Raw genomic sequence first — 57,671 nt, forward strand, 5'->3', positions numbered from 1 at the left:
TTTTTTTTTTTTTGCCCCTCAAAAACTTTGTCCACACAAAACCAAAAAAACAGTGGGGGGGCCAGCATAGTATGCTGGCCCCGCCTCTTTTATATAACTCCAGAATGAAATTACTTCTTTTGCATCCACTCCTCACAGGCATCCGCGCATTCTTTACAGGCGTCCGCGCACTTCTGGCAGTGGTCATGCTCATGTTTCCGACATTCTGCTTCGCACTGGCGGCAAATCTCTACACACTCCCGCATCACGTGCTTGGCATGTTCGGAATTACGAGCCACAAAGCGGGCAGTTAAAAGACAGATGTCAGCACAGTCGCGGTCTATCATGATGCAGCGGGCCATCATTTTTACATTGTCTTCCTGCAGGCACAAAGTGGCGCAGGTTTCACAAGCTGTCATGCATTTTACCAGTACGTGCTCCAGGTTGTTCGTTATTTCTGATTTCATAGCTATAGTTTTATTTTTATGTGAATTGTTGCTCTAAGATACGGGTGCAGGAATGCATAGTTGTTTTGGCGCTTCCTGCTGAGCCGCTGAACCTGCAGATGCAGAAAATTATGGTTATCTTTGTAATATAGAGGGAAGCTGAAGGAAGGCTTTAGGAGATAAACACATGGTAACGATACGAGAGGCGAGGGAAGCCCTGAAACTATATTTTGGCTACGAGCAGTTCCGGCCGATGCAGGAGCAGATTATCAACGGCTTACTGCAGAAAAAGGACGTAGTCGTGCTGATGCCTACCGGTGGAGGTAAGTCTGTCTGTTACCAGGTGCCTGCCGTGGTGCAGCCGGGCTTGTGTGTGGTTATATCGCCGCTGATAGCCCTGATGAAAGACCAGGTGGAGGCGCTGCTGGCAAACGGCATTCCTGCGGCATATATCAACAGTTCCCAAAACGCAGAGCAGCAGTATCAGATTGAGAACGACTGCCTCGAAGGAAAGCTGAAGCTGTTGTATGTGTCCCCGGAAAAACTCCTTTCTTCCGGCTTCCTGTCATTCCTTAGCAGGGTAAAAGTATCGCTGTTTGCCGTAGACGAGGCGCACTGTATCTCCTCCTGGGGCCATGACTTCAGACCGGAGTATACCCAACTCAAAGCCCTGAAGCAGCAGTTTCCTAATATTCCCGTTGTGGCTCTGACAGCCACAGCCGACAGGCTCACCCAGAAAGACATTCAGGAGCAGCTGTACCTGCAAAACCCGGAAGTGTTTGTCGCCTCTTTCGACAGGCCGAACATTAACCTGATGGTGAAACCGGGACGGGATCGCTTTAATAAGATAACAGAATTCATCAGTAACAGACCCAAGCAACCGGGCATCATCTATTGTCTCAGCCGCAAGGGAACGGAGTCGATGGCAAAAAAGCTGAAGCAGAATGGCTTTAACGCCACGTTTTACCATGCCGGTTTGTCGGCACCACTGCGGGCGAAGGCACAGGAGGCTTTCCTGAAAGATGACGTGCAGATTGTATGTGCCACCGTAGCGTTTGGTATGGGCATCGACAAATCGAATGTGCGGTGGGTGATTCACTATAACCTGCCCAAGAACATAGAAGGGTATTACCAGGAGATTGGCCGTGCAGGGCGTGATGGTGCCAAAGCGGATGCGCTGCTGTTTTACTCTTTCGCGGATGTGATGAACATGCGCAACATGCTACAGGAAAACGAGACCGATAAGAAGCAGACAGAGCTGCAGTTGGTGAAGCTGGAGCGTATGCAGCAGTTTGCCGAAGCTGCCGCTTGCCGCCGCCGTATCCTGTTGCAGTATTTCGGGGAGACGATGCAGAAAGACTGCGGCAACTGCGATATCTGCCGTAACCCGCCTACCACGTTTGATGGGACGCAGCTGGTGCAGAAAGCGCTCTCGGCCATTGCCCGCACACAGGAGCGCGCCAACATGGGCCTGCTGGTAGATGTGCTCCGGGGTGCCCGTAACAGCCAGGTAATACAATCCGGCTTCGACAAAATTAAGACATATGGCGCCGGCCGCGATGTAAACACCCTGGACTGGCACCGTTACCTGCACCAGATGCTGAATAGTGGTTTAGTGGAAATGGCCTATGACCAGGGCTATACCCTGAAGCTGACAGAGCAAAGCCGTGAAGTGCTCTTCGACGGAAAGCAGGTAAAGCTGGTGAAATTCGAGGAGGTGAAGCAGGCAGAGGAAGCTGCTGCCAAACCGCGTCCGAAGCGGGAGCTGATAAAAGATGCCCTTTTCGAACGCCTGCGTGCGCTCCGGAAGCGCCTGGCAGATGAAATGGGTGTTCCGCCTTATGTTGTCTTTACCGATAATACGCTGCAGGAGATGGCAGCGGAAAGACCAACCAACAGAATTTCGATGCTAGCCATTTCTGGGGTAGGGGCGCAAAAGTACGACCGGTTCGGAGACAATTTTATCACGGAGATAATCGACTTCATAAACGAGGAGCAGGCAAAGGGCACGAAAATGAAAGGCGCCACCCACCTCGCCACGTTTGAACTGTTGCAGCAGGGGAAAACAATAGAGCAAATTTCGAAGGAACGCAACCTCAACCCGGTGACCATCTATTCTCATCTGGCCACGCTTTATGAGCAGGGGTATCATGTGGATGTGTCTAAGTATGTGACGAAGCCGGAATACAGTGCCATTGCCATCGCCATCGCCAAGCACGGCACAGAGGCGAAGCTAAAGGATTTGTATGAGGCGCTCGGAGAAAAGTATGAGTATTATAAAATCCGGCTGTCTGTATCAATTTACAAGAAACAGAACAGTTGGGCATAAAAGCTATTTTTTTATACACCCGCAAAAACAGGAAAGGCTGCTCAATACTGGCAGCCTTTCCTGTTTAGAATGAAACATATCTTACTTCACCGAGGCAATAGGATCTGGTGTATTGTCTTTATCGCCAGTGATGGTGCCTTGTGAGAAAACAGTGCCCCTCAGCAGGAGCACACCCGCCACATGAGGAGCAGCCATAGAAGTACCGAAGGCCCCACCGCCAATACCCCCGCCTTTTGTAGTGACCGTCACGTTCACGCCAGGGGCCGCGAAGTCAACAGCGGCACCGTAGTTGGAACGTTCCCACAGACGTAGGTAGTTATCCATGGCAGAAACTGTATAGACTCCTGGCGCATCTACACGGGCAGGAGAACTCTCATAACAATCCACGGCACTGTTGCCGGCTGCTATGGCAAACAGAATGCCTTTGGCTGCCGCTGTTTTCACTGCATTGTCAAGGGTTGTAGACATGCCGCTTCCCAAGCTTAAGTTTACCACATCACCCGGCTTCCCATTGTTGCCCACATGGTTTACGGCGTTGATAGCCCTGGACAGTGTGCCTGCGCCCGCATCATCAAACACGCGAAGGGCCACAATAGTAGCATTGGCTGCTACCCCAATTATCCCGGAACCATTGTTCTTAGCTGCGATGATACCGGCAACAGAGGTGCCGTGGCCATAACCATCCTCCACCGAGGGGTTCTGATAGATAAGAGATAGGCTTCTGTTCAGGTCTACGTTCAGGTCCGGGTGGTCGGTATCGATGCCTGAGTCTATTACCCAGACAGTTTTACCGGTGCCATCGCCGTAGCCAACAAGCTCAATGTTCCAGGGAACCTGCTCACCCGCTACAGGCGTGATAGTAGTATAGGCTGGCGCTGCCGGAGCAGATTCTTTTGGAGTTGTAGGCTCAGCAGGAGTTGGTTCTGATGGTGCAGGCTCGGTAGGCTCTGGTTCTGCCGGAGCAGGCTCAGTTGGCGTAGGAGTTGGCTCCTCAGGTGCAGCAGGTTTGTTCTTGCCATTGCCATTATCCTTCGTATTGCCAAACTTTGTGAAAATAGCTTTAGAAGCTTTGCTAAGATATACATAGCGGTCCTGTTCCACATAGGCTATTTCCGGGCGTTTGCGGATTGCTGCCAGCTGCTCTTCTGTGAGGCGGGCTGCAAAACCTTTTATAACCCCCTCATACACTTGGCTTACATCGGCCGGCTCAATCCCGGAGGCATCGTATAACTTTTGGCGTATCTTAAGCGCTGAGGTACGCACAGCAGAAAGCTCTCCTGCCTTGCCTTCAGAAACAACAGTATCATTGTTTTTAAACACGATAATATATTGCCCTTCGATAGGCTGGCCATGGGTAAGGCCTTCAATAGCGACAGGTGATGCAAACTGATTTTCCAGGAGCTCCTCTTTCTGGCAGCCAGTACTGAGGCCCAGCACAGCTGCCAGAGCAAAACAGGACAGAGATTTTCTAAGGGCGCATGTTAATAACATAGCATTCAATAGTATAAGGGGTGTGTATTCAGGCTGTGTGCTAAAATCCAGATAGCTATCCTTAACAAGGCAGGGCATCGTGCTCTAAATTGCTTTTCTCCTGCTTTTGCGATGAATTCAATTGTCTTTTTTCAAAAACTTATGGACATACCACTCCTGCTATAGAAGTGATGCTTCTTTGAATAGAAGAAAAACACCGCTAACGATAGGATTTAAATGTGGTATATTAGGAAAAGTTTATTTTATAGACTTATTGCATATCTCAAATAGTAGCGTTCTTTAATATTGTAAATGTAGTTGATTTAAAAGCTTTAAACCTAATATATAGCTGGTGAGGTTACAATATAAAATTGCACTTTTAAAACTATTTTCGTGAGGTCTGGAGATTGATTGGTTTAGGAGTTAGCAAGGGGAAGTGCAAATTGAATATTTTTAGCAAAAACTGCTAAAATGATTAGTATTATTGCTATGCGTTTAGTATTTTTACGGATGTGTGGTGAAGTAGCCACAAAGTTTATGAACTAAAGCTTAGGCTATTATGCAACTGGTAACTTCAAACATCAGGCATTTGCGCAAAGGCGCTGGATATACCCAGGCGCAGTTGGCAGAGAAATTAGATATAAAGCGCTCTTTGGTGGGTGCTTACGAGGAGGGTAGAGCGGAACCGAAACTGAGCACACTGGTAAATGTTGCGAAGCTTTTCGATGTTTCACTTGACGAATTGATAAGGGCAGACTTAACGAAAGAAGGAACCAGAGCAGGGGCTGCTGACGGCCAGGGCAAAACTTCTGGCGGCAGTATGCGTGTGTTGGCCATCACCGTAAACAACGAGGAAAAAGAAAACATAGAGTTGGTGCCTTATAAGGCTAGTGCCGGTTACCTGAATGGGTATGCTGATGCTGAGTTTATAGAAGAACTGCCTCGCTTCCGTTTACCGATGCTCGGCAATACAGGCACCTTCCGCGCTTTTGAAATAAGCGGCGATTCTATGCTGCCGATTGCCTCAGGCACCGTCATTGTTGGGCGCTACGTAGAAGATTGGAATCAGATAAAGGATGGTACACCATGTATTATTGTAAGTCAGAAAGAAGGAGTTGTTTTCAAGCGGGTGTTCAATAAAATCAAAGACACGGCTGTGCTTCACCTGCACTCCGACAACCCCGTATACTCGCCCTACGAGGTGCATGTGGAGGATGTGGTGGAGATTTGGGAAGCGAAATCCTACATCAGCTCTACTTTCCCTATAGCTGACCTCTCGTTGGACAAGCTTTCATCTATCGTGCTCGACCTTCAGAAAGAAGTGCAAAAGCTTAAGAAGGTAGATTAAAGCCTCTAAAGTTAATTAGACAAGCTCTTTCGCCTGATACTGCATTTATGTGCAGTATCAGGCTTTTTTTATGCCTGTTGCTGCTCTGTTAGCCTATTTGCTAACAAGAAATAACAATATGCGTAAAGCCATAGCAGAGCCTAAAGCGAATAGCGCTTATTTTAAATACAACGTATTACTCAGATACAAAACTATGATCACACTGATAACCGCCGACAAGCGCCACAATGCCGAAGTAGGAGACTGGTTAAAGTCACACTACCATCTCTCATTTGCCGATTATTACGACCCAAGCAATGTTGAATTCGGGCCTTTGCGCGTGTTTAACGAAGATATCATACAGCCCCATTCAGGATTCCCTTCACATCCGCATGCGGAAATGGAAATTGTTCATATTGTGCTGGACGGCGAACTGACGCATAAAGATGACCTGGGGCATGAGGTAACCGTGAAAGCGGGAAATGTGCAACGCATAACGGCCGGTAAAGGTATCAACTTGACGGAGACAAATGAAACAGACAACCCGCTTCATGTCTTCCAACTGTGGTTCCTGCCAAACAAGCGCGGTTTAGCTCCTTCTTATGAAAGCATGACCCTCGATTTTCTTGATACCAAAAACACGCTGAAGCCTTTGGTAACAGGCCAGAAAGTATTAGAGAATGTTACTTACATGAACTCTAATTCAACTGTATACTACGGTAATCTGGGGCAGGGTGAGAACTATGACTTTAAGACCTTTAAAATAAGGAAAACGCTTGTTTATGTCATAGAAGGAAGTTTGCTTATCAACAACATGGAGGTAGGCAAGTATGATCAGGCGCGGCTGGAGTTTTTAGATGTGGTAAGCTTGCACGGTACAGGCGATGCCACCTTTTTACTTATTGATGTGCCCGCTGCCGAGGCGAATTACTAGTAGAAACATTATCTGTAAAAACGGCACCGGTATAGCTGATATCCTTTTCAGTTATGTACCTATATTTGTCAAAACAACTTTATTCCATAGCAGCCTGTGCAAACATGCTGCTATTTTTTTATGATGTACAAAGACTTGCCATCTATCAAAGACCTGCTTGACGATCGGGTTGAGAAATATAACCAGCCTGATTTTATTCCAAATGACCCTGTTTCCATTCCGCACCGCTTCACTAAGAAACAGGATATTGAAATCAGCGGTTTCTTTGCAGCCATACTCGCGTGGGGGCAGCGCAAAACCATCATCAACAATTGCCTGAAACTGATGGATTTTATGGACAACGCACCACATGATTTTATCCTGCACCACCAGGACCAGGACCTGCAGCGCTTGCTGGATTTCAAGCACCGTACCTTTAACGATACGGACCTGCTGTACCTGGTCTATTTCTTTCAGCAGTACTACCAGCAGCACGATACCCTGGAGACTGCCTTTACGGGTGAACAGAATGTGTATGTAACCCAGAAGGAGAGGCTGGAGCATTTTCATAACCTGGTGTTCAGTTTAGAGGATGCGCCACAGCGAACAAAAAAGCATATTGCTACCCCAGCCCGTAAGTCTGCCTGTAAGCGCCTGAACATGTACCTGCGCTGGATGGTGCGGAGAGATAATGCAGGCGTGGACTTTGGCTTGTGGGACACCATGCAAATGAGTGACCTGATCTGCCCTTGTGATGTGCATGTGGAGCGGGTGGCCCGCCGCCTCGGTCTCATCACGCGAAAAGGCATGGACTGGGAAACTGCCGCTGAGTTAACCGAACATCTGAAGGCCTTCGATCCGACTGATCCTGTAAAGTATGATTTTGCGCTCTTTGGGCTGGGGATAGAGGAGAAGTTTTAGCCTGCCACAAAACTTCCTATTGGTACTATTTGCTTCGTCGGCCAGGGTCTATGATCAGCACATCAACTACCTCTTTTACTGATTCACCTACAATAGGAGAGGTAGATGGCTATCCGCTTGAAGGAGGCGTCAAATACACTGGTATCCATAATAGCAAAATTTTAAAAAAACTGCCTACTAAAAGCCTATAGCCAAATGTAGCAAGTCCAGTTTAAGTCTGCTGGCCGGTATAAGGAACAATTTTATCATCCTTGATCAGGTATGCCTTATCAGCTTTGTCCAGTATAGGTTCCTTGCTATCGGAGTACGCTTCAACAACCCTATAGGGCTTTCCTTTAAAGTGAGCATCCAGCCGTTTTATTTTTTCATCATCTTTGCATGCTTCGCCTATAACTTTATAGGTGCTGTTTTCATAGTGTACTCTTGTTCCGGCAAAGCCGTCGATAGCATATTTCTCAAACAAGGGTTTCACATATAGTTCGAGGCCTCCTGTAGCACAGTATATATGCACGCCCTCTTTTTTTAACTGGTCGAAACGGCTTTTCAGTTCTTTATTGAAATTCACAGGATACTCTTCTTCCCAGAATTCCTTTGCATATGCCTCTACCTGCTCCGGCGAAAGGTTATCCAGGTAATTGAAGAAATTCTCTTTGAATTCTGTCTTTCTGATCTGATGAAGTTCTTTTAACGCTTTATAATAAAGCATTTGAAAGTAGTAGTGAAGCCTCTGTGGGCTTTTGGTGAGAATGAATTTATAAAATTCATCTTTAGAACTTTTATTATAAAAAGTGCCATTCAGATCAAAAACTGCAACTTTTATTTCTCCTTCGCTACGCTCCATTTCGTTATTTATCCTGATTATGCCCGAGGCTATATCTATCACGCTTTTTTCACTGTTTTGTTCGTACTTTGTGTAATTATTTAGCGGATTTGAGGACTATATGCATATATACTAAGATTGCTTTCTTCTTTATCTGAACCGGTGCAAATGAAACTATTTACGTGCTGAAGCACTTAAGTATAGCTGACTATAAAGATTTAGTATGTTGGAATATTCTATGTTTGAAAGGCTTCCGTTCAGGAGCCAGGCAGAATCTTTAGCGAAAGATGGTACCATTCTAGCCCAGCGCACATACAAGGAGTGGCAGGTGACCCTCTATTCGTTGAACGGTTTATTTGTTGAGCTTTGGGCAGGGAAGGAAGCACAGGTTATCAGTACTTTTAAAAAAACGGCTAACGCTGTTGCTGTTTTAGATCCTTATATAGATGATATCGATGTGCAGGATTTTATGGACACTGACATGTAGTCGGATTTTATGTGCGCTGTAGCCCGCACTGGCAAGGAGAAGCAAGTACTGCCGCTCCGCTGTCAGTTGCAGTAAATAGAAATTGTGTTCTCCTGTTAACAGTGTCTTAGTGGGGCGCATGTATAGTAAACTCGGGCTTTGCGCCTGAAGTTGGACGTGCTTTCACAAACATCCTTACAAATACATAATGCGTAACCCGCATACAGGAGATGGTAACCTTCTCCTGTATGCGGGTTATCTTGTTTTCTGAATAGCGCAAAAAGCAAAAGGGTAGTGATTGGCAACCATGCTGGCGGCGAGTGTGACGGCGTTGATATCCAGGTGTTCTGTCCAGGTGGCGGCACGCTGATTTTCAGGTTTACTCCAGAAGCCTTCTATGGATTCTGCCAGTGGTATAAATTTTTCCAGCTCTTCCAGGTTTAACCCTAAGGCAGCTAACTGCTCTTTCAGTCCGGACAGGGCGCGCAGGCCAAGAGACAAGCCGCACTCCCTGAAAGCCAACCGTTGGCTTGCAGGACCTTCTGCTTTGTGCATCCGCGCATATACTTTTAACCCGTTGAAGCTGTCTGCCCAAAGCTTTTCCGGTCTGATTGCCTCAGGCATTGTGTTTTTTGTTGTACTCAGTTCTGAGGCCCGAAGCGTATTGAGCAGCAGTCCGCCAATGCCGAGGGCATCGGCGGTAGACCAGTCCTGACCGGAGCAGATCTCCTCAAAATCGCTTATCAGGGGCTTCAGTTCCGGCGCTTTATGTGGAGCGGTTTCAAGGGCACTTTCAGCGCAAATCAACCCCTCCAGCGGGTCGTGTGCTCCCATGCTAGGAACAAGGGGTCTGGAGAGGTCTATGCTCATTTTCCAGTACATCCTGAGCCGGCTACCGCTCTTGTCTATAAACCTGCCGCCTGCCTGCGTCAGTTCAGCAGCCCAGTCGGCATAACGTTGTTCGCCGGTTTCCTGCTGCACCTGCAGGAGCGCATTTACCCAGCGCGTGATGTAATGGAAATACTGCCCGTCACGCTCCCACTCCAGTTGTTCATCGAAGGGCTCATCTGCTTTCCGCTCCGGCAGCCTTTTGCCGATGCGCAAACCGCCTGCTGTGGGGTGTTTCCAACCTTCGGCTTCAGGCAAACCGCTTATCCAGCCTTTCCGCACATCATCCGGGCGGTACCTTCCCAGGTTTTCGTGCACCACGTCGACCAGCTTCACAGCGTATTTGCTATACGCATCATCTTCAAGGGCATGTGCCAGCCCAAAAAGGGTTTGCACAGCAAAAGCATCAGTCCAGAGATAGCGTTGCGCTAAATCCCCTTTGTTACCTTCCAGGCCCGTTCTGCGGACAAAATCATCCATTAATCCCCGGGCTTTCCCGAGGCTTTCGCTTTTTCCGATTGCCATCATATCAGCTACAGGTTAGCATCTAGAATCTCTCTTGAGCCTCTCCGGTCATCGGTACAAATTGCACAGGTATGAGGTGCTTTTCATCAAATAAGTCGTCACTTGTTCTTTCCAGCAGCACCAGCTTTTGAATGCCTTTCCCGACAGGTGCTAATAGTTTTCCACCAATTTTAAGCTGCAGTTTCAGAGGTTCAGGTATTGCAGGAGGGGCGGCCGTAAGGATAATGGCATCAAAAGGGGCTTTTTCGGGCCAACCTCTGAAACCGTCTCCATGGCGGGAAGTTACATTTTCGATACCTGCTTCTTCCAGGTTTTCTTTAGCCAGATCGGCCAGCCATTCTATTACTTCCACGCTGTAAACATGTGCAGCGATACGGGACAAAACAGCTGCATTGTAGCCGCACCCTGTTCCTACCTCCAGTACAACATCATCGGGTTTCAGGCCCAGCATCTGTGCCATATAGGCTACAATATAAGGCTGACTGATGGTTTGCTCTTTGCCAATGGGCAAAGCCCGGTCTTCATAGGTAAGTTCTTTTATATCATCCGGCACAAATATGGAACGGTCCACTTCCCTCATTGCTCTGATTACGTCGGGGTCCATAATATCCCTTCCTTCAAGCTGTCTGTCAATCATTTCTTCTTTCGTCGTTCTCATAACTTCATGGTTTGTTTCTCTTTTTTACCGGGCGGAAACAGTTTGGTTTCAGATCTATAGCCATATCCTGCGTTTGCTTTCCACTATACCATAAAATTGAGCGGTAAATACGTATTTATCCGTAATCTGGTGTTTTTCAGGTGGATGTGCGTAATCCAGTAAAAGCAAAAAGTCTGCAGCCGGTATGGTTGCAGACTTTTGTTTAGCAGGATGATGTATGGGAGAAGCAGCCGCAGCCAATTTAGACTCAGGGCTTTTTGTAGGTGCCTATCAGTTCTCCATAGCCAATCGTTTTTTCATCCAGCAATACGTACAGTGCCTCTTTCGTGCTGTTAGGGTCAAGATTCGCTTTGGAATCCAGGGCGTATACCTTAAAAAAATACCTGTGGTCTTCTCCGGAAGGGGGGCAGGGGCCCATGTAATTATGCTCCCCAAAGTCGTTCCGACCTGTCACGCCATCCGGTGTGCTATTCTCTTCTATGTTCGCTCTTGGAGGCATGTCCCATACCATCCAGTGCGTAAAATTGCCGTTAGGCGCATCCGGGTCTTCTAAGAGAATCGCAAAGCATTTTGTACTTTCCGGTATATCATCAATCCTCAGTGGTGGGTTGATGTTTTTGTCGTCACAGGTATAGAGTGCCGGAATAGGAGCATTGTTGTCAAATGCGAAACTGGTTACTTTCATTGTTGCTGTTTGTGCCATAGCTGTTAGGTTTTTATTTTTTAAAAACGGAGTAAACTGCAAAATGTTGATAAAGAATAGTTTGTGCCGAACGCACAATAGTGTTGGGCAGCTATGGCTCTTTCTGAATCGTTACCGTATGCCTACCTTTCGCAAATGATGAAAAATCATGTAGTTGGGGCAGTGTAAGCGCAACATCCAGAGGGTAGCGTGATGTTATTTTCTCCTGTATTTCCTTCTGGTACTTGGCGTAAGTGCCAAAATCGTAAGGGTACAGATCAGGATCCGATCCCAGAAAGTCTCCTTTCTTCTTTGCATGCGCCAGCACAGTTTCTAAATCCTCTTTAGTAGCCAGGCCAACGCCTTTCACCCCATGCGAAAAGGGAAGTATGTAGATGTTGTCATAGGAATCGGCGTGCTGCAGGTACTGGTTTAAGAAATCAGTAGAGGGCTTCGCGTTAAAAGCGAGCCAAAAAGGCACAGAGCCTGTTCGTATTGTCCAGTAAGGCTCCATCAAAAAGAACATGTCGGCGATCAGGGTGTTCGGTTTTATATTACGCTGCCGATACCACCAGCGGTATAAATCAGCCACGAACGGACTCAGGTCTTCCGGTTCCTGGTAGACAATACGCTGCACCTGAAAGCCATTCTCGCGGGCAAACCTGTATACATCATCCCGGAGTGCCGCTTCAAAGCCCCATTCAGCTTCAGGAATATCTCCGTCAGGGTCTGGCGCATCCCACTTTTCTACAGGCGACTTATTCTGTTTCAGGAAGTTCTTAACTTCTTCACTTCCATGCAAATATCCCTCGGGCGTAATGCCCCCCAATCCTCCGAACTGAAAGAAATGCCGTTCGTCTACCTTTTTGCCCGGCCAGCTCTTCTGACATTCCACCAGAAGAAGTGTCCCGTTCTCTTCCAAATTCTCCGAGATAAACTGTTTATATGCTTCTCCTAATTGCAGGCGCTTAACCCTGAAATAGGAGATGGCATCCAGCATGGGCCTGTCCTGGTTTGGGTCCATCATGTGGTGGAGTTGCAGATCAGGATTGCTGGCCAGCAGTTGATGTGCTGGCTCCCGGGCCCATTCCATGCGTTGTACAGGGGTATCTACAGAGAAGTGCTCGGGTGTTTTTACGGGAATTAAAAAGGTTTGAGGTAGCCAGGGGGCTCCCATGGCTGCACCCAAATGCACGGCAGCGCCGCTGGAAGAACCTATGAGAATAGTGGAGTATTTGCGGCTGGGATAAAGATTTGTAGCCCACTTTGAAAACTCCTCGCTCTGTACTTCTTTTAGTTTGCCGGGATCAACGGCTTCGTGCGAGCTCCCCTTAATGTAAGTAGTCTTTTGCAACTTCCATGGCAGGGCATTAACCACCTGTGCCAGTAAGTCGCTGTTAGGGACTTCACCCACTCCCATAAAGCCCTGCCCGTGCAGACAATTTCCCAAAGCCTTTGCCATAGCAGAACACGAATCAAAGTTAGCGACAAACCAGGGGGTACGGTGACGGAAGTTGTGAAATAGAGATGATATCATTTATAACCGTTTAAATTATCTATCAGGGGTTTTATAGTCTTATCAGTTTGCTAATAGCATATACTGGTAATATAGTCTACGGTTCGCTTGCCAAACTCAGGAACGAAAGCATCTTGCTGAAGAACGTGTTTTACAGGAACATCCGGCAGGTGAGGGCGTACATTAGGTAGCATTCATCCTGCCGTCATAGATCAGGTAGATACGAAACTCGATATAATATTTTACACGTCTTCTCTTCTTACTGCTTATGAAAAACAAACCAGAACACGAAAATACTGAGACAGCCTCTCTCTCATCTCCTCCTAAAGAAACCGTTACGCTTCACATTAATGGAGAGGCAAAGCAACTGGAAGTTGAACCATGGACCTCGCTGCTCGACCTGCTGCGCGACCACCTGAACCTGACCGGAACAAAGAAAGGCTGCGACCACGGCCAGTGCGGTGCCTGCACGGTGCTGGTAGACGGGAAACGCATTAATTCCTGCCTGACCTTAGCGGTGATGAAAGATGGCACCAAGATTACGACCATTGAAGGCCTGGCCAAAGACGGAGAATTACACCCGGTGCAACAGGCTTTTATTGATCACGATGCCTTCCAGTGCGGATACTGCACACCAGGGCAAATTTGCTCTACTATCGGTTTGATAAACGAAGGCAAAGCCAAGACTTTGGACGACATCCGGGACCTAATGAGTGGCAATGTCTGCCGTTGCGGAGCTTATACCAATATTGTGAAAGTAGTGCAGGAAGCATTAGAAAGGAGCCAGCAAAGATGAGAAGCTTTACCTATACCAGAGCAAACGATGTAGCCAACGCAGTAGACGAAGTTTCGGCAGAAAAAGAGTCGAAGTTCATTGCCGGAGGCACGAACCTGCTCGACCTGATGAAGATACAGGTAGAGCGCCCAAGCCATTTAGTGGATATCACGCGCCTTGCCTTGGACACTATCGAAGAGACAGCGGAGGGAGGCCTGCGCCTCGGCGCATTGGTTACCAATGCAGACACGGCCTATCACGAGCAGGTAGAAAAACGCTATCCGCTGTTGTCGCATGCTATACTGGCCGGCGCTACCGCCCAGTTACGCAACATGGCAACGGATGGCGGCAACCTGATGCAACGTACCCGCTGCTACTATTTCTACGACACCGACACGCCCTGCAACAAGCGGGAGCCCGGATCGGGCTGTTCGGCTATCAATGGGTATAACCGCGATCTGGCCATTTTAGGCACCAGTGAACACTGCATCGCTACACATCCTTCGGATATGGCGGTGGCACTGGCCGCTCTCGAAGCAAACGTGCGTGTGACCGGTAAAGCTGGTGAACGTGTAATCCCGTTTTCTGAATTCCATCGGCTGCCCGGCGACACGCCGCACATAGATACAAACCTGAAGCCGGACGAGATTATCACTGCCATAGACTTGCCTGCCAAGGGCTTTGCAGACCACTATACCTACCTGAAACTGCGTGACCGCGCTTCCTATGCCTTTGCTCTTGTATCGGTTGCCGCTGCCCTTGATTTAGATGGCGACACTGTGAAAGAAGCGCGTGTTGCACTCGGAGGCGTAGCGCACAAACCCTGGCGCATACCTGAAGCCGAAGCCTTGTTGAAGGGCAAACCTGCTACAAGAGAGAACTTTCAGAAAGTAGCTGAAGCCTATGTACAGGGTGCGAAGGGATACGGGCATAATGATTTTAAAATAGAGTTGGCGAAGCGCGCTATTGTGCGTGCGCTACTGCAGGCTAAAGAAATGGAGGCGAAACTATGAAGACAAACGAAATAGGAAAACCAACGAACCGTGTAGACGGCCGCCACAAAGTAACAGGCGAGGCAAAATACGCAGGTGAGTTTAATGTGCCGAACCTGGCCTATGGCTTTGCTGTGAACAGCGCTATTGCCAAAGGAAAAATAAAAAAAATCGATACCAGCAAAGCGCTTCAGGTGGAGGGCGTGCTGGAGGTTTTTACCCACGAAAACCGCCCGGGCTATGTCTGGTTTGATAAAAACTACAAGGATATGGATGCGCCTCCCGGCTCACCCTTCCGCCCGCTTTACGACAACGAGGTGAAGTTTAGCATGCAGCCTATCGCGCTTGCTGTAGCCGAAACATTTGAGCTGGCAAGATATGCGGCATCGCTTGTAGAGGTAGAATATGAAACTTCGCCCCACGATACAGACTTCGAGGCAAACATAGAAAGAGCATACGTGCCGGAGGAATATAACTCTGGTGAGCCGCCTAAGCCATGGGGGCAGCCTGACGAAGCCTTGGCCAATGCACCAGTACAGATAGAAGAAGAGTATACCCATTCCAGTCAGCACCACAACCCCATGGAGATGCATGCTTCTACAGTGGTTTATGAAGCCGATGGTAAGCTGACGGTCTATGATAAGATCCAGGGGGTCATGAATACGCATCAGTACATCACCCACGCCTTCGGCATGCAGCCGGAAGAGGTACAGGTGATCTCTCCTTTTGTAGGTGGGGCATTCGGTTCCGGCCTGCGGCCGCAGTATCAGCTGTTCCTGGCAGTGCTGGCGGCACGGGAGCTAAAGCGTTCTGTTAGAGTCACCCTCACGCGCCAGCAGATGTTTTCCTTTGGCCATCGCCCTAAAACAATGCAGCGGTTTGCCTTAGGCGCATCAAAAGAAGGCAAGCTGGAAGCCCTGCAGCAGGATGTTTTTGCAGAGACTTCTAGGTTTGAAGATTATAGCGAGGACGTGGTCATCTGGGCAGGTGTGCTTTATAAATGTGAAAATGTAAAGCTAAGCCATAAACTGGTGGATCTTGATGTGTACACCCCCCTCGATATGCGCGCACCAGGCGGTACTACAGGTACTTTTGCTCTTGAATGTTCCATGGATGAACTCGCCCATAAACTTGGGATGGACCCCATAGAATTCCGGCTTAAGAATTATTCTGAGAAAGACCAGAACGAGGACAAGCCTTTCTCGAGTAAAGAGCTGCGGGAGTGTTACAGACAAGGTGCTGAAAAATTCGGCTGGAAGAAACGAAATCCAGCGCCACGTTCCATGCGCGAAGGGCATAACCTGATAGGGTGGGGAATGGCCCACGGTGCCTGGGAGGCGAACCAGGCCCAGGCAAGTGCCAAAGCCGTTTTGACTTCAGACGGTAAGCTAACCGTCAGCAGTGCCACCGCTGATATCGGAACAGGTACCTATACCGTCATGACGCAGATTGCCGCTGAAACACTTGGACTTCAGTTAGATGATGTGACGTTCAAACTCGGCGATTCCTCTCTGCCGGACGCACCCCTGGAAGGCGGTTCGAAGACAGTATCTACAGTCGGTACTGCCGTGAAATCTGCTTGTGATAAGGTACGGGAACGGCTCTTTGAGTTAGCGCAACAGGTAGAAGGTTCTCCCCTGGCGGAGGCAAGCTTAGAAGATGTGGTTTTTGAAGGTGGGCAGATAAGCCTGAGAAAGGAGCCTTCTAAAGGTGTTTCGATCACGGCGGCTATGAGTCACAACCAGGGTAAGGCTATTGAGGAAGAGGTGTCGAGCAAGCCTGCCGACGGCCAAAGCGACTATGCCCGTTATGCCCACTCCGCGACCTTTGTGGAAGTGAAAGTGGATGAAGATTTGGGTACCATCAGAGTAACCCGTGTGGTGAGCGCGATTGCAGGTGGCCGCATCATCAACCCGAAAACAGCCAAAAGCCAAATATTAGGAGGTGTGGTATGGGGTATCGGTGTAGCGATGGAAGAAGATACGGTGATGGACAACAACCTGGGGCGCTTCATGAACCACGACCTCGACAAGTACCATATTCCGGTTAATGCCGATGTGCATGAGGTGGAGGTGATTTTCGTGGAAGAAAAAGATGAAATAGTAAACCCGCTCGGGGCAAAAGGGCTGGGTGAGATAGGCATCGTGAGTGTAGCACCGGCTATTGCCAATGCTGTCTTTCACGCCACAGGAAAACGTGTACGGGAATTGCCGATAACGCTGGATAAGCTGCTGTAAATGAAAACTTAGATAAATTGCCGCTGTTATGTCTTCTTACCTGCAAGTTATTTGAGGAAAGACATAACAGCGGCATAAACAGGTAGAATAGCCTTATTTACGATGTACTGCTACATCGCTAAATGACCAATCTTAGCTGTTACTATTGCTCTTTGGCTACTCCCTTCTGTGCAGGCTGTGCGTCGGAAGCTGTGGTCGGTAAAGCCAGCAGTGGTATGGTCGCTTTAGCTGTCATTTACCCGGTAATGCTTTTGTTCAGCAGCCTGCTCAGAAATGTATGCTGCGATGGAAGCAGGGCTAATAAATCAGCCTGCAGCGCCTCTACATAATCATGAATTCCCTTTGGTATATCTTCTGTTTGCTTGAAATGAATGTCATGGTTTATCTCCTGCATGCAAGCGTCCAGTGCATCCAGGGAACCGGTAGCTTTATTCCGCTCGGCTTGTTCTGTGTCTTTCTTGTACAGATGGAGCACATGCAGGTGACTATTGAAGGTGGAGGCTATGGTTTTAAGCGGATCAAGTGTATGCAGGTCAGGTAATTGAGTCAGATCCATGGCCGCCACAACTGTGTTCAGTCCATTGAATTCTCTCTTAGCCGGCACAGCCATTACCGGCACCTTGCTTTGCGCTATGATGGCCATGGTGGTGCTTCCTAGCAATGCCTGGCTTATGGCCCCTGTGCCCCGCATGCCCATCACTAAAACATCTGCGCATACTGCCTGCTGGCTTTAATGATTTCCTCGGAAGTGAGTCCGAATACACAGACACAGGTAATACAAACGGAGCTTTTTTCAGCTCCATCTTCTGTTAGGCTGAATGTACAGGAACCACTCGATAGAGCGGTAGAAGTGCTGGCACCACTGCTATAATCCATAGAGAAGTCTTTACAAACGCTACGAACAGTTTTGCTGGTATGGTCCTGCAGTTTCTTTAACCTTTCCTCTTCCATCTCTACTTTCTTAACCTCTTCATCATAGGGAGACGGTGAAAAAACAGGATGGTGAAAAGCATGAAACAGCACAATGTCAGCTTTTGTGGTTCAAGCCATCTCTATGGCATAAAGCAAGGCATTATCTGCCTCTTTCGACAAATCAGTAGGAACTAATATTTTATGTATTCTCGCTGCTTCGCTGGTATGGTTCATGCCGTGTAGGGTTAAGTTATTTACAATGCAATTTAAGCTATCAGCCAAGCCATCAGAATGTTATTTGTCAGTTGGCCAGGTGATACTCCTCAGCTTTCTTACTATAGTATCTCCTTTAAGGTTAAGCAGTAGCAGGGGCAACTCAACCAGCCGTGCCTTTCTGTAAGTCGGAGAGAATTTTATAGGAATGAAGCCTTGCTGCGTGATCGTAGATGTGCGCAGCGACCATGATTTCATCTACTTGTGTTTCATCCAGAAACGCCTGCATCTCTTCTTTCACCGTTTTAGGGGAGCCGGTAAAAGAATAACGGAGCATCTGCAGCACATTGTATTTCTCTGACGCGTCCCATAGTCCGTCCATGCTGTCAACAGGTGGCTGCATTTGTTTGGCAGTTCCCCTGATAACGTTTAGAAAGGAGGCGTACAGTGTGGTGGCGAGGTGGTTTGCTTCCTCATCTGTGTCTGCGACCACTACATTTACACACGCCATGGCATAAAGCTCCTGCAGTACATCAGACGGCTGGAAGCTCTCCCGGTATACTTTTAAAGCAGCGTGCAGGCTTGCCGGGGCAAAATGGCTGGCAAAAGCATAAGGTAAACCAAGCATCCCGGCTAGTTGGGCGCCATAGGTACTGGAGCCCAGCAGCCAGACCGGCACCTCAAGACCCTCGCCCGGAACCGCCCGAACTCTTGCGGTAGGGTCAATAGCAAAGTAGTTTCTTATCTCCTGCACGTTGTTCGGGAAATCTTCCACAGAGCCGTGCAAGTCCCGCCGCAAAGCCATCGACGTCAGCTGATCAGTTCCGGGTGCCCGGCCTATGCCTAAATCGATGCGGCCAGGATACAGCGATTCTAAGGTGCCAAATTGCTCTGCAACCACGAGTGGTGCGTGGTTTGGCAGCATCACACCACCGGAGCCAACCCTGATCGTGGTAGTGTTGCCTGCTACATGGCCAATCAGAATAGACGTGGCGGAGCTGGCAATGCCAGCCATGTTGTGGTGTTCTGCCATCCAATACCGTTTAAATCCCCAGCGCTCTGCATGTTGCGCCAGGTCAACGGTGGTTTTAAAGGAGTCGGCAGCTGTTTTCCCGGATAGGATAGGCACCAAATCCAGTATGGAGAGCGGGATATCTGTCAGTTTTTTCTTGTTTGCTTTATTTTCCATTCTTTTTCTTCTGTTTCTTACGTCTAACGAATCAGGAGGGGAAGGTGGATACAAAAAATCAAATAAGCCCGCGTGCCTTCAGCTCTAGGTATTTGTTGATGGTGTTGATGGTCAGTTGCTCCGGTGGTGTGAGGATGGCGTGGATGCCGTGTTGCTGCAGTTCTTTTACAATCTGGCGCTTGTCGTAGTCGAACTTCTGGGCGATGGCTTTGGTGTATATTTCCTCGGTGCTCTTAGCGCGCTGGTGCAGCAAAGCATGCAGCTCAGTATTTTCGAAGAAGATGACGACCAGCAGGTGGTGCCTGGCAAGGGCCCGGAGGTAGGGTAGTTGGCGCTGCGCCCCGTTCAGTGTTTCAAAGTTTGTAAACAGCAGGAGCAGGCTGCGCTGTTTTATACTATGGCGTACCGTAGTATAAAGGCGCTCATAATCTGTTTCCTGATACATGGTCTTCTGGTTGTACAGCAGCTCCATGATGCGGCGTATCTGGTCTGATTTGCGCTGTGCCGGCAGCATATTACTGATCTTGTCGGAGAACGTGATCAGGCCCGCCTTATCCTGCTTTTTAAGGGCAATGTTGGAGATAACCAGCGAAGCGTTGATGGCATAGTCTAGCAAACTAAGACCTTCAAAAGGCATCTGCATCACCCGGCCTTTGTCGATGAGGCAGTATACCTGCTGTGACTTTTCATCCTGGTAACTGTTCACCATCAGTTCTGCTTTCCGGGCCGAGGCTTTCCAGTTGACGGTGCGTTGGTCATCGCCCGCTACATAAGGCCGTATCTGCTCAAACTCGGAGCTGTGCCCGATACGGCGCACCCGTTTTACACCTATCTCCTGCAACCTGTTCGAAACAGCCATCAGTTCATACTGCTGCATCTGGATAAAGGACGGGTAAACCGGCACTTCCTGGTCCTGGGCAAAGCGGTAGCGGCGCTTGATAAGCTGCAGCGTTCCCATCGCAAATACATTGATGGCTCCGAAGCTATAGCTGCCGCGCTTGGTTGGCCGCAAAGTATATTGAATGATGTGGGTGCGTCCTTTGGGAATGTGCGCCCGGAACAGGCTGTCGCGCTTCTGGAACTGGAACGGCAACTCATCAATAACTTCGGTGTGCACCGCAAAGGAATACTTGTTCTCGATGTACAGGTATATATCATTGTCGCTGCCGTTGGAGAGCTTTTGTTGCATGCTGCGGCTGGCAAACATACCCTGCCCATTACGGTAGAGCAGGAGCAGATCGAGCAGGGTGAGCAGCAGCAGCACCCCAAAGGCTATTTTGGCGACAACCAGCAGTACCGGCAGGAAAAAAGCGAGTACAAAGAGGCACACCAGTCCTGTTAGGCACAGGTACAAACGGTTCGTAAAGTATAAGCTGCGGATAAACTGCACTAGCGGGGTACCTCTATTTTCTGAATTATCTGCTTTATCACTTCATCAGGCGTAAGGCCTTCCATCTCGCGCTCCGGCGTCAGGAGAATGCGGTGGCGCAACACCACCGGCGCCAGTTCCTGTACATCCTCGGGTGTTACGAAACCGCGGCCACGCAAGGCAGCCAATGCCTTGGAACTGTTCATTAAGGCGATGGAGGCACGCGGCGAAGCACCCAGGTACAAGGCTTTGCTCACTCTGGTTTCGCCTACCACCTGGGCAATATATTCAATCAGCTTTTTATCAAGGTGCACGGCCTGCACCGCCTGGCGCAGTTCCAGCAATTGGTCTGCTGATACGACCGGTTGCACCCGCTCCAGGTCACGTTTCAAATGAGCGCCTTTGTGCTGAAGCTCCAGTATGGCTATTTCCTCTGCCAGGGTAGGGTAGTCAACGAGCACTTTAAACATGAAGCGGTCGAGCTGCGCCTCCGGCAGGCGGTAGGTGCCTTCCTGCTCTATGGGGTTCTGGGTGGCCAGCACGATGAAGGGCGCAGCCAATCGATATACCTGTCCGTCGTGGGTGATATGCTGTTCCTCCATCACCTCAAAAAGCGAAGACTGCGTTTTGGCAGGTGCCCGGTTTATCTCGTCTATCAGTACAATGTTGGCGAAAATAGGGCCTTTTTTATAGTCGAAGGTGGCGGTGCCGGGATGGAACACAGAGGTGCCGAGCACATCAGAGGGCATCAGGTCTGGCGTGAACTGGATGCGGCTGAAATCAGCCTGCACGGTGCGGGCAAGCAATTTGGCGGTGAGTGTTTTGGCAATGCCCGGCACTCCCTCAATCAGCACATGGCCCTCAGCAAGCATGGCTACCAATAGCAGCTCCACCAGTTGTTCCTGGCCTACAACTATCTGCCGGAGTTCCTGCTTTATCCGTTGTGCTGTTTCCCGTAAGGCGCTGTAGTCTGTTTTGTTTTCCTGTGTGGTGGTTAGTACTTCTTCTTGCATAACTATACGTTGGCCAAAGGCCTTGTTGAGGTTTGTCTGTAAAAATCTTCGAGGTTATTGTTCAGCAGCATCAGCGTCTGTTCTCCGATACCGTCGCTTTGCCGGATACTATGGATCAGGTTAAAAATATTTGTCACGACCTCCGCATCTGCCCCGGACCTGGCGATGACGCGCTCGCGCAGTTCTTCATCTGGTATGCTGGTGGACATATGATAGTGCAGGCGCAGATACTCCAGAAAGTAAGTAATATTTTTTTCGGCGATATTTTTGGGGTTGCCCTGGTTGAAGTATAAACTGCCAATCACTTTCACAAAGTCGAGGGTGGTGTTGCGCGGCGGGTCCAGTACCGGAATAATGCGCTGGGTGCGCTTGCTCTTGAACAGCAGGAAAAGCACCATGGTGAACAGGGCAATATAATACGCCCACGCCAGCGGCTCGTGGCGCATCAGCACCCGGAAAATGGACTGCTCATCCAGCCGCCCCTGCTTCTGATACTCGTCCCAGTACACGGGCTGCACGGGGAGGTGGGAGAGGGCTGTGGCGGCATAGGCGCTTTGGTTCAGGGTGAGCAGCTGGTAATTGGTGAAAGCGAGTGGTACTGTGCTGATATAGAAGTGGCCCTCGCCAAAGGGCACTTTCATAAACACAAGCTTACCCGCCTTGTTTCGGCCCAAGGCCTCGTGCCCTTCCTGCTGTGTTACTTCCAGGTAAAACTGGTTGTTGTTAGCCGGGTAAGTATAAACTTTCTGCTGCGGCTGGGTGGTGAACAGCAAACCGGTGGAATCCGGGTCTGTATTATCCAGCATGTCCGTCTCAAAATGGAGCGTGTCCGACAGGTCAAAAGAGAAGTTTTCCGACGCAATAAAGACATCATTGCCTCGCTGCACAAAATCAAGCAGGAGGTTTGTGTCGAGGCTGTCCACTGCAAAGAACTTGTTCACAAAAATGTAATTCCCCCCAAGCGTGCTATCCTGCAGATGGTTATAAATAGGCTCCCGCACCGACTGCACCGGCTCGCCCTCAAACATTTCAGGCAGCAACTCATACAATGCATAGGTGCCGTACGGTATCTTGTCTTTTCGGGAGAAGGTCTGCGACCAGTCCACGGGCTTTGGTCTAAAATAATCCAGCATCACCAGCGCCCCGAAAAGCACCACAATCAACGCGATATAGCGACGGTAGCCTTTCATGCCTGCTGCTTTAGAAGGGTGTCAAACTGAGTAAACTCTGCCCTCGCGGAGTTGAAAAGCTCGTCGCCGAGGGCGGCACCGCCGTACCATACGTACTCAAACATACCTGTGAGCTGCTCAAACTCATGGCGTATGTCAGGCTGTTGTATCTCTGCAATGTAGCTGCGGTTTGTCTTGCTTGGGCTCCAGTGAATCAGGCCGCGGTCGGTGAGTGTTTTCAGGCTCTGGAGGTAGTGCAAGCGGATGGCTTTCCGGAAGTCGCGCTGTGTTACAGCTTCATCCGTCAGGGCCTTCAGGTCGAGCTCATGTATGTTTTCTTCAAACACATTATAAGGGGTTTCATTGTTCGCGCTCTTTTTGCCGAACAGACTACCCACATCCACATGCTGCATCTTTACCACTATGTACACAATGGCAGTTGCTATAACAACATAAATGAGGAACTCCCAGAAACCCCTTGCCTGGCCCTGGTATAATACCTCGCGTAGCCACGTTTTTGTCCTGCGACTAAGGCGCTCCCAGAAGGTATTGGCCGGGCGCACCTCTTCGTAATACTGGAAATCTTCACTGGCACGCATGTTCTCCAACTTCTCCTGGTCGGGCAGGCGCACTTGTACAGGTGCAGTGGCAGCAGGCACGCTGTCGGGTGCCTGGGCGTACGCTATTGTGCCAAAGCCGCATAGCAGGCAAAAAGAGAACAGGAATATAAAAAGGTGCTTAAAACTCACCCTCATTTGCGGTTAGGTTTGTTTCGGAGCGGCCAATTAGGTCGACCTGCTCCATCAGTCCAATGCCGTCTTTTTGCTCCACCAGATTGTAGTACTGGAAACCTATTGCGACGGCGTAGATACAGTAAAGGAAAATGCTCAGCACCGAAGCAGACGCATTTACCACGACAAGCAGAATGTCACTGTCCATGCCCGGAACTTCAAACGCGCGCAACATGGTAACAGCACCTAGGGGCAAAGCTGCCAGAACACCGATTAAGCCCTGAATAATGCCCACTATTAGCAAAAAGCCAAAGGTTGCCCACCAGTTGCCTTTTATAAGATAGAAGCAGCGTTCCACTGTTTCTATAAAACCAAGTTCCTCGCGCACCATCACAATAATGAAGAGCGACAGCACAATACCAAGGTAAATCCCAAGGCCAAAGAAGAAAATGCTTAAGAAGGTGACAACGGAGATGGCGATGCCACTGTAAATGACCGGCACAAGGTTAGCTTTAATGTGCTCCCACACAGCTGCCGGTTGCACCTCGCCCTCCTCATCCTGGTACACCACCATGAAACTGTACACTGTAAGGGAGAGGATAAAAATGCTCAGTAAGGTGAATATCATGCTCAGGATATAATTGAGCGATGTGACCTGGTTCATAAAAACGTTATCGCCAAAGGTGCTATAAGTGGCTTCACCTGTCATGCGCTGGAACGTGCGCGCCTGAAACAGCCCGGAGAAAATGCCTGCTGCCAGCGCTACAGGTGTCACGTAAAGCAGCAAAGCCCTTAGCAGCGGCCTGAAGTTTGTTTTGATAAAATAAAAAGTGGCGTTCAGCTTATCTCCGAAGTCCCTTTCTTCTCTTAAGTTAATTTTCTGTTTTGTCTGTAACATCTGGTTTGTGCAGTGAACGTGGATAGATAATAAAGTAGTAAAGAATGAAGGCTGCAGACGAAAGAATGATGAACAGGCTCAGGGCCATCGGCATTTCGGTGTGCCGCGTGACGAAGCCCTCGAGAAAACCCGCCGTTATAAAAACCGGCACCAGCCCCACCACAATCTTCAGGCCCTGCCGGGCACCCTTTTTAAAAGAGTAGGAGCGGGAGTAGGTTTTCGGAAAGAGCAGGCTGTTGCCCATCACAAAGCCAGCGCAACCAGCAATCACGATGGCCGAGATTTCAAGGGTGCCGTGTATCCAGATGGTCAGCACGGAGGTGAGCAGCAGCCCCTGCTTGTAGAAAAAGTATTGAAAGGCGCCCAGCATGACCCCGTTCTGGAAAAGCACCCAGAAAGTGCCAACCGAGAAGAACACCCCCATCACAAAAGCCAGAAAGGCCACTTTGATGTTGTTGAAGGTGATAAACAGGAACATCTCTGCCTCGCCATGCCCTTTGTATACCGCCATCGGGTCTCCCTTGCGGATATTCTCCAGCGTCATGTTTACATAAGAATCGCCGAGGATGAGGCGCACAAAGGTATCGTCGAGGGCGGCGGAGAGGGCGCCGATGCCGCAGGCTACTGCAAATATGAGAAAGGCATAAAGTAGCTGCCGGTGGTGCTGGCGGAACAAATACGGCAACTCATACTTCCAGAAAGCGAAGAACCGGTTCTGCTTTTCTTTTTTGTTTTTGTAGATGGCCTGATGAGAGCGCCCGGCCAGGGTATTGAGGTAAGCCGTGGTGTCTGACTCCGGGTAAAAGGTGCGGGCATACGCCAGGTCGTCTGTCAGCTCAATAAACCGGTCAGCCAGATCGTCCGGGCTGGAGGCTTTCTGAGTTTCGAAGGACTTCCACTTAAGTTTGTTTTTTCGGATGAAGGCAGCCTCACGCACGGTAAATCAATTTTGATCTCTACCAAATATATGTATCTTGTGATGTATAAAAAAACGGAAGCAAACTTATTTTAAGATGAATACCATTAAAATCAGGACGACGCAGAATGTGGAGGTGGAGTATGCTGTTGCAAGCGTTGGTGACCGCATACTAGCCCACTTAATAGATTTTGCGGTTTACTTTTTATGGATGGTTATTACCGTCCTGATTTTACAGGGGCTGGGCCTGAACAATAATATAGTAAGTGCTGTCGTCGTAGGACTCCCTGTCCTGTTTTACCACCTGGTTTGCGAGATATTCATGAATGGCCAGAGCATCGGCAAAATGGCCCGCGACATCCGGGTAATCAAACTATCTGGCGAGGCACCCTCCATCGGTGATTACCTGTTGCGTTGGGTGTTCCGTTTAATAGATACCGCAGGCTCGAGCGGAGTGGTAGCCATCGTGACAATAGCAGTGAGCAACAAAGGGCAGCGCCTCGGCGACATGGCCGCAGGCACCTCCGTTATCCGGAAGCAGGCCGTGCGGAGAAAAGACCATATATCAGTAAGCACCGAAGAAGGGTACCAGATACGCTTTCCGGAGGTAAACCTGCTCACAGATAAAGACGTGGCCCTGATCCGCAAGCTGCTCTACAAGGCGCGGCAGCATAACAACTATGAGTTGCTGGAGAAAATCACCCAGCGCGTAAAAGAAGTAACGGGTATCCAGACGGAAATGGCGGAGTGGGATTTCCTGCAAACGGTGGTGAAAGATTACCATCACTACACCCATGGCGATGTGCAGGTGTAGCAGCAGGCTTGCTTTTGTTTTTCTTCATGTCAATTAATAGTGCCTTTTCTTGAATTATGTATGTAACCCGCGTAGTAAGAGTGCCTGTATACCTTTACTATGCCTCCAGCCAATTCTTTTACGGTTCAGCCTCTCACCGGCTCTAAGAAGCGTTTTCAGCAGATAGATGTTACCAAAGGCCTTGCTATCGTTTCGGTCATCCTGCTACATGCCTTTGAGAGAGACATTTTAAACGAAACGTACGCCATTTACCACATCTGGCAGGCAGTGCCGGTGTTTATGGTTTTGATGGGAGTTAACTTAGGCATGGATTTTACAGGCAGTAAGCCGGAACTCTCCTCCCTGTACACGAGAAAGTATTTTCGCAAGAAGGCAGAGCGCATCCTGTTTCCCCTGCTGTGGGTGTACGTGCTCTCTATACTGGCGGGCCTTGCCTGGCTTTTGCTCTACAACCAGCATAAGTTGGAGTTTAATGCCTACAATTTTATCGGGCTGTTACCCGTCACCGGGCCAGGTAACTACTTTGTGACGCTGATACTTCAGACCATCTTCTTCTTTCCTATAATAGATTATTTGTTTCAGCGGCAGCCTTCGTCTACTATTGTTTTGCTGATTGCTTTGGAAATCCTGTTTCTCGTTTGGAGTAGCCATGTTCGTTTATTCCAGGCAGAAGACTATTTGTACAGTGCGGCGCTGCCCCGTTATTTCTCTGCCATTGCTTTTGGCCTGGTGCTCTCCAAAAGTATGTTGCAGCCTCTCAGGGCAAATGTCATTCTTCTTTTCCTGACTATAGCGGCGGCGGGTTGTTTGTACCTCTACCGGATGGTGTATGCCGATTTAAATGTAAACTATATGACAGCGGAGTGGCAGACACAGAGCGTTTTGACCTTTGCCTATGCTGCGGCTATCGTATGGGGGCTTTTTAAAGCTTTACCGGTGTTTTCTGACAATAAATTTCTTCACCTGTTTGCTGCTCTGGGCAAAGCATCCTACCACATTTTCCTCATCCAGATAGTGTACTTTGGTCTGTTTCCCAAGCAAAGTAGTGTGCTGATGGGGCTCTTTAGTTGTTTGCTGGCAGGTTACCTCTTCTACAAAGCAGATACAAAATATAGATTGAGCAAAAGAATACTGTCACGGGCATAGATAAAAGGATACGGATATCTGGGTAAAAGTTAAATTCCAAAAAATGCTGCTTCTAAAGCAGCTCCTTTAAAACTTACACGTGGCCGGGGCGTAGTTAATTACGTTTGTTATTTCCAGGCGCTCACTTAAAAAGAGGGCAAACCGTTGTTTTCAATGTTGAAGTTTTTGAGTGTTGCTTTGTGCGGATTTTACCGGTATCTTTTAATCAGCCTTTTAATTTTATTTTGCCTTATTCCGGAAGTACACGCACAGGATTCTAAACAAGATAGCAATATGCCCTGGTCGTTTGGAGTAAATGGCTACTATGGTACCCTATTCCGCTACAGAAGCGGACTTCCGGCGCTTAACTTCACACACCCCCTCGGAGTAGAGGTATTTGCCAACCGGCATACTGTAGGGAAGCGTGAGTGGGAAAGACATTTTAATTACCCACAGATCGGCTATGCCCTGGCTTATTATAATTATGGTGTTCCTGATGAACTGGGAGAGGCTGTAACACTTACCACCTACCTGGATAATGCTATCATAGAAGGCCGGAAAGGCAGCTTGCGGTTTAATGTGGGCACAGGATTGGTTTATTCAACACGCCATTATGTACCTATTACGAACGAGCAGAATAAAGCCATCGGCAGCGCACTTGCTTTCTCTCTCCGTGGTACGCTCCGGTACGAGTTTCCGCTGAGCAGACATACATTTATGAACCTGAACCTGGCTTTCCGTCATTTTTCCAACGGTGGCCTGGACAAGCCGAACAATGGCATGAACTTTCCGCTATTGGGGGTGGGGGTTAGGTATCAGCAGGGGGAGGTCCGGTATATAGAGCAAAACGATACTGTAGCAGCAACTATTGACAAAAGCATTAGGCTTAACCTCAGGGTTGCCGCCGGTGTAAAGGAGGTGTTGCTAATAGACGAGAAGCATCCTGTCTATACTCTTTCAGCTTATGCTAGTAAACGCATCACTAGAACCAGTAGCCTTTTGTTTGGAGTCGATGCTTTTCATGATACAGCATTACGGAATGAGTTTATCAACATGTCCCTGCAGCCACCTGATGAAGAACTGGAACCAAGAATGGCTGGAATTACTGTTGGCCATGAGTTGCACCTGAACCGGTTCTCCTTTATGTTTCAGTTCGGGCGCTATGTCTATCAGCCTTACAGGTTGTTTCCAAACAATTATCAGCGCTACGGTCTGCAGTATTCTTTCACCAGGAATCTTTCTACCAGTGCCATGCTCATGGTGCACACCCGCACAGCCAACGTACTGGAATGGGGAATAGGGCTGCATTTATAATAGAGGGCAAGGATATGTATGAAGCTATTGGATTGCCGTGTTTACAAACGCTAACATACTTATTCCGGCTGTTACGCTTGGGATGGGAGTAACAGCCGGTGGTGTCCGTTCTTAGCGAGTGGTGGATAAATGATAAAGGTTCCTGCCACACTGCATCTTGCTATTGCTTTTCCCGAAAGCTGAGACAGGAGAGTTATGTGCGGTATAGTTAAAAGCTGTTGCTTATTTTAATTTAGTTTTTAATAATTTGATTTTATCGTGAATATAGGTGATGTTTAATATGTAATGTGTTTAATTCGAGAGAAATAAAAGGAAGAGTCATAATAAGAAAAAAGCGGTATCAGGTTTTATTAACTTTCCCTTGCATCACTTTTTGACAAGGTTGAATAGACGCTGACTTCTTTTTTGCGTTAAAGGCAGATTAATACATTAACTTACAATCAACCGGTTGTTAGAGAAAGTCTGATAGGCGCCCGGCTACCAAACTATGAATGCTTTTTTGCTTTGATTACTACGACCTGAAAGTGATCGAAGTACCAAATAGCAATAAAAAAATTTAGGATAAGATCTGAAGTGAAATCTTAATCGTGATCCAGAATGCCGACATCTTTTAATACGACTTTTCCTGAAGTCAGTAAGAGCCCTGTATTACCCTCAGCGGGCGGGCGAGTAAATAAAGAGTGGATTACCGTTGTTTGGATTTTGATGGGAGCCGGAGTTTTTTTTCGGCTCTTCCATTTTTTAGATAACAGGTCTTTATATGTAGATGAGATCTTTCTGGCTACCAGCCTGGTGAAGATGAATTTCTGGGAACTGACAGCTCCCATGCTGGAATACGAGCAGAAGGCACCGCTCGGCTTTCTGTGGATGGAGCGGCTGATGGTGCTGCTCTTCGGGACTGGAGAGATGGCACTCAGGCTCTTCCCTCTGATATGTGGTGTTGCATCCCTGTTTCTGTTTCTGCCTGTAGCGCGCTACTTCTTAAAGCCCGTAGGCGTGGTGGTTGCGATAGGTGTGTTGGCGGCAGCACCACCATTGGTTTATCACGCTGTGGAAGTTAAGCAATACAGCACAGAGATGTTTGCTACGGTAGTCGCTTTGTATCTCTATATCCGATTTCATAAAAAGATGGCCCTTCCCTCACTTCTCCTGTGGGGGCTTAGCGGGGCAGTAATTCTCTGGTTTTCCTTCTCGTCTATCTTTATACTGGCAGGTATGGCTTTCGGTGTCTGCCTGCACTACCTGTTAAAGAAGGAATGGCGGCACCTGTTCCGGTCCATCAATCCTTTCTCTATGTGGCTCGTCAGCTTTGCCGCCACCTACTTTCTGTTTACTCACAAGCACGGAGACTCAGAGTGGCTGCTGCACTGGTTTAGGACTCGCGATAGTTTTATGCCTTTGCCGCCAACTTCCCTCTCGGAATTGAGTTGGTTTTTTAAGAAAATTTTTTCTGTCCTCCATTACCCGCTGGGCTTGTCATGGTTAGACCTTTCACCATCTGCTAACCCCATAGTTCGGATTATCGCCAGAATGTCTTTATTGCCTTTGGCAGTATTGGCTGTAGGGTTTGCGGTTTTCTACAGGAAAGACAGGAAGCATTTCATGGTGCTGGTTTTCCCTGTCCTGCTGGTGCTAATTGCCTCTGGATTGGAACTGTACCCGTTCATGGATCGGCTCGTCGTTTTTCTGGCTCCTGTGCTGATTCTTATTCTGGCGCTGGGCTGTGAGAAACTGTCAGTCTTTTTCTTCAAAACAGCTAGAGGGCGCTTCATTCTGCCTGCACTACTACTTCTGGGGCCCCTGGCGAATTCATCCCATCAAATAATAAACCGGGATGTTTTCGGGGATTATAAGAAGTCATACCAGAGGGAAACACTCTCTTATATTGACGACAGATTCCAGGAGGGAGACGCCGTTTACATCTATTGGAATGACCTGGTTGGCTACCGTTACTATAAAGCGATGCGGGGTTTCAGATTTGAAGCTGTGGAAGGCAAAGATTACCGCTATGTGGCAAAAGATGAAGCTGACTACTACAGAAGATTAAGTGCTGATTTCGAAAAGCTTAGCGGGAATAAGCGTGTGTGGCTGGTCTACAGCAACTGGGCCTGGTTCAACATCGGGGATTTTGATGGGCAACCTGCCTGGTACTATGCCCCGGAAAGTAGTAGAGCTACCCTGCATAAAACCTTTTCTACTATAGGGGAAGAAATAGATACCTATAAAACGACAGAGGTAAATGTGCATTTGTTTGATTTACAAGAAAGGTAATTTTATCTTATGCCACACTATACTATTGAATAGGATAAAAAGCGTAAAATCTTTACTCACCCTCAACGCATAAGCAGCAGATTTAAATGAACCAGCCATTTCCGATACAGCAGGTACGTGCGGCGTTTCCCGCATTAAGAGAAGACGAAAACAGAAAACCTCTTATTTTCTTTGACGGCCCTGGCGGAACACAAATGGCTGGAAGCGCTGCAGAAGCTATGATGGCTTATATTTCAGACGGAATGGCCAACCTACACGGCACCTTCCCGACAAGCATACGAACAGACGACATGATTGCAGAGGCAAGAAGTGCCGTTGCGGATCTCTTAAACTGCGAGCCATCAGAAGTAGCCTTCGGTCAGAACATGACGACTCTCGCTTTTTCCATTGCCAGAAGCCTGGCTTCTCTTATAGAAGAAGGGGACGAAATTGTAGTGACGGAACTGGACCACCGCGCCAACGTGGATCCCTGGGTGACGCTTGCCAAAGACAAGGGCGCTGTGGTAAAGTTCATACAGCTGAATCCGGAGACATTCACCCTGGACCTGGACACACTGGACGAGGTGATTACCGACAGAACAAAGCTAATAGCGGTTGGTATGTCGTCGAATGTGACGGGTACAGTAACGGATATAGAAAGAATCAAGCTCAGAGCAAAGGCCGTAGGTGCCATTTTTATAGTAGACGCTGTACATGCTGTGCCACACCTGCCTATTGATTTCAAAAAGTTAGGCGTTGATATTTTGCTGTGCTCGGCTTATAAGTTCTTCGGTCCTCATATCGGTATGTCTGTTATTTCGGCTTCGCTTTTCGACAAGCTACCAGTTTACAAACTGAAGCCGGCTCCGCAGGAAATCCCTTACAAACTCGAAACCGGAACGCAGAACCATGAGGCTATTGCAGGCTTAATTGGAGCGATAGCGTTTATTCAAAGCCTTGGTGAGGGCGGCACACGCAGGGAGAAGTTGCTTTCGGGCATGCAGCGGATTGCTGCCTATGAAGATGAACTGACCGAAAAGATAGAAAGCTTCCTGGGAAATATTCCGCAGGTTCAACTTTACCGCGCACCAAAAGGCGTCCGGAAAACACCAACTTTTGCCTTTACCATCGTAGGTGTGAACTCCAGGGAAGCAACGGCCTGGTTCGCCGAAAACTATCATATGTGTATTGCCGACGGAGATTTTTACGCTTCCACAATGGCGGAGAAACTGGGAGTATATGACAGGGGCGGCTGGATTCGAATCGGGTTGGCTCCTTATAACACAGCAGAGGAAATAGAGCTTTTTAAAGAAGGACTACAGTGGTTTCTTACTGAACATAAGAAGTAGTCTTACCCAAATAATAATCTCCCATAGTCCGTCCTCTGTATGCCTTGCCTTTAATATGGGGAGATTATTATTTGGCATTTATCTTATGTCAAATCTACTTTCAAACTCCTGTATCAGCACATCAAAGTCTTCTTTTAGTTCCTCGTAATCCGGCTCGAACGCAGGAACTTTACTTTCATCAAAGGTGTCCTCATGGCCCCAGCGAGGCCAGAAAGTATTATCATAAAAGAAATCCCAAAGGTCTCTTACTGAATTATCATAAGTTAAATCTATAAGTTCCTCATTCCCTAGTTGGTGGCCCAGGTCTCCGAAAAGGTTGATGAAGTTAACTGCTTCTTCAATAAAATCCTGGCTCATATCTTTGGCTAAGATAGATGCTTCTATAAGTTTTATATCATAGACTATAGAAGGAGCAGGATCCGACAGAAATGCCCTGATCAACCACTCTTTTGTTTTCTCGTTATCAGGGAACGGTATCTCCAGGTCCTTCAGAGCATTCAGCAGCCTCATAGGCGTAGTTGCTGTTACTATCTTATTGTCTTTAGAAAGTATAAACTTATCAGTCCGGTCTCTTTCATCGGTTGAGTCGGATAGCCAGATGTGGTACAAGGGAGAGTCGAAATGGGCCGAGACATAAGCGTGTATCCAAGTTTCATACTGCTGGCATAAGTCTTCAAATTCCCCTCCAGATCCTGTTGATCCCATATGTTTTTCTAGTTCGTGATAAACATACTATACGAGATGAAGCGCAGGGTATTTATCACCCTAAAAATAATTTTATTTGTAATTCAATAAAGCCGGAGGCACACTTCACTCAACGAAGCGTCAATGTTGTAAACGTGTTCAGCAACGTTGTGATGAGGTTGATGAGTGCTGTGGGGTAAACACCGATGCCTATCAGCAGCAGTGCAAGCACAGTTAAAGTACCCATACTGGCCACATAGATGGAGGGGCGAAGTTGTCTGCGTGGTTCCATCGCTGCCTCAGGCTGCTGAAACATCACGGCAATGATCTTGATGTAGTAGTACAAGCCAATTACACTGTTGAGCACGAGGATAGCCACTGGTAGCCAGAGTTGGGTATTTACGCCTGTTGCAATGATATAGAACTTGCCTACAAAGCCAGCGGTAAGCGGGATGCCTGCCAGCGAGAGCAGCATCGCCGTGAAAATTGCCGCCGTCCACGGGCGACGCCAGAGCAGGCCTTTGAAATCTTCCATACGCTCAGCATCACGGTCCTTGTCAGAGAGCATAGCGATAACACCAAATGCACCGACTGTTGTTATAAAGTAAGCCACGAGGTAAAAGGTAATCGCCTCAACGCCCATCTGGTTGCCTGCCAGAAAAGCCACAAGCAAATAGCCCAGGTGGGAAATGGAGGAATAGGCGAGGATACGTTTTACGTTTTGCTGCATCAGGGCCAGCAGGTTGCCCGCAAACATAGAGGCGATGGCAATAATAGTGAAAATCAGTACCAGGGTAGGGTAGCGGAAACCGTCTACTTCCATAAAAAAACGAATCAGCAGGCCCAGCACGCCACCCTTGGAAACAGTGGCGATAAAAGCCGTGACAGGCGCAGGTGCCCCTTCATATACATCGGGGGTCCACATATGGAACGGCACCACGCTCAGCTTAAAACCGATGCCGATGATCATCATGCCAAAGCCAGTGATGAGCAGCAGCGGAAGCCTATCGAAAGCAGCGATGGCGGTGGCTATTCCCGTAAAGGTCATGGTGCCGGTGGCGGCATACACCAATGCCATTCCGAACAGCAGAAAAGCAGAAGAGAAGGCAGCCAGGATGAGGTATTTAATGCCTGCCTCATCGGAACGCTCACGGGTACGGAGGTACGCAATCAGGGAATATAGTGCCACGCTCAGTATCTCGAGGCCCAGGAAAAAAGAAGCGAAGTGTTTACTGATAACCATGACACAGGCCCCCAGCGTGGACAGTATCAGCAGGATATAATATTCTTCCTTCCGCTCTTCGCGCTGCTCAAAATATGCATAGGAAAGCATGCTGATAAGCAGCGCCGTGACCAGCATCAGCCCGATATAAAACGCCGAAAAACCGTCCATCACAAATAACGGCTCAATGGTATAAGGCGCTGCCACATGTTGCTCAAAAAGGGAGGCAAAGGCTGCTACAAAAGAAACCGCCGTAATCACGTAGATAATTTTGTGGTTGCGCCACGCTGAAATCACCAGCATACTGACCAACGCGCCTACTGTTAAAATGAGCAGTGGCATCAGGTGAATAAAGTCATTTACGCTCATGGGCTTTGGGTTTATTTTTCATTTACACTTTCGAACGTTCCCCTTTAAAGGGGGTAGGAGGATGGTTATACCTGCAGAACATCAAGAGAGACCTGTTGCATCTGCTTTTGAAAAGTAGCAGAGCCTTTCTAAGCCTCAGCCTGCTTGTCATCCCCCTTACCCCCTTCAAAGGGGACTTATGTATTACTTCTTGAGATCTTTCACAGCTGCCTCAAAGTATACACTGTCAATTTCTGCTATACTCAAAGGCGCCTCTACTGCCGCTACTTTAGGCTCCACTTTAGACCCGGAATAAGCCTGTAGTTGCTCCTGCACGGATGGCTGTGCTAAGTCAAGCACAGGCTGTGGGTAAAGCCCCAGCCAGAGAAGACCCACTATCATGGGCGCAGCTATCAGCATCTCACGGGAAGTAAGGTCAGGCAGTGCAGGCTGTTCCACTAAGGATGGCTCATAGAAAACTTTTTGCATGATGCGGAGCGAGTAAGCAGTGGCCATCACCAGACCAATGGTGGCGAAAACGGTGAGCCAGTTGTTTGCCTGCCAGGAACCTACAAGGGTGAGAAATTCTGCAATAAAGTTACCTAGTCCCGGTAAGCCCAGGGAAGCCATTACAAAGATCAGCGCTACCACGCCCATCTTCGGGGCTCTGGACCAGAAGCCGCCCATCAGCCGGATGTCGCGGGTATGCAGGCGCTCGTACAGGAAGCCAGCTAAAATGAACAGTGCCCCGGTGCTGAGGCCGTGCGTAATCATCTGCATCACCACCCCCTGCAGCGCCCATTCATTAAAGGCAAACACACCGAGTATCACAAAGCCCATGTGGCTGACACTGGTATAGGCCACCAACCGTTTCAGATCAGTTTGCGAGAAGGCCAGTATGGCGCCGTATATGATGCCGATGACACCCAGCAGCATGGCCCAGGGAGCGAATTCCACGGTGGCTGTGGGGAACAGCGGCAGCACGAAGCGCAGCAAACCATAAGCGCCTGTTTTCAGCAGCAGCCCGGCCAGAATAACACTGCCTGCCGTGGGTGCTTCGGAGTGGGCATCGGGTAGCCAGGAATGGAACGGCACCACGGGCAGTTTCACAAGGAAGGCCGCCAGAAAGCCAAACATCAGCAGGCGTGCTGCTTCAGGGGCAAGCGACGTGTTCAGCAGTGCAAAATAGTTAAAGGTGTAGGTGCCCGTCTGGCTGCCATGGATAAAGTATAAACCCAGTATGGCCAGCAGCATGAGGAGTCCGCTGGCCTGGGTGAAGATGAAGAACTTGTAGGCGGCATAATTGCGGTTCTCATGGCCCCAGATGCCTATCAGGAAGTACATCGGTATCAGCATCACCTCCCAGAAAAAGTAGAACAGGAAAAGATCCATGGTGAGGAAAACACCGGTGATACCTGCCAGCACCCACAGCAGGTTAAAATGAAAGAAGCCGACTTTGTTTTTTATCTCTCTCCATGAAATCAGGATGGCCACCAGCCCTAGAAAAAAAGTAAGAAGTAGCATGAGCAGGCTTAGCCCGTCCAGTGCCAGGCTAAAGGAAACACCCCATTGCGGAATCCAGGGCAGTTCGTACTGCAGGAGCCAGGGCGAAGCACCCAAGGTGGCGGCAGGCATAGCCAGCCACAGGTAAACGGTTATGCCGAGCGTTGCCAGCACAGAGCCCAGTGCTATCCAGCGGGGAGAGGCACGGTGCCACTTTTGGGCTAGCCATGCCAGCAGCCCGCCAGCCATTAGTATCACGATAAGCCAGACTAATATCATAGGAAGATGCTTATGGTTAAAATCATGATGGCGCCGACTACGACACCCGCTACATAGTTGCGTAGCACCCCGCTCTGTGTCTCAGACAACATCATATGGAAGCCTTCTGTCACACGGGCAAGACCGGTGTAGAAGCCGTCAATCACGTCGCGTTTGTTCACGTTGGCCAGGAACACGTAAGGCCGCACCAGCAAGATGTCGTACAACTTATCAAAACCCCAGCCGGAGTGCCAGAAACGATGTACAGCCATCGCCGTGCTGGAGCGGTGGATAGAGGCGAGGAGCTCGGGTTTGCTTATGTAGAAGAGGTAGGCAATGTAGATTCCGCTCAGAGACACGACCGCAGCTAATAACTGTAACATCCACTCGTACTGGTCGAAGCCCGGCACTACGCTTATTGTGGGAAGTATGGGCGAAAGAAAATCAGAGAACAGTACTACATGCCCAAAATTATGCGGCAACTCAATAAAGCCGCCCACCAGCGAGAGCACAGCCAGTATGATCAGCGGTACCTTTATCGCCATCGTGGGCTGGTGCCCGACATGCGTTTTGGCTTTGCCATAGAAGGTGATGAAGACCATCCGGAAGGTATAAATGGAGGTGACAAATGCTCCCAGCAAACCTGCTGCATAGAGCCAGACGCTCCCGTTCTCGCCTGCCAGCTGGAGCCACAGAATCTGGTCTTTAGAATAAAAACCAGCTGACACCAAGGGGAAAGCAGCCAGCGAGGCAGCGCCAATCAGGAAGGTCCAGAACACGACCGGCATCGATGTCCGCAGCCCGCCCATTTTGCGCATGTCCTGCTCGTGGTGTAGCGCCAGGATAATAGCGCCTGCACACAGGAAAAGCAGCGCCTTGAAAAAAGCGTGTATCATGAAGTGAAAGACTCCCGCCGACCAGGCGCCCACACCTAAAGCCAGAAACATATACCCGATCTGGCTGATGGTGGAATAGGCCAGCACCCGTTTCAGGTCATACTGCGTGAGGGCGGCAAAGCCTGCAATGAGAAGCGTAACAGCACCGATAGCAGCCACGGCCATCATAGCAACAGGGGCCAGTTCAAAAATGACGTGCATGCGTGCAATGAGGTAAACACCAGCCGTAACCATGGTGGCCGCATGTATGAGGGCGCTGACAGGTGTTGGACCCGCCATGGCATCCGGCAGCCACGTTTGCAGCGGCAGCTGACCTGATTTACCCACAGCGCCACCTAACAGCAGAAAAGCAATGATCACGGCCATCTGTGCACCTGTATCCCATAGTTGCACTGCCTCCGTGGAAATGGTTTGGATATGTAAAGTGCCGAAAGCCTGGAAGAGCATGAACAGCCCGATAGCCATGGCCGTGTCGCCGACGCGCGTGATGATGAAGGCTTTCCGGGCAGCATAGCCGTTCGCGGGTTCTTTGTACCAGAAGCCAATGAGCAGGTAGCTGCACAAACCTACTCCTTCCCAGCCCAGGTATAAGAGCAGGAGGTTATCTGCCATTACGAGTACCAGCATAGAGCCCACAAAAAGGTTCATGCAGGCAAAAAAGCGGGAGTAGTCGGCATCTTCGGCCATGTACTCGGTAGAGTAGACGTGGATGAGGAAACCGACGAAAGTGATCACGAAGATGAAGACCATCGAGAGTGCATCCAGGTGAAAGGCAATGGACGGGTTGAAGCCCGCCACGTTGAACCAGTTCCATACCTCCTGGTGGTAATAGGCTGGTTGGGAAGAGAGGTATTCAATGCCCAGCAGCAACGTGATAGCTGCTGATATACCGACACTGCCTGCCCCAATAGCGGTTACCAGTCCACGAGAGATCCTGTTGCCGAACAGGACCAGCAGCAGGGCACCGGCAAAGGGCAAAGCGGGAATTAACCAAAGTAAATCTGCCATAGCTTTTATCCTTTCATAAAGTTTGCGGTGTCACTGTTCAGGGTCTTCAGCTGGTGGTAAATCTGCAGGATTAAAGCCAGCCCAACAGATACCTCGGCTGCGGCCATGGTGAGAATGAAGATGAACATGATCTGCCCGTCGGGCTGCACCCAGCGCGAGCCAGCCACGATAAAGGCCAGACCAGCCGCATTCAGCATAATCTCCACAGAGATGAGCATAAAGATGATGTTGCGCCGAATCATGACGCTGATCATCCCGAGTAAGAAAAGGATTCCTGCCAGCAACAGGCCGGCTTCCATAGATACAGCATTCATGCGGCGGCGCTCCTTTCCTGTAAGAATCTGTGAACAACTTTTTTCTTCTGTCTGCCCAAATGGTAGGCTCCTACAATACCTGCCATCAGCAGAATACCGCTTAACTGCACTGCCAGCACATAAGGTCCGAATAATGCCAGCCCCACCAGGCGGGCATCCACGGCCACCACAGCGGCGGCGGGAGCTGTCTCAGCGGCGGTTATCATATAAACCAGTTCGGCTAGCAACACCAGCGACAGGATAGCAGGCCCCACCCAGACAGAAGGCTTTAGCCATTCTTTTTCCTTCTGCACATCTTCGTAAGTCAGGTTAAGCATCATAATCACGAAGATGATGAGCACCACAATGGCACCTGCATAAACGATTACCTCCAGGGCTGCCATAAAAGGAGCTCCCAGCGTGAAGAAGACGATGGCAATGGCCAGGAAGGAAACCACGAGGTAGAGCAGCGCGTGGATCATGTTGTAGCGTGTAATCACCATCAGGGTAGCCAGTACGGCAACGGCTGCGGCTATGTAAAAAGTCAGTTCCATGGTATTAAGGCATTAAGCTTTTAATATCTACAGGAGGCGTTTCGTTTTCCGCCTCACCTTTATCTTTTCCACCGATGGCCATACCGGCCACCTTATAATAATTGTAGCCGGGATACTTGCCTTCGCTGTTAATAAGCAGATCCTTCTTCTCATAGACCAGGTTCTGGCGGTTGTATTCACCCATTTCAAAATCTGGTATCAGCTGTATGGCATAAGTCGGGCAGGCTTCCTCGCAGAAGCCACAAAAAATACAGCGGGAGAAATTGATGCGGAAAAAGTCTGGATAGCGGCGGCCTGTCTCGTCTTCCGTGGCCTGCAAAGAGATACAATCTACGGGGCAGGCAGCGGCACAGAGGTTGCAGGCCACACAGCGCTCGCCCCCGTCCGGGTCGCGTGTTAAAACGATTCTGCCTTTCCACCTCGGCGGGAGGTAGGGCTTTTCTTCCGGGTACAGTACGGTATCACGTTTGTGAAACGCATGCAGAAATGTAAGCCACATACTGCGTAAAATACTAAACATGTCTGCTCCTTTCTTTTATAGTTTTTCTTTTATTCTTAAGACTTTGTCATCTCGATGACAGGAGAGAGTTGTTTAAGCTACACTTGTTTTAAGCTTCTCCTGCTGGTCGATATGGTGGTTATATTAGTCCCGGGTCAAACCACCCCTGGCCCCTCCTTGTCCAAGGAGGGGAGTCTGCTGTTCCGGTTTCTCCTGTTTTTTTTTATAGCTCACGTTTTCAGGTTTTGTGCTTTTGTATCATTTCAAACATTTACCAGAACGGCTGATGCTACACTGCTATGCTGCCTCGAACACTAGTTCCAATTCCCCTCCTTAGACAAGGAGGGGTTAGGGGTGGTTGGATATTTCACCCTTCCTGCCACAGCACAATAGCAGCGGTCACCAGCAAATTCACCAACGTTAGGGGCAGCAAAATCTTCCAGCCAAATTCCATCAACTGATCATATCTGGGGCGGGGCAGCGAGGCGCGTAGCAGGACGAAGATCATAAGGAAGAAGGCTGTTTTCAGGATAAACCACACGATGGGCGGTAAGAAGTCTGGGCCCAGCCAGCCGCCAAAGTAAAGGGTGACGAGCATACAGGAGATGAGCGTAATGCCCATGTATTCCCCAATAAAGAACATACCGAACTTCATGCCCGAATACTCAGAGTGGAAGCCTGCTACAATTTCACTTTCTGCCTCCGGTATATCGAATGGCAGGCGGTGCGTTTCGGCTATGCCTGCTATAAAGAAGATGATGAAGCCCAAGAACTGCGGGATGACAAACCACATGCCCGCCTGCGCCACAACAATATCAGATAATCGGAAGGAGCCACTTAGCAGCACGACACCCATCAGGGCCAGGCCCATAAAAACCTCATAAGAGATCATCTGAGCTGCACCACGCATAGCTCCCAGAAGTGCGTATTTGTTGTTGGAGGCCCAGCCGCCCAGAATGATGCTATAGGCACCCATGGAAGACATGGCCAGGAAAAACAGCAGCCCGATGTTGAGGTCTGCCACCACAATGCCGGGTGCAAAGGGCACCACTACAAAGCTGAGCAGTACTGTTACCACCACCACAGCAGGGGCAATTACATACACAGGCTTGTCAGCAAAAGGAGGTATCCAGTCTTCTTTAAAGAAGAGCTTCAGCGAGTCGGCCAGCACGATGAAGAGGCCGAGCGGACCTGCCCGGTTCGGGCCATAGCGGTCCTGCCAGAGGGCCAGCATGCGGCGCTCCACCCAGATGAGTCCGGCTGCCACGTTGAGCATCACGAACAGCACGCCGCCTATAATCAGAAAGTAGTTTGGGGTTGCTTCTTCCATTTTAAATTACGGTTTAAGATGGCCCATGCAGGTAATTCTGCAAAGGGTACAGGAGGTAAGCCAATCGGTAAGCCGGCTGTGCCACTGGGTATGTGCGGGCTTGTTTTCACGGGTAAATCGTAGTTCTGGCCTGCTATGGTGAAATGTAGCGTTTGCCCGTCTTCCAACTTCAGGCGCATGGCATCAGCGGCATTCAGCGCTACATAAGGTTCGGGGGCGCGCTCCATAATAGGAGGGGAGTAAATGCTTAACTCTTCGGAGCCGAACGTATGATACAGCGGCAGCATAAACAGGTGGTCCTCCAGTGGTAAAAAGTTCTGAGGAACAGCCGTAGAAAACTCTCCCGTACCGGATGGCTCAATAAGCCGCACGCCCGGGTCGCCGCCTTTCAGGTGGCCGCCTACTTCCTGCTGGTATTTATTGGTAGCCTGGTTAGAATTCCAGCCTGGCGCCCAGAAGAACGGAATCATGGACGAAGGCGGCTGGCCCCGGTATCCTTCCATGGTATAGGAAAGAGGAGAGTCAGGGTCTTCGGGCGGTTTAGGCTCGCTTACATTGACATTGGCCAGTATAGAAGTGCGTCCACTGAAACGATGTGAGGCCCGCGGAATCTTCTGGCCCGCAATGCGAAACTCAGAGGTAGGTGCAACGGCTTCAATACCACGGAATGCAGGAAGTTCAATGACAATGGCACGTAAGATATCGTCGTAGCCGTGCCACTGGCTGATTTCATCATGCGCCACAATGGTTCCCAGTTCCGACAGCCATCGCCAGCTTTCCTGAATGTCTTCTGCGGTAGGGTGTACCTGGTAAAAGCGCTGTGCCCGCCCTTCGTTATTGATGAGCGTGCCATCAGATTCTGAAAAAGGACCTGCCGGCAACAAGATGCCTGCCGTTTCGGTCGTGCGGTTGTGCAGGTGGTCCAGCACAATAACTTGCTTGCAGGCCTTGAAGAAATTGGTGACAGTAGCCTCACCGGCACGCCTGTACAAATCATTTTCCAGGATGATAACGGTGTCGGCATAGCCGTTGAGCACAGCCTCCAGTCCTGATTCCAGTTTATGGCCCCCCAGCATTGCTAAACCCATACTGTTACATTCCGGCACAGTGAGCACGATTCCTGCAGCTCTTTCTCTCGCACATAAGGCATCTGCAATGTTGGCGGCGGCCTTTAGTACCCGTTCGTTTCCGCAGTGTGTGCCTGAAATAATCAGCGGGTTTTTAGCCGCCAGCAGCGCATCCGCAATCTGCCCGGCCAGTTTCTTTTCTTCCTTTTTCAACCCTTCTACTGGCGGACAATCAAGGCAGATGTTATGTGCCACGGCATAACCCAGACGAGCAATCGCCTCGGGAGAGGCAAAGTAGGTTTGAGTGGCCAGTTCATCCAGTTTGGTCTCGGTGAAAGTAGCGCTAAACAGAGGCCCTTTTTCGGTCTGTACGAGTTCCCGCACCGCAGCATCCTGCCATACTGGAATATTCGCTTCGGAAACCTGCTCCAGCAGCGGCTTCTGTCTTACAGCCTGTCGTACTGCCAGCGCCAGCATAGGGGCGGTGTTTGTGAGGTCTTCTCCGAGTATGAACACCGCATCCGCCATTTCCACCTCTCTCAGAGAAGGTGTGCGTGCTGCCCCTTCTCTTAAAATCCGAAGTGCCAAATCTGTGAGGTCATGATCCATATCAGAAACCCCATGGTGGAAGTTGTCCTCTCCAACCAGTGTTCTCAGTACATAGTTTGATTCTAAAGAGGCACGTGGCGAACCGATGCCAATGACTCTACCTGCTTTCACGGCTGAGGCCGCTGCCTTTAATGCCAGGTACTTATCGGTTGCCTCCGGTAGCTGGCTGCGCACGAGTGGTTTGCGTATGCGGCTGAGGCTGTTTACATGCTCATAGCCAAAGCGCCCGCGGTCGCACAGGAAATAACCGTTCACTTCGCCGTTATAGCGGTTGGTGATGTTTCTGAGGGTTCCGTATCGTTCCCCGGCAATGGTATTACAGCCGAGGCTGCAATGGTGGCAAATGGATGGAGCCGTGGTCAGATCCCATTTACGGGTATAGTGCTGCTTGAGGGTTTTGTCTGTGAATACACCCGTCGGACACACTTCTGCTAAATTGCCGCTGAATTCACTTTCCAGCACACCGTCTTCGTGGCGACCAAAGTACAGGTGGTTGTGCGCCGCGAAAACATCTAAATCTTTTCCGCCTGCATAGTCTTTGTAGTAGCGCACGCAGCGATAGCACTGTATGCAGCGGTTCATCTCGTGGTTGAGGAAGGGGCCGAGGTACTGGTTGCGATAGGTGCGCTTCTCGAAGGAATACTGGCGGTAGTTGTGGCCGGTCATCACGGTCATGTCCTGCAGATGGCAGGAGCCGCCTTCGTCGCACACCGCACAGTCGTGGGGGTGGTTCGTCATGAGCCAGCCGATGACGTGGGCGCGAAATTCCTTCGCTTCCATATCGGCCACAGACACGCGCATACCATCCCGCACCTGCTCCATGCACGACATGAAGAGCTTGCCTTTGGTATCGTTTTCGTCGCGGTACACTTTTACGGCACACTGTCGGCAGGCACCTATCGACCCCATGGCGGGGTGGTAGCAAAAGTAGGGTACATCGAGGCCTAAGGTGAGGCAGGCTTCCAGCAGGTTTTTGCCTGCTGTTACGTCATAAGGTTTGTTATCTATATAGATGGTTGCCATACTTTGCTCCAGGGACAGTGGTGTTCGTGAATGTGTCGCTCAAAATCCTCTCTGAAATATTTCAGAGCGCTCTGCAGGGGTTCCATGGCGCCGGGTGCCAGTGCACAGAAGGTGTTGCCGGGGCCAAGGTATTTGGTATGAAAATCGAGTGTGAGCAGGTGTTCGGGTTTGCCTTCGCCTCTGTCGATGGCCAGCAATATTTTCTCTACCCAGGGCAGCCCCTCGCGGCAAGGGGTGCAGAAGCCGCAGGACTCCTGCGCAAAAAAGTGCTGCAGGTTGTGTACAAAACCCACCGGGCAGGTCTGGTCGTCGAGGATAATCATCGTCCCGGTGCCCATGCGGCTCCCGGCTGACTGTATGGAGCCGTAGTCCATGGGTAGGTCGAGGTGTTCTTCCACCAGAAAGTCTGTAGAAGCCCCACCGGGTAAAAGACCTTTGAACAGGTAGCCGTCCTGCATGCCGCCGGCGTATTCTTCCAATATTTCACGTATGGTGGTGCCGATGGGGAGCTCCCAGCAACCGGGCTTTTTCACGCGGCCGCTTACACCAAAGAGTTTAGTGCCGGAGTCAGGGCTTTGGCTGAGGCCTTTGAACCATTCGGCCCCATTATTCACAATATGGGGGAGGTTACAAAGCGTCTCCACGTTGTTAACGATGGTGGGTTTGCCGTAGAGGCCACTCACCTGCGGGAAAGGAGGCTTGGCTCTTGGGTTGGCCCGCTTGCCCTCCAAAGCATTGAGCAAGGCGGTTTCTTCGCCGCACATGTAACGCCCCACGCCGGTGTGCAGGTGCATCTCGAGGCTAAAACCGGAGCCGAGGATGTTTTCGCCTAAATAACCGGCTTCCTGTGCCTCCTGTATGGCCTGGGTGATTTCCTGGGCGGCCAGTTTGTAGGCCCAGCGGAGGAACACGTATGAGATGGTAGCTTGTATGGCATAAGCGGCCACAATCATGCCTTCGATGAGCTGGTGCGGGTTGCCCTCCAGTAGGAGGCGGTCTTTGAAGGTGCCAGGCTCCATCTCGTCGGCGTTCGCCACCAGATACTTGGGAGTGGCTGCTTCCGGGCCCATCGGCACGAAGCTCCATTTCAGGCCCGTATTAAATCCGGCGCCGCCGCGCCCTTTCAGGTTCGAGTCTTTCACCAGCGTCTGTACTTCGACGGGTGTCATGGCCTTCAATATCTTTCGTACGGACTGGTACCCGCCTACCTTTTCATACTCTTTCAAGCTGAGCGGTTTGCGGCCAGGTACAATGTGTTGGGTAAGGGGCAACTCCATAGGCCCACATTCAGTTTAGGTATACTTTGTCAAGATCTCATCCAGTTGTTCCACCGTTAAATTCCGGTACAAATCGTTGTCAATCATAAGGGCGGGGGCACAGTCGCAGGTGCCGAGGCAGCAGTTTGGTAGCAGGGTAAAGCGGCCGTCTGCTGTAGTCTGGCCGTACTGTATGTTAAGGGCGCTGTAGAGGTGGTCGCGGATGCTTTCGTAGCCCATGACATAGCAGCTGATGCTGTCGCAGAGCAAAATCACATGCCTCCCGACAGGCCTTCTGAAAATGAGGTTGTAGAAAGTTGCCACGCTGTCCAGTTCTGCCGGCGACATGTCCACTACTTCCGCTACATCCTTCAGGCTTTCATCTGAAATCCAGCCACGGTTGTGCTGCACGATTTTAAGCGCTTCGATACAAGCGTTTTTCCGTGTCGGCACGAGGCTTATTTCATGTTCTATTTTCTGTATTTCCTCTGAAGTCAACATTTGCTTTCAATTATGAATTAGAATTTATGGATTATGATTGAAGGGTGGCTTCATCATAATTTATAGCTGTTCAATTCAGCGGCTATCGCTTCGTGTCAATGTTTTCTGCCGTTGTTGTTTCACCAAAAACTGATTTGTTTTAGCTTTCTGTTAATGGTGAAAACAACAACAGCATGACTGTAGTACACCTTAACTCTCTAACTCTCTAACTCTCTAACTCTCTAACTCTCTAACTCTCTAACTCTCTAACTCTCTAACTCTCTAACTCAAATCACCTGTCAATGTCCGCCAGTACATAATCCATGGCTCCGAGTATAGACAGCAGATCGGCTACCGTATAGCCTTTGGTAATGTAAGGGAGCATCTGCATGTGCGGGAAAGAGGGAGTGCGGATGCGTACCCGGTAGGGTGAAGTATTCCCGTCGCTGGTCAGGTAGTATCCGTTTGCTCCTTTCGTGGCTTCGATGCAACTCATGGCTTCGCCGGATGGTATCACCGGGCCCCAACTCACGCCTAGAAAGTGCGTGATGAGGGTTTCGATGTCATGCATCGTATGCTTTTTAATGGGAGGAGTCGTGAGCGGGTGATCTGCTTTATAAGGGCCTGCGGGCATGTTCTTCAGGCACTGATCAATGATTCGCAGGCTCTGACGCATCTCGGCCACGCGCACCAGGGCACGATCATAGCAGTCGCCGTTGGCGGCAGTGGGCACCTCGAAGTCAAACATCTCGTAGCCGGAGTAAGGCTGCTTTTTGCGGAAGTCCCAGGCAAAGCCGCAGGCGCGTAGATTAGGTCCTGTTACGCCCCATTCAATGGCCTCATCGAGTGTGAAAATTCCGATGCCTTTGGTGCGGGCCTTGAAAATGCTGTTTTTCATCACCATGTTATCATATTCCTTCAGCCTCTTAGGGAAGTAGTTGATGAAATTCTGCACTAGCGTTTCCCACCCATTCGGCAGGTCCTGTGCCACGCCGCCAATGCGGAACCAGTTGGGGTGCATGCGTCCGCCGCAGACAGCCTCTACTATATCAAATATCTTCTCCCGGTCGCTGAACATGTAAAAGACAGGGGAGAGCTGTCCTACATCCTGCGCAAAGGTGCCGTACCACACCAAGTGGCTGGCAATGCGGAAAAGTTCGCACATCATAATGCGGATTACCTTCACCCGCTCCGGCACCTCTATGCCCGCCAATTTCTCCACCGACTGCAGGTAAGCCATGTTGTTCATCACGCCGCCCAGGTAATCTACCCTATCGGTGTAGGGGAGGTAGGTGTGCCAGGTCTGGCGCTCGCCCATTTTCTCGGCACCGCGGTGGTGGAAGCCGATGTCAGGGATGGCATCTACAATGTCTTCTCCGTCCAGCTGCAGTACGATGCGCAGCACGCCATGTGTGCCCGGGTGCTGCGGCCCGATGTTGAGGAACATGAAGTCGCTGTCGTCGCTTTGCCGCGCCAGGCCCCACTCTTCCGGTTTAAACTGCAGGGCCGCCTGCTCCAGGTCCATTTTATCGTCGTAGAGCTGGAAAGGACCCATCTCGGTTGCGCGTGAAGGGTGTTCCTTACGTAGCGGATGCCCCACCCAGGTGCGGGGCATCAGGATGCGGTAAAGGTGAGGATGCCCTTCAAAGCGGATGCCGAACATGTCATACACCTCCCGCTCATACCAGTTGGCGTTGGCCCAGAGGCTGCTGATGCTTGGCACCAGCGGAAAGTCTTCTTTTAAACCTACTTTTAAGCGGATAAAACTGTTGCGATCAAAGGAGAGAAGGTGGTACACCATAGTGAAGGCGTACGGTGTATGGCCGTTGTCCTTCTTGCGGGTCCGTTCATCAATGGCTGTCAGGTCGAAGAGCATGCGATACGGTTTCGGGACCTCCTGCTTCAGGAAAGCCAGCACTTCTTTTATTTTATCTACAGGCATCCAGAGGGTGAGTATCTCATCCTTTGTCGTTTGAGGTTTGAAGGTTGAAGCCCCAAACTTGTCCTGCAAATGCTGCAATATGCCACTTTCGAATTCCATAGTAGGAAGTAATAAATGCCCGAAATACGTTAACTCATGCTACTATTTTCTCTATTTGATTATTTATGTTAAATAAAGGCTATTGCTGTTCTGGAATTTTAATCCGGAACTACCCCTGCTACTAGTTTCCTGATCCGTGTATATTACTGGCTCTGGGAATTAAGAAATCCCCTTCAGAATGCTTTCGGATTTTATAACACGAAATAGCATCAGAGCTTTAGTATTTTATCTATTGTCCTTTGTCCGATCTATACTTCATCCGGCGACCTGAACTCCGTCATATTAGCCCGTGTTTCCTGCCGTCTTATTTTCACGTCTACCTTCTCCGGTTTAATGACACCCTGTTCGCCTATGGTCCAACTGAGCGGTCTCCTCTCTTTTCCAACCGATTCTGCCAGCAGCATCAGGCCTTCCATAAAGGCATCGGGTCGGGGAGGGCAGCCGGGTATGTATACATCCACGGGTAAAAACTTATCCACTCCCTGCACCACACTATAGATGTCGTACATACCGCCGGAATTTGCACAGGAACCCATGGAGATAACCCATTTAGGCTCCATCATCTGCTCATGCAGCCGTTTGATAATAGGTGCCATTTTGATAAAAACGGTACCTGCTATGATCATAACATCCGCTTCACGCGGCGTACCCCGGATTACTTCTGCCCCGAAGCGTGCTACATCATATTTGGGCGTCATGCTGGTAGCCATTTCCACAAAGCAGCAGGAAAGCCCGAAATGGAAAGGCCACATCGAGTTCTTTCTTCCCCACGCTACCAGGTCCTGCACCGTCGTGAGCATGATGCTCTGTTTGATGCTGTCTTCAAACGAGCCTGTGCCCTCTACAGTAGAGGCAGGTGCATCGGGTTTTGTTAGCCACCATTTCATATTACTTCGGTTAAGGTGTTGCGCTGACTCTCTTGATTATCAGCGCGTATTATTAGTTGTCTTTGAAATCAAAAGGAACCGGCTGTGATTCAAGCTAGTTACCTTTAAAGGTGCATAGCTGAAATCACTTACCTGTAAACAGTAGCGGCCTGTTTAAAAGCGTTCATTTTTTTGTTCAAATACTAAGACAGAAGTATGTGCACACCAAGTCAGGTGTTTTGCATCAGTCTTATTTTATCTATGATAATTTGTGACGTATATTCTGTGTTAGGAAGACGGCTTATGGCTCATTTTCTTATAGGCAGCCAGAATCTTTTTGCCGTCGGGCCCGAAATCCAACGCGCCGTTCCGCCATTCATATACCAATACAATGGCCAGTAATCCTATAAATACCAGCACACCAATGTAGCCGTACCAGCCTAACTCCCGAAAGGCAATAGCCCATGATAGTATGAATATTGTTTCGACGTCGAAGATGACAAAAAGCATTGCTACAAGGTAAAACTGCGAGGAGAAGCGCATACGCGCCGTTCCCGCACTCAAGATTCCACCTTCGTAAGGCTCACCCGTGGCGCGCTCATTATGATGCTGGCCTAACACATAGGAAAGGCCGAGGATGATAGCTACCAGGCTTAATACAATGGCGCCATAAACCAGCAGCGGCCACAATATGGTCGCGTTTTCATTTGAGGTATACACATCTTGTCCGCCTCCTTGCGGAAATTTTGTTGATGTTTCTGATACCAATTAAAAAAGAATAATCGTGCTGCTGGCCCTTGGTTATACCTGGCCAGCTATATAATGCTCGAGGTTGTCTATAATGAATTTCTGCTCCTCTATTATATATTTCACTATGTCGCCGATAGAAATAAGGCCGACTAGTTTCGTTTCTTCCAGGACAGGTAAATGGCGAATGAACTTCTGGGTCATGAGTTTCATGCAATCTTCCACTGTTTCGTTGGGCGTTACAGTAAGAGGATGTTCACTCATGATTTCTTTGACAAGGGTTTCTTTGGAGGCTTTACCCTTAAGGATGACTTTTCGGGCATAATCTCTTTCCGTGAAGATGCCAACGAAATTACCCTGGTCCATTACTAACAGGGCTCCCACGTTTTTTTCAACCATCAGCTCCAGGGCGCTGAAAACAGTGGCGTTTGGATCTACAGAAAGAATATCGTGTCCTTTTTGCTGTAAAATATGTCTGACTGTTCCCATAACTTCATCCTTTTGGTTTAGATAATTGGGCTGTTTGAATAATTTAAATCAATATACGATTATTTAAATAACTATGGCAAGAAAAAAGAAAAAAAAGTAAAATGTGAAGTATTTGATTTACAATTATTTATGAATGATGGGGTGAAGGTTACAAATCAGGGGCTGGAAAATGAGGTTGTTGTTAAAACATTGTGGTTCTGTTAGTTACTTCCTGATTTGTGTTGGTGGTTAAAACATAATCCTTTTATTGTTGTTTTGGTATAAAAACAAGTTATATTTTGCCTTTGTATCAAACAAGTACTATTCTTGTGATAGCTAAGTTCTGATGTACAAAGAAAAGGTACTTCGTGGGAGGTGTACCATCAATTCAATCGCAACAAAGCGGTAGAAACTAGTTTAGGAGTATTGATAAAGATAGCGGCAGATAACTATCTAGTCTTACCCTTATGATTTGCAGCATAGTAGTTGCACACTTTTACGGACTGCGAGCCGGCCCACCACTACAGAGAAATGTGTACTGTTCTTTACTTTGAATAAAAAGCAACAACAAGTTTTAAAGCAGGATGGCGCGCTGCCTGAGTTTCGAGGATCTGGCAAAAAGAAGGAGCGGCGCAAAGACACGTTCGAACATGCCTTTGCGCCGTTGAAAGATTAGGTTGAATGAAGTCTGACCGCACTTGAATTTTTAAGCAGAAGCGCCTGCTAGGGTTTTCTCTGAATGGGTGTTAACTGTGTTGGCAGAAGGCCTGAAAGTTTCCCGTAGAATCCTTGTTGCGTAGCAGTTCATGTCACTGTCACCGCTGTATATTTTGTTTATGGGTACGCCACGTTCGTTGCTGAGCAGGGTAGCGGAAGTTACAGCCTCTGCTTCATCTTGTGCCGACAGGTCAAGCCCTTTTATAGCAGCATATTCCTTGATAGTATAATAATAACACATAGGCGTATATGTATATTCATGACTTGTTGATGGGCATACGGATTTTGTGTAGAAAAGTTATGCTGTATTTCGTGTTTTTTCAGACTGAATCCTCAGGATAAAGAATACTTTAGTCTGCGCGCCTGCGTACAGGATGAAAGTTTTAAAATGCGAGAGGTGCTTTGATTTTAAAATACTGCGGCTAGCGTACTGTCTGACAGAAACCATTACATATCCATACTGTATATAACAATATGCTCAACAGGAACCTACTGATACTTGTGTTTATAATGTACTCCTTTGTTGCTCCAGCGCAACAGAAACTGGATGTGCAGGGGCATCGGGGCGCTAGGGGACTGATGCCTGAAAACACTATCCCGGCTATGAAAAAGGCGCTGGATTATGGTGTGACCACACTAGAGTTGGATTTAAGTATAAGCAAAGACAAACTGCCGCTTGTATCGCATGAGCCTTATTTCTCAGCTACAATTTCCCTTACGCCTGAAGGTAACGCTATTCCTGAGGCAGAAGAAAAGAACTACAATCTATATAAGCTGACTTACGATGAAATCAGGAAGTATGACGTAGGCAGCAAACCACACCCGGACTTTCCGGAACAGCAAAAGATGGTAGCCTACAAGCCCTTGTTAGCAGAGTTGATTGACAGTGTGGAGCGTTATGCGGCTAGTAGGAACATGCCGCCACCACACTATAATATAGAGATCAAAGCATCTCCGGAAGGGGATAAGGTCTTTCATCCAGAGCCGGAAGAGTTTGTTGCGTTAGTGATGCAGGTGGTGCAGGAGAAGGGAATACAGGAGCGCCTGATTTTACAGTCTTTCGATCCAAGAGTTCTGGAGCAGGCTCACAGTAAGCACCCCGACATACCTATCGCTTTTCTGGTTAGTAACCTGAAAGGGTTGGAAGCTAACCTGCAGCGCCTGAGTTTCCAGCCTGCCGTATACAGCCCGTACCACAAGCTAGTGAACAGTAAAATAGTCGAGGCCTGCCATGAAAAAGGCATCAGGATAATACCCTGGACAGTGAATGATAAAACCCGGATACGCCAGCTGGTGCGCATGGGAGTGGATGGTATCATTACGGACTACCCAGACAGAGTAGAAATTCCTGCTAAATAGCTTATGATTAGATGAAGGTTGCTATGCATGTATAATCCTTTTTAGAAGCGTTGCGACCTATTTAATAATTGCCTGTATTACAGCGGCACCCGACTCTTTGCCTTGTCTAATTCTTCCTCGTTAGTTAAATCAAGCCGGAGCGGAGTGACAGACACATAGCCCTGATCAACAGTCCAGCGATCAGTACCTTCCTCGGTTTCTTCAACCGGTTTCACCGTAAACCAGTAGTGCTCGCGCCCCATGGGGTCGGTGCCCGGTACAACTTTACCATCATAGTGCCGCAAAGACTGACGCGTCCAACGAATCCCCTTTGCATCAACAGGTATGTTAACGTTGAGCAACGAAAGGTCTTTTTCTGGCAGCAACAGCTCCAGCGACTTTTTGACAAAAGGTTTGATTGTACTAAAATCCGGCTCGTCGCGGGTGACAGGCGTGCTAAAGGCAATGCCCCGGCAACCAAACAACACTGCCTGCTTCGCAGCTGCCAATGTACCCGAGTGCCAGGCTGAATTTCCCAGATTTGTTCCCAAATTAATACCAGACAGTACCACATCTACCTTTTGGTCCCAATGAAAAAGACCAAGCGCAACACAATCAGCAGGTGTGCCATTTACACGGTATGCCTCAAAGTCCGCGATAGGAGTGCGCCGGTACGTTAAGGGGCGCGAAGCGGTGATGGCATGCCCCATTGAAGACTGCTCCACATCCGGAGCCACAATTCTTACTTCGCCAAATTGAGAAGCCGCCTCAGCCAGCGCTAAAATGCCTGGGCTGTAAATTCCGTCATCATTTGCAATTAAAATACGCATACAAGATTCCTTTTGAACGTAAACCTTATTTCCGACCTAAGCTGAAGTAGCGTTTGCCGGAATTTCAACTAAACTCCTATAGCATACTCGATTATGGCGACACGTGTTACCTTGTTTCACAATCCTACAGCGGGGTTAGAAAATCACTCAAAAGAAGAGCTGCTCCAGGCGCTTCATGAAAAGGGATATCAAACTACCTATGTTGACACGAAGAGCGACGATTACGCTGAGATGCTAAAAGAGCCTGGCGAATTGGTGGTGATAGCGGGAGGAGACGGTACTGTGGCAAAAATTGTGAAGCACCTGCTTCACAAGGACATCCCGATAGGACTTCTGCCTTTGGGTACGGCTAATAATATTGCCAATAGCCTGGGCATAGCAGGGGAGGCGGCAGACATTATTGCGGGGTGGGATTTGTCAAAGAAGAAGCCTTTTGATGTAGGCTTGGTGAACGGACCAGATGGAGAGAGCATTTTTTTTGAATCTGCAGGATTTGGAATTTTCCCCCAGCTCATCAGCCAGCACAGCAAGGATCGGGATGAAAAGAAAAGCCGGGAAGAAGAACTGGAAAGTGCCTTACAGCATGTGCAGGAAATCCTCCATAATACCGAGGCGCATTTCTGTACACTTCATATGGAGGAGGAGCAACTTTCGGGCGACTATTTATTAGTGGAGATCATGAACATCCGGCTAGCCGGCCCTAACATGGATCTGGCACCTGAGGCCGATCCCGGTGATGGCCTGCTGGATGTTGTATTGGTGCGGGAAGATGAGCGTGATAAGTTGGAGGCATACATTGCCAATCGATTACGGGGCAAAGGCAATACAGAGGAATGGCAGGTGCGGCGCGCAAAAGAACTTCAGGTAGAGTGGAGCAGCAAGAGTTACCATGTAGATGACGAAGTACATGAAAGTGAGGCTCCCATTAGCGTAGGTATTCGTATTATACCTGATGAGTTAGAGTTTCTGGTGCCTTAATTCAGAAGAAGTACAGAACTTCATTATAAATTTTCTGTTAATTAAAACGTAACAGGAATCCAGTTCTTACCTTTGTTATACGCACTATCTTTGTCACAATCTGTCAAAGGCATTACCTGCTTATACCCTTAATCTATATGTCAATCACCATCATAACACAGGGAAAAGATTTAACTCCCTGGGTTAATGCACTAAAAGAGAGAAGACCAGAACTAGACCTCCGGATTTACCCGGAAGGCACACACAGAGAGGATGTCGAATTCGCGTTGGCCTGGAACCACCCTTTAGGCGCGTTTAAGGAGTACCCTAACCTGAGGTGTATTTCTTCTATGGGGGCCGGAGTGGATCATATTTTAAAAGACCCTGAACTGCCCGAAGCAGCCATTATCACAAGAATAACTGACCCAAACCTTGCAAAGGACATGGCAGAATTTACGGTCGCGCTTGTCATGAACCATGTACGCGGCTTATCGTCCTATAAAATTGCGGAACAGAGGCAGTCGTGGGAGCCAAAGAGGTACCTGAGAACTGAAGATGTTACAATTGGCGTGATGGGGGTGGGTGTATTAGGAACTTATGTTGCCAGGCATTTAAATGAAATCGGATTTAAAGTGAATGGCTGGGCAAGGACAGCGAAGGAGATCGAACATGTGGAGGTGTATGTGGGCCAGGATGGGCTCGATGCCTTTCTGGCAGCCTCCGATATTCTCATCTGCCTGCTTCCTTTAACAAAGGAGACAGCCAATATACTCAACAAGGACACTTTCAGAAAATTACCGGAGGGTGCTTTTGTCATCAACGTAGCAAGAGGCGAGCATCTTGTAGAGCAGGATTTAATCGGAATGATTGATGAAGGGCATTTGGCGGGAGCAAGCCTGGATGTGTTCAGAGAAGAGCCTTTGCCAAAAAATCACCCCTTCTGGGAGCACCCTAAAATAAATATCACACCGCACATTGCCAGTATCACGAATCCGGCAACAGCCGTTTCCCAAATTCTCGATAACTATGACAGGCTCAAAAAGGACGAGCCTTTAACCGGTACTGTTTCACTCACAAAAGGATATTGATATGAGCGCATTCCATTATGCTTTTAAGGTAAAAGACATTGCATCCACGCGCAGGTTCTATGTAGACATCATGGGTTGCGCAGAAGGAAGAAGCACCGAACGCTGGATTGATTTTGATTTTTTCGGCAACCAGCTTTCGGCACACATCAGCACACACATTCCAGCGCTGGACTATTGTGGCACCGTGGATGGCGTAAGCGTGCCGATTCCTCATTTCGGATGCATACTGGAGTACGAGCAGTTTCATGAAGTACAGGAACGTTTGCTTAAGCACAATATAGAATTTATTGTGAAGCCGCAAACGCGGTATGAAGGACAGAAAGGAGAGCAGCAGACGATGTTTATCCTGGACCTGAGCGGAAACCCAATTGAGTTTAAAACCTTTCGAAATAAAGAGGAGGTGTTTGCTTCTTAGTGAGGATCATGTATGTTAGTAGCAGTAGCTCTCTGAAATTTGCAAACTCTGGACTGCCTTTGCGCACCTTAAGGTAATATAAGTAAAGGAGGAGTGCATGCAGGCATTATCTAGTATTTCCTTATTTTGCTTTATTCTAAATTACTTCGAAACAACCAGTTAGCGAAACAAGAAGACGGGGAATGGGAGTATAATAGGAAACAGAAGAATGTGAAATCTTAATTTTAAAGTTATGGAAGCAACCTGCAATCACTGCACCCATTGGGAGCAAGACCAGAATAAAATAGAGATGCAAAGCAAAGACTTTGGCGTTTGTGATGAACTTACCGGCCAGCATGCCATGGATCCTGCTTATGTACTGCCTTTAGTACATGAAGGACCTGCAAATGACTCTAAGCCAAAGCAGTTCGAAATGATAACCGGCGCCACATTTGGCTGCAACCACTTCAGCGAGCGCAGAAACTGGGTGAGATAATACATGTGGTTCTACACTAAGGATTAACCTAATCTTACTCCTTTTTTTCCCGCATTTAATAAAGGTGTGGTGAAAGGGAGAGTTATAAGGATAAGCTATATATCAGGAAGCCGTTTGTTGTAAAAAGCAAGCGGCTTTTTTTGCGCCGTTGTTAGCTATGCCGCTTCTCTTGAAGCAAAATACGTGGCATCTTTTGCCCCTCCCTATAATGAATTGGCTTTTGTGTGCAGGATTGGCTAAAGCTCAGAACAATCAGAAAAGCGCAGCATGTAACCAGGTATTTATAGCTTCTTTGTTGTCTGATTCTGATAAGCCACTGCACGCCAGGAGTCGTACATTCTTAAAACTTGCTGCTATACTTTCCTGTCATTAAAGCATCTATCACTTTTGCCACCTCAGCAGGATTCATTTTTTCTACCAGGTATGCCTGCTTGTCATTTTTACCGGGCATCCACTTGTTGCTGCCATCTGCAGCCACTACAACGTATCCGTCTTTATTCAGGTCCCAATAATCATTTGAATTAGAAATAGCATATAAAACTGACGCCTGATCCCAACTCTGCCTTCCTTCAAAATTGTTGTAGAGTTGGTAAGCCCGCCAGACCGGACTTTCCTTTGGAAGTGACTTTTGTAGATATTCCCCTCCGGTTATGATTTTATCTCCAATTTCCCATCCGGCAAACACCACCTGGCCAGGCCATTTTTCTACACTTGTTTTGGTGGATGCCGGGTCAGGACGGTAAAAGTTAGCTTCTTTGCCTTCAGGATACACACCTCCCATACAAGACCAAAGCTTTACCTTCTTTTTGATCAGGTCCAGCCCTGAGAGCTTACTATGCTGATCTGGTTTAGATTCAATCAGGTTCTGCAGATTTGTTAAGTGACCAACCGTAATAATGACAACACTGGAATCGGGCTGGGAGGATAGAAGCTTACGGTATAAAGCTGTCGCATCTTCTGCCTCGTCGTAAGAGGTAAGGCTGTGGGGGAATTCCTGGCTTAGCTGCCGGGTATATTTTGAGTTGTCCCGGAGGGGGAAACCCTTTAGCGCACCAATAGGAATGTCAGGACGGCCAAAATAATGATTGATGGCATCCGTACACATCGGTGCGTATTTATCTTCGCTGGTCACGATTATCCCCAGAATTTCCACAGCATTATGGTCGGCAAAGGTATGCAGCATCGCCAGTGCACCCACATCGTCTACATCGGAATCTATATCTGTATCAAATATTACTTTAACAGGTGACTGCGCATATACTACAGTAGTAGCTGTACTGATAGTCATGATGAACAGTAGTCGGAGAATTTTCTTCATTTGATGTTGGGGTATGACAGTAGCACGAAAAAAAACAGGAAGAGATCCGCTATAGAACTAACAGATACAGGAATCAAGATAACAGAAAAAAATACAAAAGACCAGCGGAAGCATAATTCCGCCAGGTACAGAATAGCCACCCCATTGGCACTACCTGTTAGTAGAACTAATTTCAGTTCCTCCTCCTGAGCTAAGAATGCTTGTAAACAGCAAACTACCAATACGCACAGTTAACTGACAGCCGTAGGGGAGTATATAGGGCAGAAACAAAAATGCCAGCCGCTAAAAATTGCGGCTGGCATTATGACTATTTCTGATGTAAATTATCGATTCAGAATTTTACTGTCCACATCAAAGGTTAGAGTTCCTCTGCCCGGTTTTCCGTCATCTGAAATACCTTCGGCAATTACCCTGTAAGAGGTGTTGCGATCGGCGGTATAGAACGTCACCGTTGCCTTTCCGTTTGCATCCGTTGTTACACTAGGGTTCCAGTAGATAGTGCTGCGTAGGTCGGGTTCGTTTCTGTCTGTACTTTGCCGGTCGTGGCGCGGACTGTAAAATTCTCTGACTTTGCTATAGCCCCTGGCCTCGTGTACAATAATATAAGTGCCGGGTTCCACTTCTACTTCTTCCTCGCCACCACGGTTGGTAAAAAAGGCGATAACTCCTCCGGAGGCCCTTCCGCCATAGATGCTGGCATTAGCGGCATTTTTCAATACCTCAATCCGGCTGATGTCGAGTTGGTTCAGGCTTGTAAGGGCACTCTCTGAAACAGGAACACCATCTATTAAATAAAGTGGTGGTGACTGTTGCCCCCGAATGCTGGCCCGGAACTGATTCTGCCCCGAACGATACACCTGCAGGCCTGCTACCCGCCCCTGAAGGCTTTCCAAAATATTGCCGGAAGGCGCCATAGGCAGTTCTCTACGTGTTAAGACAACATCTGCTTCCTGGTGTAATTTGAACGGCTTATACACATCTTCTTCTCCCTGTATGCTAACTTCCGGAAGAAGGATACCTCTTAATGTGTAGGTCTCGCTTGTATCTGCTGCTGAGGCAATCAGCTGGTTGCTCGCCTGTAAAAACGCCTGCTTTGTATCAGCCGAAGGAGCATCAGACTGCGGTGCATGAGAAGCTGGTATCTGAGGTTTATAGCTGCCCTCATCCATTACAAC

Annotated in this window: 54 protein-coding genes (1 of these 54 running past the window's edge); 18 read left to right on the forward strand and 36 right to left on the reverse strand. The window is 48.8% G+C overall.

Translation table 11 applies throughout. From position 1 onward, the window contains the following. Window positions 1-110 precede the first annotated feature (110 nt). A complete protein-coding gene (locus DXT99_RS15395; protein WP_115566473.1) occupies window positions 111-446 on the reverse strand; it encodes a four-helix bundle copper-binding protein in 336 nt (111 codons plus the stop codon). Between the two features lie 166 nt (window positions 447-612). On the opposite strand from DXT99_RS15395, the gene recQ reads away from it, so the two are divergent. Then, window positions 613-2,754 carry a DNA helicase RecQ gene (gene recQ, locus DXT99_RS15400; RefSeq protein ID WP_115566474.1) on the forward strand — a complete coding sequence of 714 codons (2,142 nt, stop codon included), beginning with the start codon at window positions 613-615 and terminating at the stop codon, window positions 2,752-2,754. A gap of 81 nt (window positions 2,755-2,835) precedes the next feature. Here the strand turns inward: recQ and DXT99_RS15405 are convergent, their stop codons facing one another. Continuing rightward, entirely contained in the window at window positions 2,836-4,191 is a 1,356-nt protein-coding gene (locus DXT99_RS15405) for a S8 family serine peptidase (protein WP_246000758.1), read from the reverse strand. Window positions 4,192-4,783: 592 nt separating this feature from the next. Between DXT99_RS15405 and DXT99_RS15410 the strand changes: the two genes are divergently transcribed. The 3 genes from DXT99_RS15410 to DXT99_RS15420 all read left to right on the forward strand — a co-directional run bounded on the left by DXT99_RS15410 (window position 4,784) and on the right by DXT99_RS15420 (window position 7,385). Next, window positions 4,784-5,572 carry an XRE family transcriptional regulator gene (locus tag DXT99_RS15410; protein WP_115566475.1) on the forward strand — a complete coding sequence of 263 codons (789 nt, stop codon included), beginning with the start codon at window positions 4,784-4,786 and terminating at the stop codon, window positions 5,570-5,572. A gap of 193 nt (window positions 5,573-5,765) precedes the next feature. Next, on the forward strand, window positions 5,766-6,485 hold the full coding sequence (locus DXT99_RS15415; RefSeq protein ID WP_115566548.1) for a pirin family protein: 720 nt from the start codon (window positions 5,766-5,768) through the stop codon (window positions 6,483-6,485). Window positions 6,486-6,608: 123 nt separating this feature from the next. Then, a complete protein-coding gene (locus tag DXT99_RS15420; RefSeq protein ID WP_115566549.1) occupies window positions 6,609-7,385 on the forward strand; it encodes a TIGR02757 family protein in 777 nt (258 codons plus the stop codon). Between the two features lie 211 nt (window positions 7,386-7,596). Here DXT99_RS15420 and DXT99_RS15425 read toward each other — a convergent pair whose 3' ends face one another. Beyond that, a complete protein-coding gene (locus DXT99_RS15425) occupies window positions 7,597-8,268 on the reverse strand; it encodes an HAD-IB family phosphatase (RefSeq protein WP_246000760.1) in 672 nt (223 codons plus the stop codon). A gap of 160 nt (window positions 8,269-8,428) precedes the next feature. On the opposite strand from DXT99_RS15425, the gene DXT99_RS15430 reads away from it, so the two are divergent. Continuing rightward, complete coding sequence (locus tag DXT99_RS15430; RefSeq protein ID WP_115566476.1) at window positions 8,429-8,692, forward strand: hypothetical protein; 264 nt, start codon at window positions 8,429-8,431, stop codon at window positions 8,690-8,692. A 234-nt stretch (window positions 8,693-8,926) separates the two neighbouring features. On the opposite strand, the gene DXT99_RS15435 is transcribed toward DXT99_RS15430, so the two are convergent. From DXT99_RS15435 to DXT99_RS15450, 4 genes are all read right to left on the reverse strand, one after another. Further along, window positions 8,927-10,087, reverse strand: a complete 1,161-nt coding sequence (locus DXT99_RS15435; RefSeq protein ID WP_115566477.1) for a hypothetical protein — start codon at window positions 10,085-10,087, stop codon at window positions 8,927-8,929. A 19-nt stretch (window positions 10,088-10,106) separates the two neighbouring features. Next, the gene (locus DXT99_RS15440; RefSeq protein WP_115566478.1) at window positions 10,107-10,742 is read right to left on the reverse strand and encodes a protein-L-isoaspartate(D-aspartate) O-methyltransferase; all 636 of its coding nucleotides are present in this window, start codon (window positions 10,740-10,742) and stop codon (window positions 10,107-10,109) included. A gap of 247 nt (window positions 10,743-10,989) precedes the next feature. Beyond that, the gene (locus tag DXT99_RS15445) at window positions 10,990-11,445 is read right to left on the reverse strand and encodes a YbhB/YbcL family Raf kinase inhibitor-like protein (RefSeq protein ID WP_115566479.1); all 456 of its coding nucleotides are present in this window, start codon (window positions 11,443-11,445) and stop codon (window positions 10,990-10,992) included. 91 nt (window positions 11,446-11,536) lie between these two features. Then, the gene (locus DXT99_RS15450; RefSeq protein ID WP_115566480.1) at window positions 11,537-12,961 is read right to left on the reverse strand and encodes a hypothetical protein; all 1,425 of its coding nucleotides are present in this window, start codon (window positions 12,959-12,961) and stop codon (window positions 11,537-11,539) included. A 247-nt stretch (window positions 12,962-13,208) separates the two neighbouring features. On the opposite strand from DXT99_RS15450, the gene DXT99_RS15455 reads away from it, so the two are divergent. Genes DXT99_RS15455 through DXT99_RS15465 form a run of 3 tightly spaced genes read left to right on the forward strand, consistent with a single transcriptional unit; the run spans window position 13,209 to window position 16,944 of the window. Further along, entirely contained in the window at window positions 13,209-13,736 is a 528-nt protein-coding gene (locus DXT99_RS15455; protein WP_115566481.1) for a (2Fe-2S)-binding protein, read from the forward strand. Next, complete coding sequence (locus tag DXT99_RS15460) at window positions 13,733-14,728, forward strand: FAD binding domain-containing protein (RefSeq protein WP_115566482.1); 996 nt, start codon at window positions 13,733-13,735, stop codon at window positions 14,726-14,728. Before DXT99_RS15455 ends, DXT99_RS15460 begins: the two co-directional genes overlap by 4 nt. Further along, window positions 14,725-16,944 carry a xanthine dehydrogenase family protein molybdopterin-binding subunit gene (locus DXT99_RS15465; protein ID WP_115566483.1) on the forward strand — a complete coding sequence of 740 codons (2,220 nt, stop codon included), beginning with the start codon at window positions 14,725-14,727 and terminating at the stop codon, window positions 16,942-16,944. Before DXT99_RS15460 ends, DXT99_RS15465 begins: the two co-directional genes overlap by 4 nt. 235 nt (window positions 16,945-17,179) lie before the next feature. Here the strand turns inward: DXT99_RS15465 and DXT99_RS15470 are convergent, their stop codons facing one another. The 10 genes from DXT99_RS15470 to DXT99_RS15510 form a co-directional block, all read right to left on the reverse strand. Further along, the gene (locus DXT99_RS15470) at window positions 17,180-17,641 is read right to left on the reverse strand and encodes a universal stress protein (RefSeq protein WP_115566484.1); all 462 of its coding nucleotides are present in this window, start codon (window positions 17,639-17,641) and stop codon (window positions 17,180-17,182) included. 2 nt (window positions 17,642-17,643) lie between these two features. After that, complete coding sequence (locus DXT99_RS15475; protein WP_115566485.1) at window positions 17,644-17,967, reverse strand: hypothetical protein; 324 nt, start codon at window positions 17,965-17,967, stop codon at window positions 17,644-17,646. Window positions 17,968-17,985: 18 nt separating this feature from the next. Then, entirely contained in the window at window positions 17,986-18,090 is a 105-nt protein-coding gene (locus DXT99_RS27355; RefSeq protein WP_220273397.1) for a universal stress protein, read from the reverse strand. A gap of 142 nt (window positions 18,091-18,232) precedes the next feature. Then, window positions 18,233-19,258, reverse strand: a complete 1,026-nt coding sequence (locus tag DXT99_RS15480; protein WP_115566486.1) for an LLM class flavin-dependent oxidoreductase — start codon at window positions 19,256-19,258, stop codon at window positions 18,233-18,235. 58 nt (window positions 19,259-19,316) lie between these two features. Then, the gene (locus DXT99_RS15485) at window positions 19,317-20,648 is read right to left on the reverse strand and encodes a DUF58 domain-containing protein (RefSeq protein WP_115566487.1); all 1,332 of its coding nucleotides are present in this window, start codon (window positions 20,646-20,648) and stop codon (window positions 19,317-19,319) included. Further along, the gene (locus DXT99_RS15490; RefSeq protein ID WP_115566488.1) at window positions 20,648-21,640 is read right to left on the reverse strand and encodes an AAA family ATPase; all 993 of its coding nucleotides are present in this window, start codon (window positions 21,638-21,640) and stop codon (window positions 20,648-20,650) included. The genes DXT99_RS15485 and DXT99_RS15490 overlap by 1 nt, the downstream gene beginning before the upstream one ends. A 2-nt stretch (window positions 21,641-21,642) precedes the next feature. Then, window positions 21,643-22,830: a DUF4350 domain-containing protein gene (locus tag DXT99_RS15495; RefSeq protein WP_115566489.1), complete on the reverse strand. Its 1,188-nt coding sequence runs from the start codon at window positions 22,828-22,830 to the stop codon at window positions 21,643-21,645. After that, the gene (locus tag DXT99_RS15500; RefSeq protein ID WP_115566490.1) at window positions 22,827-23,564 is read right to left on the reverse strand and encodes a DUF4129 domain-containing protein; all 738 of its coding nucleotides are present in this window, start codon (window positions 23,562-23,564) and stop codon (window positions 22,827-22,829) included. Before DXT99_RS15500 ends, DXT99_RS15495 begins: the two co-directional genes overlap by 4 nt. After that, the gene (locus DXT99_RS15505) at window positions 23,548-24,438 is read right to left on the reverse strand and encodes a hypothetical protein (protein ID WP_115566491.1); all 891 of its coding nucleotides are present in this window, start codon (window positions 24,436-24,438) and stop codon (window positions 23,548-23,550) included. Before DXT99_RS15505 ends, DXT99_RS15500 begins: the two co-directional genes overlap by 17 nt. Next, window positions 24,413-25,375: a stage II sporulation protein M gene (locus DXT99_RS15510; protein ID WP_115566492.1), complete on the reverse strand. Its 963-nt coding sequence runs from the start codon at window positions 25,373-25,375 to the stop codon at window positions 24,413-24,415. The genes DXT99_RS15505 and DXT99_RS15510 overlap by 26 nt, the downstream gene beginning before the upstream one ends. A 76-nt stretch (window positions 25,376-25,451) precedes the next feature. On the opposite strand from DXT99_RS15510, the gene DXT99_RS15515 reads away from it, so the two are divergent. From DXT99_RS15515 to DXT99_RS15535, 5 genes are all read left to right on the forward strand, one after another. Continuing rightward, window positions 25,452-26,168, forward strand: a complete 717-nt coding sequence (locus DXT99_RS15515) for an RDD family protein (protein ID WP_115566493.1) — start codon at window positions 25,452-25,454, stop codon at window positions 26,166-26,168. Between the two features lie 99 nt (window positions 26,169-26,267). Further along, the gene (locus DXT99_RS15520; RefSeq protein WP_115566494.1) at window positions 26,268-27,314 is read left to right on the forward strand and encodes an acyltransferase family protein; all 1,047 of its coding nucleotides are present in this window, start codon (window positions 26,268-26,270) and stop codon (window positions 27,312-27,314) included. A 273-nt stretch (window positions 27,315-27,587) separates the two neighbouring features. Beyond that, complete coding sequence (locus DXT99_RS15525; RefSeq protein ID WP_181885146.1) at window positions 27,588-28,607, forward strand: acyloxyacyl hydrolase; 1,020 nt, start codon at window positions 27,588-27,590, stop codon at window positions 28,605-28,607. Window positions 28,608-29,204: 597 nt separating this feature from the next. Continuing rightward, complete coding sequence (locus tag DXT99_RS15530; RefSeq protein WP_115566496.1) at window positions 29,205-30,878, forward strand: glycosyltransferase family 39 protein; 1,674 nt, start codon at window positions 29,205-29,207, stop codon at window positions 30,876-30,878. An 86-nt stretch (window positions 30,879-30,964) separates the two neighbouring features. Continuing rightward, entirely contained in the window at window positions 30,965-32,206 is a 1,242-nt protein-coding gene (locus DXT99_RS15535) for a cysteine desulfurase-like protein (RefSeq protein ID WP_115566497.1), read from the forward strand. Between the two features lie 78 nt (window positions 32,207-32,284). Here the strand turns inward: DXT99_RS15535 and DXT99_RS15540 are convergent, their stop codons facing one another. The 16 genes from DXT99_RS15540 to DXT99_RS15615 all read right to left on the reverse strand — a co-directional run bounded on the left by DXT99_RS15540 (window position 32,285) and on the right by DXT99_RS15615 (window position 50,316). After that, a complete protein-coding gene (locus tag DXT99_RS15540; protein WP_115566498.1) occupies window positions 32,285-32,911 on the reverse strand; it encodes a hypothetical protein in 627 nt (208 codons plus the stop codon). A gap of 109 nt (window positions 32,912-33,020) precedes the next feature. Continuing rightward, window positions 33,021-34,481, reverse strand: coding sequence for an NADH-quinone oxidoreductase subunit N (locus DXT99_RS15545; RefSeq protein WP_115566499.1), 1,461 nt, complete (start codon window positions 34,479-34,481; stop codon window positions 33,021-33,023). Between the two features lie 183 nt (window positions 34,482-34,664). Next, complete coding sequence (nuoM, locus tag DXT99_RS15550; protein WP_115566500.1) at window positions 34,665-36,242, reverse strand: NADH-quinone oxidoreductase subunit M; 1,578 nt, start codon at window positions 36,240-36,242, stop codon at window positions 34,665-34,667. Beyond that, the gene (nuoL, locus tag DXT99_RS15555; RefSeq protein WP_115566501.1) at window positions 36,239-38,125 is read right to left on the reverse strand and encodes an NADH-quinone oxidoreductase subunit L; all 1,887 of its coding nucleotides are present in this window, start codon (window positions 38,123-38,125) and stop codon (window positions 36,239-36,241) included. The genes nuoM and nuoL overlap by 4 nt, the downstream gene beginning before the upstream one ends. A gap of 5 nt (window positions 38,126-38,130) precedes the next feature. Continuing rightward, on the reverse strand, window positions 38,131-38,439 hold the full coding sequence (nuoK, locus tag DXT99_RS15560) for an NADH-quinone oxidoreductase subunit NuoK (protein ID WP_115566502.1): 309 nt from the start codon (window positions 38,437-38,439) through the stop codon (window positions 38,131-38,133). Then, a complete protein-coding gene (nuoJ, locus tag DXT99_RS15565) occupies window positions 38,436-38,972 on the reverse strand; it encodes an NADH-quinone oxidoreductase subunit J (RefSeq protein WP_115566503.1) in 537 nt (178 codons plus the stop codon). The genes nuoK and nuoJ overlap by 4 nt, the downstream gene beginning before the upstream one ends. Window positions 38,973-38,976: 4 nt before the next feature. Continuing rightward, window positions 38,977-39,492: an NADH-quinone oxidoreductase subunit NuoI gene (nuoI, locus tag DXT99_RS15570; protein ID WP_115566504.1), complete on the reverse strand. Its 516-nt coding sequence runs from the start codon at window positions 39,490-39,492 to the stop codon at window positions 38,977-38,979. 346 nt (window positions 39,493-39,838) lie between these two features. Continuing rightward, entirely contained in the window at window positions 39,839-40,801 is a 963-nt protein-coding gene (gene nuoH, locus DXT99_RS15575; RefSeq protein WP_115566505.1) for an NADH-quinone oxidoreductase subunit NuoH, read from the reverse strand. Beyond that, entirely contained in the window at window positions 40,771-43,500 is a 2,730-nt protein-coding gene (nuoG, locus tag DXT99_RS15580; protein WP_115566506.1) for an NADH-quinone oxidoreductase subunit NuoG, read from the reverse strand. The genes nuoH and nuoG overlap by 31 nt, the downstream gene beginning before the upstream one ends. Then, window positions 43,482-44,777, reverse strand: coding sequence for an NADH-quinone oxidoreductase subunit NuoF (gene nuoF / locus DXT99_RS15585; protein ID WP_115566507.1), 1,296 nt, complete (start codon window positions 44,775-44,777; stop codon window positions 43,482-43,484). Before nuoF ends, nuoG begins: the two co-directional genes overlap by 19 nt. Window positions 44,778-44,792: 15 nt before the next feature. Beyond that, window positions 44,793-45,257 carry an NADH-quinone oxidoreductase subunit NuoE gene (gene nuoE, locus DXT99_RS15590; RefSeq protein ID WP_115566508.1) on the reverse strand — a complete coding sequence of 155 codons (465 nt, stop codon included), beginning with the start codon at window positions 45,255-45,257 and terminating at the stop codon, window positions 44,793-44,795. 271 nt (window positions 45,258-45,528) lie between these two features. Further along, window positions 45,529-47,277, reverse strand: coding sequence for an NADH-quinone oxidoreductase subunit C/D (nuoC, locus tag DXT99_RS15595; protein ID WP_115566509.1), 1,749 nt, complete (start codon window positions 47,275-47,277; stop codon window positions 45,529-45,531). A gap of 248 nt (window positions 47,278-47,525) precedes the next feature. Next, window positions 47,526-48,164, reverse strand: a complete 639-nt coding sequence (locus DXT99_RS15600) for an NADH-quinone oxidoreductase subunit B (RefSeq protein WP_115566510.1) — start codon at window positions 48,162-48,164, stop codon at window positions 47,526-47,528. A gap of 267 nt (window positions 48,165-48,431) precedes the next feature. Beyond that, entirely contained in the window at window positions 48,432-48,863 is a 432-nt protein-coding gene (locus DXT99_RS15605) for an NADH-quinone oxidoreductase subunit A (RefSeq protein ID WP_220273398.1), read from the reverse strand. A gap of 81 nt (window positions 48,864-48,944) precedes the next feature. Then, complete coding sequence (locus DXT99_RS15610; protein ID WP_115566511.1) at window positions 48,945-49,379, reverse strand: CBS domain-containing protein; 435 nt, start codon at window positions 49,377-49,379, stop codon at window positions 48,945-48,947. Window positions 49,380-50,064: 685 nt separating this feature from the next. Then, window positions 50,065-50,316, reverse strand: coding sequence for a hypothetical protein (locus tag DXT99_RS15615; protein WP_115566512.1), 252 nt, complete (start codon window positions 50,314-50,316; stop codon window positions 50,065-50,067). Between the two features lie 233 nt (window positions 50,317-50,549). On the opposite strand from DXT99_RS15615, the gene DXT99_RS15620 reads away from it, so the two are divergent. Beyond that, window positions 50,550-51,434: a glycerophosphodiester phosphodiesterase gene (locus tag DXT99_RS15620; RefSeq protein WP_115566513.1), complete on the forward strand. Its 885-nt coding sequence runs from the start codon at window positions 50,550-50,552 to the stop codon at window positions 51,432-51,434. Between the two features lie 77 nt (window positions 51,435-51,511). Here the strand turns inward: DXT99_RS15620 and surE are convergent, their stop codons facing one another. Then, on the reverse strand, window positions 51,512-52,243 hold the full coding sequence (gene surE, locus DXT99_RS15625; RefSeq protein WP_115566514.1) for a 5'/3'-nucleotidase SurE: 732 nt from the start codon (window positions 52,241-52,243) through the stop codon (window positions 51,512-51,514). Between the two features lie 93 nt (window positions 52,244-52,336). On the opposite strand from surE, the gene DXT99_RS15630 reads away from it, so the two are divergent. The 4 genes from DXT99_RS15630 to DXT99_RS15645 all read left to right on the forward strand — a co-directional run bounded on the left by DXT99_RS15630 (window position 52,337) and on the right by DXT99_RS15645 (window position 55,178). Continuing rightward, window positions 52,337-53,221, forward strand: coding sequence for a diacylglycerol/lipid kinase family protein (locus DXT99_RS15630; RefSeq protein WP_115566515.1), 885 nt, complete (start codon window positions 52,337-52,339; stop codon window positions 53,219-53,221). Between the two features lie 137 nt (window positions 53,222-53,358). Then, complete coding sequence (locus DXT99_RS15635; RefSeq protein WP_115566516.1) at window positions 53,359-54,288, forward strand: 2-hydroxyacid dehydrogenase; 930 nt, start codon at window positions 53,359-53,361, stop codon at window positions 54,286-54,288. A gap of 1 nt (window position 54,289) precedes the next feature. Next, window positions 54,290-54,703 carry a VOC family protein gene (locus tag DXT99_RS15640; RefSeq protein ID WP_115566517.1) on the forward strand — a complete coding sequence of 138 codons (414 nt, stop codon included), beginning with the start codon at window positions 54,290-54,292 and terminating at the stop codon, window positions 54,701-54,703. A 232-nt stretch (window positions 54,704-54,935) separates the two neighbouring features. Next, window positions 54,936-55,178, forward strand: coding sequence for a hypothetical protein (locus tag DXT99_RS15645; protein WP_115566518.1), 243 nt, complete (start codon window positions 54,936-54,938; stop codon window positions 55,176-55,178). Window positions 55,179-55,518: 340 nt separating this feature from the next. Here the strand turns inward: DXT99_RS15645 and DXT99_RS15650 are convergent, their stop codons facing one another. Then, entirely contained in the window at window positions 55,519-56,496 is a 978-nt protein-coding gene (locus tag DXT99_RS15650; protein WP_115566519.1) for a nucleoside hydrolase, read from the reverse strand. 323 nt (window positions 56,497-56,819) lie between these two features. Then, window positions 56,820-57,671: the final stretch of a TonB-dependent receptor plug domain-containing protein gene (locus DXT99_RS15655; protein WP_115566520.1), read on the reverse strand. 1,611 nt of this gene lie beyond the right edge of the window; the window shows 852 of its 2,463 coding nt (coding positions 1,612-2,463); its start codon lies beyond the right edge, outside the window — the gene reads right to left on this strand; the stop codon is at window positions 56,820-56,822.

Origin of the sequence: Pontibacter diazotrophicus, assembly GCF_003367245.1 — a bacterium.
GTDB classification, from domain to species: Bacteria; Bacteroidota; Bacteroidia; order Cytophagales; family Hymenobacteraceae; genus Pontibacter; species Pontibacter diazotrophicus.

What these genes read in the sequence shown, in the direction of transcription:
- recQ (WP_115566474.1), top strand. Translation starts at nt 613, where the DNA reads ATGGTAACGATACGAGAGGCGAGGGAAGCCCTGAAACTATATTTTGGC.
- DXT99_RS15535 (WP_115566497.1), top strand. Translation starts at nt 30,965, where the DNA reads ATGAACCAGCCATTTCCGATACAGCAGGTACGTGCGGCGTTTCCCGCA.
- DXT99_RS15450 (WP_115566480.1), bottom strand. Translation starts at nt 12,961, where the DNA reads ATGATATCATCTCTATTTCACAACTTCCGTCACCGTACCCCCTGGTTT.
- DXT99_RS15415 (WP_115566548.1), top strand. Translation starts at nt 5,766, where the DNA reads ATGATCACACTGATAACCGCCGACAAGCGCCACAATGCCGAAGTAGGA.
- DXT99_RS15465 (WP_115566483.1), top strand. Translation starts at nt 14,725, where the DNA reads ATGAAGACAAACGAAATAGGAAAACCAACGAACCGTGTAGACGGCCGC.
- DXT99_RS27355 (WP_220273397.1), bottom strand. Translation starts at nt 18,090, where the DNA reads ATGAACCATACCAGCGAAGCAGCGAGAATACATAAAATATTAGTTCCT.
- nuoM (WP_115566500.1), bottom strand. Translation starts at nt 36,242, where the DNA reads ATGATATTAGTCTGGCTTATCGTGATACTAATGGCTGGCGGGCTGCTG.
- DXT99_RS15505 (WP_115566491.1), bottom strand. Translation starts at nt 24,438, where the DNA reads ATGTTACAGACAAAACAGAAAATTAACTTAAGAGAAGAAAGGGACTTC.
- DXT99_RS15600 (WP_115566510.1), bottom strand. Translation starts at nt 48,164, where the DNA reads ATGAAATGGTGGCTAACAAAACCCGATGCACCTGCCTCTACTGTAGAG.
- nuoE (WP_115566508.1), bottom strand. Translation starts at nt 45,257, where the DNA reads ATGTTGACTTCAGAGGAAATACAGAAAATAGAACATGAAATAAGCCTC.
- DXT99_RS15495 (WP_115566489.1), bottom strand. Translation starts at nt 22,830, where the DNA reads ATGAAAGGCTACCGTCGCTATATCGCGTTGATTGTGGTGCTTTTCGGG.
- DXT99_RS15650 (WP_115566519.1), bottom strand. Translation starts at nt 56,496, where the DNA reads ATGAAGAAAATTCTCCGACTACTGTTCATCATGACTATCAGTACAGCT.
- DXT99_RS15540 (WP_115566498.1), bottom strand. Translation starts at nt 32,911, where the DNA reads ATGGGATCAACAGGATCTGGAGGGGAATTTGAAGACTTATGCCAGCAG.
- DXT99_RS15455 (WP_115566481.1), top strand. Translation starts at nt 13,209, where the DNA reads ATGAAAAACAAACCAGAACACGAAAATACTGAGACAGCCTCTCTCTCA.
- nuoJ (WP_115566503.1), bottom strand. Translation starts at nt 38,972, where the DNA reads ATGGAACTGACTTTTTACATAGCCGCAGCCGTTGCCGTACTGGCTACC.
- DXT99_RS15615 (WP_115566512.1), bottom strand. Translation starts at nt 50,316, where the DNA reads ATGTGTTATTATTATACTATCAAGGAATATGCTGCTATAAAAGGGCTT.
- DXT99_RS15500 (WP_115566490.1), bottom strand. Translation starts at nt 23,564, where the DNA reads ATGAGGGTGAGTTTTAAGCACCTTTTTATATTCCTGTTCTCTTTTTGC.
- DXT99_RS15520 (WP_115566494.1), top strand. Translation starts at nt 26,268, where the DNA reads ATGCCTCCAGCCAATTCTTTTACGGTTCAGCCTCTCACCGGCTCTAAG.
- DXT99_RS15430 (WP_115566476.1), top strand. Translation starts at nt 8,429, where the DNA reads ATGTTGGAATATTCTATGTTTGAAAGGCTTCCGTTCAGGAGCCAGGCA.
- DXT99_RS15435 (WP_115566477.1), bottom strand. Translation starts at nt 10,087, where the DNA reads ATGATGGCAATCGGAAAAAGCGAAAGCCTCGGGAAAGCCCGGGGATTA.
- DXT99_RS15445 (WP_115566479.1), bottom strand. Translation starts at nt 11,445, where the DNA reads ATGGCACAAACAGCAACAATGAAAGTAACCAGTTTCGCATTTGACAAC.
- nuoK (WP_115566502.1), bottom strand. Translation starts at nt 38,439, where the DNA reads ATGAATGCTGTATCTATGGAAGCCGGCCTGTTGCTGGCAGGAATCCTT.
- nuoL (WP_115566501.1), bottom strand. Translation starts at nt 38,125, where the DNA reads ATGGCAGATTTACTTTGGTTAATTCCCGCTTTGCCCTTTGCCGGTGCC.
- DXT99_RS15460 (WP_115566482.1), top strand. Translation starts at nt 13,733, where the DNA reads ATGAGAAGCTTTACCTATACCAGAGCAAACGATGTAGCCAACGCAGTA.
- nuoI (WP_115566504.1), bottom strand. Translation starts at nt 39,492, where the DNA reads ATGTTTAGTATTTTACGCAGTATGTGGCTTACATTTCTGCATGCGTTT.
- DXT99_RS15640 (WP_115566517.1), top strand. Translation starts at nt 54,290, where the DNA reads ATGAGCGCATTCCATTATGCTTTTAAGGTAAAAGACATTGCATCCACG.
- DXT99_RS15395 (WP_115566473.1), bottom strand. Translation starts at nt 446, where the DNA reads ATGAAATCAGAAATAACGAACAACCTGGAGCACGTACTGGTAAAATGC.
- DXT99_RS15480 (WP_115566486.1), bottom strand. Translation starts at nt 19,258, where the DNA reads ATGGAAAATAAAGCAAACAAGAAAAAACTGACAGATATCCCGCTCTCC.
- nuoF (WP_115566507.1), bottom strand. Translation starts at nt 44,777, where the DNA reads ATGGAGTTGCCCCTTACCCAACACATTGTACCTGGCCGCAAACCGCTC.
- DXT99_RS15635 (WP_115566516.1), top strand. Translation starts at nt 53,359, where the DNA reads ATGTCAATCACCATCATAACACAGGGAAAAGATTTAACTCCCTGGGTT.
- DXT99_RS15420 (WP_115566549.1), top strand. Translation starts at nt 6,609, where the DNA reads ATGTACAAAGACTTGCCATCTATCAAAGACCTGCTTGACGATCGGGTT.
- DXT99_RS15545 (WP_115566499.1), bottom strand. Translation starts at nt 34,481, where the DNA reads ATGAGCGTAAATGACTTTATTCACCTGATGCCACTGCTCATTTTAACA.
- DXT99_RS15410 (WP_115566475.1), top strand. Translation starts at nt 4,784, where the DNA reads ATGCAACTGGTAACTTCAAACATCAGGCATTTGCGCAAAGGCGCTGGA.
- DXT99_RS15515 (WP_115566493.1), top strand. Translation starts at nt 25,452, where the DNA reads ATGAATACCATTAAAATCAGGACGACGCAGAATGTGGAGGTGGAGTAT.
- surE (WP_115566514.1), bottom strand. Translation starts at nt 52,243, where the DNA reads ATGCGTATTTTAATTGCAAATGATGACGGAATTTACAGCCCAGGCATT.
- DXT99_RS15440 (WP_115566478.1), bottom strand. Translation starts at nt 10,742, where the DNA reads ATGAGAACGACGAAAGAAGAAATGATTGACAGACAGCTTGAAGGAAGG.
- nuoG (WP_115566506.1), bottom strand. Translation starts at nt 43,500, where the DNA reads ATGGCAACCATCTATATAGATAACAAACCTTATGACGTAACAGCAGGC.
- DXT99_RS15470 (WP_115566484.1), bottom strand. Translation starts at nt 17,641, where the DNA reads ATGGGCATGCGGGGCACAGGGGCCATAAGCCAGGCATTGCTAGGAAGC.
- DXT99_RS15645 (WP_115566518.1), top strand. Translation starts at nt 54,936, where the DNA reads ATGGAAGCAACCTGCAATCACTGCACCCATTGGGAGCAAGACCAGAAT.
- DXT99_RS15610 (WP_115566511.1), bottom strand. Translation starts at nt 49,379, where the DNA reads ATGGGAACAGTCAGACATATTTTACAGCAAAAAGGACACGATATTCTT.
- DXT99_RS15530 (WP_115566496.1), top strand. Translation starts at nt 29,205, where the DNA reads ATGCCGACATCTTTTAATACGACTTTTCCTGAAGTCAGTAAGAGCCCT.
- DXT99_RS15490 (WP_115566488.1), bottom strand. Translation starts at nt 21,640, where the DNA reads ATGCAAGAAGAAGTACTAACCACCACACAGGAAAACAAAACAGACTAC.
- DXT99_RS15630 (WP_115566515.1), top strand. Translation starts at nt 52,337, where the DNA reads ATGGCGACACGTGTTACCTTGTTTCACAATCCTACAGCGGGGTTAGAA.
- nuoH (WP_115566505.1), bottom strand. Translation starts at nt 40,801, where the DNA reads ATGGAAGAAGCAACCCCAAACTACTTTCTGATTATAGGCGGCGTGCTG.
- DXT99_RS15525 (WP_181885146.1), top strand. Translation starts at nt 27,588, where the DNA reads ATGCCCTGGTCGTTTGGAGTAAATGGCTACTATGGTACCCTATTCCGC.
- nuoC (WP_115566509.1), bottom strand. Translation starts at nt 47,277, where the DNA reads ATGGAATTCGAAAGTGGCATATTGCAGCATTTGCAGGACAAGTTTGGG.
- DXT99_RS15620 (WP_115566513.1), top strand. Translation starts at nt 50,550, where the DNA reads ATGCTCAACAGGAACCTACTGATACTTGTGTTTATAATGTACTCCTTT.